This is a genomic window from Pantoea stewartii subsp. stewartii, from assembly GCF_008801695.1.
GTDB lineage: Bacteria > Pseudomonadota > Gammaproteobacteria > Enterobacterales > Enterobacteriaceae > Pantoea > Pantoea stewartii.
Genome location: NZ_VZPF01000024.1, coordinates 1 through 57,671, shown reverse-complemented (window position 1 = coordinate 57,671; position 57,671 = coordinate 1). Strand labels below are relative to the sequence as shown.

General features: G+C 54.5%; 43 protein-coding genes, 1 pseudogene and 1 riboswitch (1 of these 45 running past the window's edge). Of the genes and pseudogenes, 25 read left to right on the top strand and 19 right to left on the bottom strand.

The annotated features are described in order from the left end of the window. The 3 genes in view from thrA to thrC are tightly spaced (at most 3 nt apart) and all read left to right on the top strand, a layout consistent with a single transcriptional unit that may run on beyond the window. Positions 1-2,077, top strand: the 3' portion of a protein-coding gene (thrA, locus tag F7Q90_RS09040) for a bifunctional aspartate kinase/homoserine dehydrogenase I (RefSeq protein ID WP_006117622.1). 386 nt of this gene lie to the left of the window's left edge; the window shows 2,077 of its 2,463 coding nt (coding positions 387-2,463); the start codon falls outside the window, past its left edge; it ends in the stop codon at positions 2,075-2,077. A gap of 2 nt (positions 2,078-2,079) precedes the next feature. Next, on the top strand, positions 2,080-3,009 hold the full coding sequence (gene thrB / locus F7Q90_RS09035; protein WP_006117623.1) for a homoserine kinase: 930 nt from the start codon (positions 2,080-2,082) through the stop codon (positions 3,007-3,009). 3 nt (positions 3,010-3,012) lie between these two features. Next, a complete protein-coding gene (gene thrC / locus F7Q90_RS09030; RefSeq protein ID WP_006117624.1) occupies positions 3,013-4,296 on the top strand; it encodes a threonine synthase in 1,284 nt (427 codons plus the stop codon). A 52-nt stretch (positions 4,297-4,348) separates the two neighbouring features. Here thrC and yaaA read toward each other — a convergent pair whose 3' ends face one another. Next, positions 4,349-5,122 carry a peroxide stress protein YaaA gene (gene yaaA, locus F7Q90_RS09025; protein ID WP_006117625.1) on the bottom strand — a complete coding sequence of 258 codons (774 nt, stop codon included), beginning with the start codon at positions 5,120-5,122 and terminating at the stop codon, positions 4,349-4,351. Between the two features lie 207 nt (positions 5,123-5,329). Here yaaA and tal point away from each other — a divergent pair, with 207 nt between their 5' ends. The 7 genes from tal to F7Q90_RS26635 all read left to right on the top strand — a co-directional run bounded on the left by tal (position 5,330) and on the right by F7Q90_RS26635 (position 13,672). After that, complete coding sequence (gene tal / locus F7Q90_RS09020; RefSeq protein ID WP_006117626.1) at positions 5,330-6,283, top strand: transaldolase; 954 nt, start codon at positions 5,330-5,332, stop codon at positions 6,281-6,283. A 116-nt stretch (positions 6,284-6,399) separates the two neighbouring features. Beyond that, the gene (gene mog / locus F7Q90_RS09015; RefSeq protein ID WP_006117627.1) at positions 6,400-6,987 is read left to right on the top strand and encodes a molybdopterin adenylyltransferase; all 588 of its coding nucleotides are present in this window, start codon (positions 6,400-6,402) and stop codon (positions 6,985-6,987) included. Between the two features lie 104 nt (positions 6,988-7,091). Further along, positions 7,092-8,399, top strand: a complete 1,308-nt coding sequence (locus F7Q90_RS09010) for an MFS transporter (protein ID WP_006117628.1) — start codon at positions 7,092-7,094, stop codon at positions 8,397-8,399. A 408-nt stretch (positions 8,400-8,807) separates the two neighbouring features. Continuing rightward, complete coding sequence (gene dnaK, locus F7Q90_RS09005) at positions 8,808-10,718, top strand: molecular chaperone DnaK (protein ID WP_006117630.1); 1,911 nt, start codon at positions 8,808-8,810, stop codon at positions 10,716-10,718. 102 nt (positions 10,719-10,820) lie between these two features. Next, positions 10,821-11,963 carry a molecular chaperone DnaJ gene (dnaJ, locus tag F7Q90_RS09000; protein WP_006117631.1) on the top strand — a complete coding sequence of 381 codons (1,143 nt, stop codon included), beginning with the start codon at positions 10,821-10,823 and terminating at the stop codon, positions 11,961-11,963. A gap of 236 nt (positions 11,964-12,199) precedes the next feature. Next, positions 12,200-13,378 (top strand): Na+/H+ antiporter NhaA, encoded by a 1,179-nt coding sequence (gene nhaA / locus F7Q90_RS08995; protein WP_006117632.1) that lies wholly within the window; start codon positions 12,200-12,202, stop codon positions 13,376-13,378. A 138-nt stretch (positions 13,379-13,516) separates the two neighbouring features. Next, complete coding sequence (locus tag F7Q90_RS26635; protein WP_156879131.1) at positions 13,517-13,672, top strand: hypothetical protein; 156 nt, start codon at positions 13,517-13,519, stop codon at positions 13,670-13,672. Positions 13,673-13,723: 51 nt separating this feature from the next. On the opposite strand, the gene rpsT is transcribed toward F7Q90_RS26635, so the two are convergent. Next, the gene (gene rpsT / locus F7Q90_RS08990) at positions 13,724-13,987 is read right to left on the bottom strand and encodes a 30S ribosomal protein S20 (protein ID WP_006117633.1); all 264 of its coding nucleotides are present in this window, start codon (positions 13,985-13,987) and stop codon (positions 13,724-13,726) included. A 317-nt stretch (positions 13,988-14,304) separates the two neighbouring features. Between rpsT and ribF the strand changes: the two genes are divergently transcribed. From ribF to folA, 10 genes are all read left to right on the top strand, one after another. Then, on the top strand, positions 14,305-15,231 hold the full coding sequence (ribF, locus tag F7Q90_RS08985) for a bifunctional riboflavin kinase/FAD synthetase (protein WP_006117634.1): 927 nt from the start codon (positions 14,305-14,307) through the stop codon (positions 15,229-15,231). Positions 15,232-15,260: 29 nt separating this feature from the next. Continuing rightward, positions 15,261-18,080: an isoleucine--tRNA ligase gene (gene ileS, locus F7Q90_RS08980; RefSeq protein WP_006117635.1), complete on the top strand. Its 2,820-nt coding sequence runs from the start codon at positions 15,261-15,263 to the stop codon at positions 18,078-18,080. Then, a complete protein-coding gene (lspA, locus tag F7Q90_RS08975) occupies positions 18,080-18,583 on the top strand; it encodes a signal peptidase II (RefSeq protein ID WP_006117636.1) in 504 nt (167 codons plus the stop codon). The genes ileS and lspA overlap by 1 nt, the downstream gene beginning before the upstream one ends. Positions 18,584-18,586: 3 nt before the next feature. Next, complete coding sequence (fkpB, locus tag F7Q90_RS08970) at positions 18,587-19,057, top strand: FKBP-type peptidyl-prolyl cis-trans isomerase (protein WP_006117637.1); 471 nt, start codon at positions 18,587-18,589, stop codon at positions 19,055-19,057. After that, positions 19,038-19,988: a 4-hydroxy-3-methylbut-2-enyl diphosphate reductase gene (gene ispH / locus F7Q90_RS08965; protein WP_006117638.1), complete on the top strand. Its 951-nt coding sequence runs from the start codon at positions 19,038-19,040 to the stop codon at positions 19,986-19,988. The genes fkpB and ispH overlap by 20 nt, the downstream gene beginning before the upstream one ends. Positions 19,989-20,200: 212 nt before the next feature. Next, on the top strand, positions 20,201-21,016 hold the full coding sequence (gene dapB, locus F7Q90_RS08960) for a 4-hydroxy-tetrahydrodipicolinate reductase (RefSeq protein WP_006117639.1): 816 nt from the start codon (positions 20,201-20,203) through the stop codon (positions 21,014-21,016). Positions 21,017-21,483: 467 nt separating this feature from the next. Next, positions 21,484-22,632, top strand: a complete 1,149-nt coding sequence (gene carA / locus F7Q90_RS08955; RefSeq protein ID WP_006117640.1) for a glutamine-hydrolyzing carbamoyl-phosphate synthase small subunit — start codon at positions 21,484-21,486, stop codon at positions 22,630-22,632. A 13-nt stretch (positions 22,633-22,645) separates the two neighbouring features. Continuing rightward, positions 22,646-25,876: a carbamoyl-phosphate synthase large subunit gene (gene carB / locus F7Q90_RS08950; protein WP_006117641.1), complete on the top strand. Its 3,231-nt coding sequence runs from the start codon at positions 22,646-22,648 to the stop codon at positions 25,874-25,876. A gap of 371 nt (positions 25,877-26,247) precedes the next feature. Then, positions 26,248-27,387, top strand: a complete 1,140-nt coding sequence (locus tag F7Q90_RS08945) for a porin (RefSeq protein WP_006117642.1) — start codon at positions 26,248-26,250, stop codon at positions 27,385-27,387. 231 nt (positions 27,388-27,618) lie between these two features. Then, positions 27,619-28,101 (top strand): type 3 dihydrofolate reductase, encoded by a 483-nt coding sequence (gene folA / locus F7Q90_RS08940; protein WP_006117643.1) that lies wholly within the window; start codon positions 27,619-27,621, stop codon positions 28,099-28,101. A gap of 54 nt (positions 28,102-28,155) precedes the next feature. Here the strand turns inward: folA and apaH are convergent, their stop codons facing one another. Genes apaH through lptD form a run of 6 tightly spaced genes read right to left on the bottom strand, consistent with a single transcriptional unit; the run spans position 28,156 to position 34,968 of the window. Continuing rightward, positions 28,156-29,013: a bis(5'-nucleosyl)-tetraphosphatase (symmetrical) ApaH gene (apaH, locus tag F7Q90_RS08935; protein WP_006117644.1), complete on the bottom strand. Its 858-nt coding sequence runs from the start codon at positions 29,011-29,013 to the stop codon at positions 28,156-28,158. A 55-nt stretch (positions 29,014-29,068) separates the two neighbouring features. Further along, the gene (gene apaG, locus F7Q90_RS08930; RefSeq protein ID WP_006117645.1) at positions 29,069-29,446 is read right to left on the bottom strand and encodes a Co2+/Mg2+ efflux protein ApaG; all 378 of its coding nucleotides are present in this window, start codon (positions 29,444-29,446) and stop codon (positions 29,069-29,071) included. A gap of 3 nt (positions 29,447-29,449) precedes the next feature. Continuing rightward, complete coding sequence (gene rsmA, locus F7Q90_RS08925) at positions 29,450-30,271, bottom strand: 16S rRNA (adenine(1518)-N(6)/adenine(1519)-N(6))-dimethyltransferase RsmA (RefSeq protein WP_006117646.1); 822 nt, start codon at positions 30,269-30,271, stop codon at positions 29,450-29,452. Then, complete coding sequence (pdxA, locus tag F7Q90_RS08920) at positions 30,264-31,256, bottom strand: 4-hydroxythreonine-4-phosphate dehydrogenase PdxA (RefSeq protein WP_006117647.1); 993 nt, start codon at positions 31,254-31,256, stop codon at positions 30,264-30,266. Before pdxA ends, rsmA begins: the two co-directional genes overlap by 8 nt. Continuing rightward, on the bottom strand, positions 31,246-32,541 hold the full coding sequence (gene surA / locus F7Q90_RS08915) for a peptidylprolyl isomerase SurA (RefSeq protein WP_006117648.1): 1,296 nt from the start codon (positions 32,539-32,541) through the stop codon (positions 31,246-31,248). Before surA ends, pdxA begins: the two co-directional genes overlap by 11 nt. 54 nt (positions 32,542-32,595) lie before the next feature. Next, entirely contained in the window at positions 32,596-34,968 is a 2,373-nt protein-coding gene (gene lptD, locus F7Q90_RS08910) for an LPS assembly protein LptD (RefSeq protein WP_006117649.1), read from the bottom strand. A gap of 182 nt (positions 34,969-35,150) precedes the next feature. On the opposite strand from lptD, the gene djlA reads away from it, so the two are divergent. After that, the gene (gene djlA / locus F7Q90_RS08905) at positions 35,151-35,963 is read left to right on the top strand and encodes a co-chaperone DjlA (protein ID WP_006117650.1); all 813 of its coding nucleotides are present in this window, start codon (positions 35,151-35,153) and stop codon (positions 35,961-35,963) included. 55 nt (positions 35,964-36,018) lie between these two features. On the opposite strand, the gene rluA is transcribed toward djlA, so the two are convergent. The 3 genes from rluA to polB form a co-directional block, all read right to left on the bottom strand. After that, positions 36,019-36,672 (bottom strand): bifunctional tRNA pseudouridine(32) synthase/23S rRNA pseudouridine(746) synthase RluA, encoded by a 654-nt coding sequence (gene rluA, locus F7Q90_RS08900; RefSeq protein WP_006117651.1) that lies wholly within the window; start codon positions 36,670-36,672, stop codon positions 36,019-36,021. A 37-nt stretch (positions 36,673-36,709) separates the two neighbouring features. Beyond that, entirely contained in the window at positions 36,710-39,616 is a 2,907-nt protein-coding gene (gene rapA, locus F7Q90_RS08895) for an RNA polymerase-associated protein RapA (RefSeq protein WP_006117652.1), read from the bottom strand. A gap of 155 nt (positions 39,617-39,771) precedes the next feature. Next, on the bottom strand, positions 39,772-42,132 hold the full coding sequence (gene polB / locus F7Q90_RS08890; RefSeq protein WP_006117653.1) for a DNA polymerase II: 2,361 nt from the start codon (positions 42,130-42,132) through the stop codon (positions 39,772-39,774). A gap of 167 nt (positions 42,133-42,299) precedes the next feature. Here polB and F7Q90_RS08885 point away from each other — a divergent pair, with 167 nt between their 5' ends. Then, complete coding sequence (locus F7Q90_RS08885) at positions 42,300-43,064, top strand: DedA family protein (protein ID WP_006117654.1); 765 nt, start codon at positions 42,300-42,302, stop codon at positions 43,062-43,064. On the opposite strand, the gene thiQ is transcribed toward F7Q90_RS08885, so the two are convergent. The 4 genes and pseudogenes from thiQ to sgrR form a co-directional block, all read right to left on the bottom strand. Next, entirely contained in the window at positions 43,061-43,762 is a 702-nt protein-coding gene (thiQ, locus tag F7Q90_RS08880) for a thiamine ABC transporter ATP-binding protein ThiQ (RefSeq protein ID WP_006117655.1), read from the bottom strand. The two genes, F7Q90_RS08885 and thiQ, sit on opposite strands and share 4 nt — an antisense overlap. Continuing rightward, positions 43,746-45,356 carry a thiamine/thiamine pyrophosphate ABC transporter permease ThiP gene (gene thiP, locus F7Q90_RS08875; protein ID WP_006117656.1) on the bottom strand — a complete coding sequence of 537 codons (1,611 nt, stop codon included), beginning with the start codon at positions 45,354-45,356 and terminating at the stop codon, positions 43,746-43,748. The genes thiQ and thiP overlap by 17 nt, the downstream gene beginning before the upstream one ends. Beyond that, positions 45,332-46,318, bottom strand: coding sequence for a thiamine ABC transporter substrate binding subunit (gene thiB, locus F7Q90_RS08870; protein WP_006117657.1), 987 nt, complete (start codon positions 46,316-46,318; stop codon positions 45,332-45,334). Before thiB ends, thiP begins: the two co-directional genes overlap by 25 nt. Positions 46,319-46,361: 43 nt before the next feature. Then, positions 46,362-46,466, bottom strand: a riboswitch (TPP riboswitch). A gap of 35 nt (positions 46,467-46,501) precedes the next feature. Continuing rightward, positions 46,502-48,163: pseudogene (sgrR, locus tag F7Q90_RS08865) on the bottom strand (HTH-type transcriptional regulator SgrR). Between the two features lie 253 nt (positions 48,164-48,416). Between sgrR and F7Q90_RS08860 the strand changes: the two are divergent. Continuing rightward, positions 48,417-49,595: an MFS transporter gene (locus F7Q90_RS08860; RefSeq protein ID WP_006117658.1), complete on the top strand. Its 1,179-nt coding sequence runs from the start codon at positions 48,417-48,419 to the stop codon at positions 49,593-49,595. A gap of 72 nt (positions 49,596-49,667) precedes the next feature. Here F7Q90_RS08860 and leuD read toward each other — a convergent pair whose 3' ends face one another. The 4 genes from leuD to leuA are packed head-to-tail and all read right to left on the bottom strand — an operon-like array spanning position 49,668 to position 54,342. After that, positions 49,668-50,273, bottom strand: a complete 606-nt coding sequence (gene leuD / locus F7Q90_RS08855; protein WP_006117659.1) for a 3-isopropylmalate dehydratase small subunit — start codon at positions 50,271-50,273, stop codon at positions 49,668-49,670. Between the two features lie 10 nt (positions 50,274-50,283). Beyond that, positions 50,284-51,681, bottom strand: a complete 1,398-nt coding sequence (leuC, locus tag F7Q90_RS08850; protein ID WP_006117660.1) for a 3-isopropylmalate dehydratase large subunit — start codon at positions 51,679-51,681, stop codon at positions 50,284-50,286. Between the two features lie 4 nt (positions 51,682-51,685). Next, positions 51,686-52,777, bottom strand: a complete 1,092-nt coding sequence (leuB, locus tag F7Q90_RS08845; RefSeq protein ID WP_006117661.1) for a 3-isopropylmalate dehydrogenase — start codon at positions 52,775-52,777, stop codon at positions 51,686-51,688. A 2-nt stretch (positions 52,778-52,779) separates the two neighbouring features. Further along, positions 52,780-54,342 carry a 2-isopropylmalate synthase gene (gene leuA, locus F7Q90_RS08840; protein ID WP_006117662.1) on the bottom strand — a complete coding sequence of 521 codons (1,563 nt, stop codon included), beginning with the start codon at positions 54,340-54,342 and terminating at the stop codon, positions 52,780-52,782. A gap of 903 nt (positions 54,343-55,245) precedes the next feature. On the opposite strand from leuA, the gene ilvI reads away from it, so the two are divergent. Beyond that, positions 55,246-56,970 carry an acetolactate synthase 3 large subunit gene (ilvI, locus tag F7Q90_RS08830; protein ID WP_006117663.1) on the top strand — a complete coding sequence of 575 codons (1,725 nt, stop codon included), beginning with the start codon at positions 55,246-55,248 and terminating at the stop codon, positions 56,968-56,970. 2 nt (positions 56,971-56,972) lie between these two features. After that, complete coding sequence (gene ilvN, locus F7Q90_RS08825; RefSeq protein ID WP_006117664.1) at positions 56,973-57,464, top strand: acetolactate synthase small subunit; 492 nt, start codon at positions 56,973-56,975, stop codon at positions 57,462-57,464. The last annotated feature ends 207 nt before the right edge of the window (positions 57,465-57,671 follow it).

The following is a 57,671-nucleotide window of genomic DNA, read 5'->3' as shown; positions in this document are numbered from 1 at the left end:
CTCCATTGCCATTATGGAAAAGCTGTTAGAAGCCCGTGGCTATGGCGTCAGCGTGATCGATCCGGTCGAAAAACTGCTGGCCATCGGCCATTATCTGGAATCAACCGTGGATATCGCCGAGTCAACCCGCCGCATTGAAGCCAGTCAGATCCCAACAGAAAACATGATCCTGATGGCCGGTTTCACCGCCGGTAACGAACGGGGTGAACTGGTGGTGCTGGGCCGCAACGGTTCTGACTATTCGGCGGCGGTGCTGGCGGCCTGCCTGCGGGCCGATTGCTGTGAGATCTGGACCGATGTGGACGGGGTTTATACCTGCGATCCACGCCAGGTTCCGGACGCGCGCCTGCTCAAATCCATGTCTTACCAGGAAGCAATGGAGCTGTCCTATTTCGGGGCCAAAGTTCTGCATCCTCGCACTATCGCACCTATCGCGCAGTTTCAAATCCCTTGCCTGATCAAAAACACGGCCAATCCCCAGGCGCCAGGTACGCTGATTAGCGGCAACGGCGAGCAGGATGAGTATCCGGTCAAAGGCATCACCAACCTGAACAATATGGCGATGTTTAACGTCTCCGGCCCGGGCATGAAAGGCATGGTGGGCATGGCGGCCCGCGTCTTTGCCACCATGTCGCGCACCGGCATTTCTGTGGTGCTCATTACCCAGTCTTCGTCTGAATACAGCATCAGCTTCTGCGTTCCTCAGAGCGAGCAGGCCCGCGCCCGTCGCGTGCTGGAGGACGAATTCTATCTTGAACTGAAAGATGGTCTGCTGGATGCGCTGGACGTTATCGAAAATCTGGCGGTGATCTCGGTCGTGGGTGACGGAATGCGTACCCTGCGCGGGATTTCAGCCAAGTTCTTCTCTGCGCTGGCGCGGGCCAATATCAATATCATTGCGATTGCTCAGGGCTCGTCTGAACGATCAATTTCCGTCGTGGTAAACAATGACGACGCCACCACCGGTGTTCGCGTGGTGCACCAGATGCTGTTTGCCACCGATCAGGTGATTGAAGTCTTCGTGGTGGGCGTTGGCGGTGTGGGCGGCGCGCTGCTGGATCAGTTGCATCGCCAGCAGGCCTGGCTCAAACAGAAGCATATCGACTTGCGCGTATGCGGTATCGCCAATTCCCGTGCGCTGTTAACCAATGTACACGGTATTGATCTCAGTAACTGGAAAGGCGAGATGGAGCAGGCCAAAGAGCCGTTCAATCTGGGACGCTTAATTCGTCTGGTAAAAGAGTATCATTTGCTCAATCCGGTCATTGTGGACTGCACATCAAGTCAGGCGGTTGCCGACCAGTACGCGGATTTCCTGGCTGAGGGCTTCCACGTAGTGACGCCGAATAAAAAGGCGAATACCGCGTCATGGGAATATTACCAAAAGATACGCGCCACCGCTGCCGGATCGCGCCGTAAGTTCCTGTACGACACTAACGTGGGCGCCGGTTTGCCCGTTATTGAAAATTTGCAAAATTTGCTGAATGCAGGCGATGAATTGATCCGCTTCTCCGGTATTCTGTCGGGATCGCTGTCGTATATTTTTGGCAAACTGGATGAAGGTGTCTCGCTGTCGGAGGCCACGCGCATGGCGCGCGAAATGGGATTCACTGAGCCGGATCCGCGTGACGATTTATCCGGCACGGATGTCGCGCGTAAGCTGCTCATTCTGGCCCGCGAAGCCGGCTATCAACACGAAATGCACGACATTGAGATTGAGCCGTTGCTGCCAGCGCACCTGACCGCCATCGCCGATGTTGAGCAGTTTATGCAGCAACTGCCCGACGTCGATGCGGCGATTGCCGCCCGAGTGGCGCAGGCGCGTGAGGCGGGCAAAGTGTTGCGTCTGGTCGGCGTGATCGAAGAAGGCGGGGCGTGCAAAGTCAAGATCGAGGCAGTAGACAGTAACGATCCGCTTTTTAAAGTGAAAAACGGTGAGAATGCACTGGCGTTCTACAGCCGCTATTATCAGCCCATTCCGTTGGTGTTGCGCGGATACGGTGCAGGAAATGACGTGACAGCAGCGGGCGTGTTCGCCGATCTGCTGCGCACACTGTCGTGGAAGTTGGGAGTGTAATGATGGTAAAAATTCATGCGCCGGCCTCAATAGGCAATGTCAGCGTGGGCTTTGATGTGCTGGGCGCGGCGGTCTCGCCAGTGGATGGTTCATTGCTGGGAGATTGCGTCTCGGTCGAGGCGGCCGACAGCTTTAGCCTGAGCAATACTGGCCGCTTTGTCAGTAAACTGCCCAGCGATCCTAAAGAGAATATCGTTTATCAGTGCTGGGAGCGGTTCTGCGAAGCCATTGGCAAAAGCGTGCCGGTGGCGATCACGCTGGAAAAAAACATGCCTATAGGCTCGGGGCTGGGCTCCAGCGCCTGTTCCGTGGTTGCGGGTCTGATGGCCATGAACGAATTTTGTGGCAAACCGCTGGATGACAACCAGCTCCTGACGTTAATGGGGGAGCTGGAAGGGCGCATTTCCGGTAGCGTACATTACGATAATGTTGCGCCGTGCTTCCTTGGCGGTATTCAACTGATGATCGAGGAAAATGGGATCATTACCCAGGCGGTGCCAGGCTTTGACGACTGGCTGTGGGTGATGGCCTATCCGGGCATCAAAGTGTCAACAGCGGAGGCGCGGGCGATTTTACCGGCGCAGTACGCGAAGCAGGACTGCATCAAGCACGGCCGACTGCTGGCCGGATTCATTCATGCCTGCCATACGCGCCAACCCGCGCTGGCGGCTAAACTGATGCAGGATGTGATTGCTGAGCCGTACCGGACTCAGCTGTTACCGGGCTTTGCCCAGGCACGTCAGGCTGCTCAGGATATCGGGGCGCTGGCCTGCGGTATTTCGGGCTCTGGCCCCACGCTCTTTGCCATTTGCAACCAGATGGAAACGGCACAGCAGATGGCCGACTGGCTGAGCCAGCACTATCTGCAGAACGATGAAGGCTTCGTCCATATCTGCCGTCTTGATACGGCTGGCGCACGTAAACTGGGATAACGCATGAAACTCTACAATCTTAAGGATCATAACGAGCAGGTCAGCTTCGCCCAGGCGGTGAAACAAGGTCTGGGTTCACAGCAAGGGCTGTTTTTCCCGCTTGAGCTACCTGAATTTGAACTGACCGACATCGATGCCATGCTGGAGATGGATTTTGTTACACGCAGCAGCAAAATCCTCTCTGCCTATATTGGCGACGAAGTGCCGGCGGCGCATCTGACCGAACGCCTGAAAACGGCCTTTACCTTTCCGGCACCGATCAAAGCGGTGACCGATGATGTCGCCTGTCTTGAACTGTTCCACGGCCCAACCCTGGCGTTCAAAGACTTTGGCGGCCGTTTTATGGCGCAGATGCTGTCCTATGTAAGTGGTTCAGATGAGCAGATCACGATTCTGACGGCAACCTCTGGCGATACCGGTGCCGCCGTCGCCCATGCGTTTTACGGCATGGAAAATGTGCGCGTCGTGATCCTGTATCCGCAGGGCAAAATCAGCCCGTTGCAGGAGAAATTGTTCTGTACGCTGGGCGGCAACATCGAAACCATTGCGATTGACGGCGATTTTGATGCCTGCCAGGCATTGGTCAAACAGGCCTTTGATGATCAGGAACTGAAGAAAGCTATCGGCCTGAACTCAGCCAACTCCATCAACATCAGCCGTCTGCTGGCGCAGATTTGTTATTACTTTGAAGCCGTCGCGCAACTGCCGCAGGAAAAACGTAATCAACTGGTCGTCTCTGTACCAAGTGGCAACTTTGGTGATTTGACGGCAGGTCTGCTGGCGAAGTCACTTGGGCTGCCGATCAAGCGGTTTATTGCGGCAACGAATGCCAATGACACGGTGCCGCGCTTTCTTGGCAACGGCGAATGGCAGCCTAACGCGACCGTTGCGACATTGTCGAACGCCATGGATGTGAGCCAGCCGAATAACTGGCCGCGCGTTGAGGAGCTGTTCCGTCGCAAAACCTGGCGCCTGAGTGATTTAGCCTACGGCGCGGTATCCGACGCGGTGACGCGCGAAGCGATGCGTGATCTGGCGAAACTGGGTTACGTATCAGAGCCGCACGCGGCGATTGCCTGGCGCTTGCTGCGTGACCAGTTACAGGACGGCGAGTACGGCTTATTCCTTGGCACGGCGCACCCGGCGAAGTTCCTGGAGAGCGTGGAAAGTATTCTGGAGCAGAAGCTGGCGCTGCCGACTGAACTTGCAGAGCGTGCCGATCTGCCGTTGCTGTCGCATACCATGAAGGCAGATTTTGCCTCACTGCGTGCCTTTTTGCTGAAATAAAAGAAAGGTGGCTCGTGCCACCTTCCTGCATTCAGTCGCGCGTCGGGCAGGTTTACTGTTCGGCGCGTTTAAACACCAGTTCGTTGTCTCTGCTTTCCTCTGCTACAAACCGATAACCCTCAAGGTCAAACCGGGTTAACTGCTCAGGTTGGGTCAGGCGCTGCTGAATAATAAAGCGGCTCATCAATCCCCGGGCCTTCTTCGCATAGAAACTGATGACTTTATACTTGCCGTTTTTCTCATCCAGAAACACCGGCTTGATCAGGCGCGCCTGCAGTTTTTTCGGTTTGATCGCTTTGAAGTATTCGTCTGACGCCAGATTAATCAATATGTCATCGCCCTGGCGGGCAAGGGCTTCATTCAGTTTTTCAGTGAGCAGGTCGCCCCAGAAGCTGTAAAGATCCTGGCCTGCCGGATTCGCCAGCTTGATGCCCATCTCCAGGCGATACGGCTGCATCAGATCCAGCGGACGCAGTAAACCGTATAAGCCCGACAGCATCCGCAGATGTTGCTGCGCAAAGTCGAAATCGTGTTCGCTAAAGGTTTCAGCCTGCAAACCGGTGTAGACATCGCCTTTGAACGCCAGAATAGCCTGACGGGCATTGTCCAGGCTGAAGTCGGGATGCCAGCTGTTGAAACGTTCGGCGTTCAGATGGGCCAGTTTATCGCTGATACTCATTAATGACGCGATCTGCGCAGGCGACAGCGTACGCGCAATCTGAATCAGCTGTTGTGACTTTTCTAACAGGGCAGGTTGGGTAAAGTGCTGTGTGGCCAGGGGGCTTTCATAATCCAGCGTTTTGGCGGGCGAGATCACCATCAACATCGTCGCGTCCTCAGTAAGTCCCTTTCAGAAAGGGGAGAGCCAGTCATTGTTGCTGCGAGTGTAGCAAAAAAGCCGCAAGGATCGGCAAATCACTCCCATTCGTTCGCGCTATCGTAAACGGCATTCCCCGACCTTGCACCGCCGTTGCCGCGTGATATTATCCCAACAGCCTTTTATCACCCTGACAGTTAACTAAGAGAAAAGAACATGACGGACAAACTGACCTCCCTGCGTCAACTGACCACCGTAGTGGCCGACACCGGTGATATCGCAGCGATGAAGCTGTATCAACCCCAGGATGCCACCACCAACCCTTCTCTGATTCTTAACGCTGCTCAAATCCCTGAATACCGTAAACTGATTGATGAAGCGATCGCGTGGGCACGTCAGCAGAGCAACGATAAAGAGCAACAACTGCAACTGGTCTCTGACAAACTGGCCGTAAACATTGGTCTGGAAATCCTTAAACTGGTCCCGGGCCGCATTTCGACCGAAGTGGATGCGCGTCTTTCTTACGACACAGAAGCCAGCATTGCCAAGGCACGCAGCCTGATCAAACTCTATAACGATGCCGGTATCAGCAACGATCGTATCCTGATCAAACTGGCGTCAACCTGGCAGGGTATTCGTGCAGCAGAACAGCTGGAAAAAGAAGGCATCAACTGTAACCTGACGCTGCTGTTCTCCTTCGCCCAGGCGCGTGCCTGTGCGGAAGCGGGCGTGTATCTGATTTCGCCTTTTGTAGGCCGTATCCTCGACTGGTACAAAGCGAACACCGACAAAAAAGAGTACGCGCCACACGAAGATCCAGGCGTGGTATCCGTCTCTGAAATCTATAACTACTACAAGCAACACGGTTATGAAACGGTGGTTATGGGGGCAAGCTTCCGTAACGTCGGTGAAATCATTGAGCTGGCTGGCTGTGACCGTCTGACCATTTCACCTGCGCTGCTGAAGGAGCTGGCTGAAAGCGAGGGCTCGCTGGAGCGTAAGCTGAGCTACAGCGGTGAAGTGAAAGCGCGTCCGGAGAAAATGACCGAGTCAGAGTTCCTGTGGCAGCACAACCAGGATCCGATGGCGGTGACCAAGCTGGCGGAAGGTATCCGCAACTTTGCCATCGACCAGGGCAAACTTGAGAAGATGCTGGCAGAAATGCTTTAATCGTTCACCGTGGCGGCACCGTCGCCACGGTTTTCCCTTTCCGTCACGGTTTGTTATTCTTTTCACTACGTCCTTTCCTTATCACCGCACTGCGGTAAACCACAGCGAACAACATCATGAACACATTACGTATCGGATTGATCTCGGTTTCCGATCGCGCAGCGAACGGCATTTATCAGGATCAGGGCATTCCGGCTCTGGAAGCCTGGCTGAGCGGTGCGATCAGCACGCCTTTTGAACTGGAAACGCGACTGGTCCCGGATGAGCAGCCCATGATTGAGCAGGCCATTTGCGAGCTGGTGGACGAACGCTTCTGTCATCTGGTGCTGACCACCGGTGGAACCGGTCCGGCACGTCGTGATGTGACGCCGGATGCGACGTTAGCGGTGGCCGATCGCGAGATGCCAGGATTTGGCGAGCAGATGCGGCAAATCAGCCTGAAGTTTGTGCCGACCGCGATTCTATCGCGCCAGGTGGGCGTGATTCGTAAACAATCCCTGATCCTTAACCTGCCCGGTCAGCCGAAATCCATTAAAGAAACGCTGGAGGGGCTGAAAGACGCGCAGGGCAACGTCCTGGTCCCAGGAATTTTTGCAGCTGTACCTTATTGTTTACAGTTGCTCGACGGACCTTATGTCGAAACCCACGCGGAATGCGTAGCAGCTTTTCGCCCAAAAAGCGCCATACGTGAGATAAATAACTAAATATTCTGCTTTTCAGGAATAAGCTACAGCCTGGCTGGTGTGGTGATAAATTGACGGTATAGTAAGCACAGCTTTACAACCGTTCTCTTTATCTCTGGACGCCTATGACCACACTTGAGACGCCGCGCCTGAAACCTCAGGACTATAAAACGCTGGCACTGGCTGCGCTGGGTGGCGCGCTGGAATTTTACGACTTTATCATCTTCGTTTTTTTCGCCGCCGTTATCGGTGAACTCTTCTTTCCCGCCGATATCCCCGACTGGCTTCGTCAGTTACAGACGTTCGCCATTTTTGCCGCGGGTTATCTGGCGCGTCCGCTTGGTGGCATCATCATGGCGCACTTTGGCGACAAAGTGGGCCGTAAAAAAATGTTCAGCCTGAGCATATTGCTGATGGCCTTACCCACCCTGGCAATGGGCGCGTTGCCCACCTGGTCGTCGATTGGTCTTGCCGCGCCGCTGTTGATGCTGCTTCTGCGCATGCTGCAGGGGGCGGCTATCGGTGGTGAAGTGCCTGGTGCATGGGTGTTTGTGGCGGAGCATGTGCCTTACAAACGCATTGGTATCGCCTGCGGCACGCTGACCGCCGGACTGACGATTGGCATCCTGTTGGGATCGGTGGTGGCAACCTTAATTAATACAACGCTGACGCAACAGGCGATTCACGATGGCGGCTGGCGCATTCCTTTCTTTCTGGGCGGGGCGTTTGGCTTAGGCGCCATGTATTTACGCCGCTGGCTGCATGAAACGCCGGTTTTCGTGGAGATGCAGCAGCGCAAAACGCTGGCGCAGGAACTGCCGCTGAAAACCGTGGTCATGAAACATCGAAAATCGGTAGCGATTTCAATTCTGCTGACCTGGATGCTGTCGGCCTGTATCGTTGTGGTGATTTTGATGGCACCGGTCTGGTTGCAGAAACAGCATGGAATGGCGCCGGCGCTGACCTTAAAAGCCAACAGCATTGCGATTATTATGCTGTGTGTGGGCTGTATCGTATCCGGACTGCTGGTGGACCGCTTCGGTACCAGCCGGACATTAAGCACAGGAAGCGTATTGCTCGCACTGTGCAGCGGGCTGTTCTATTCGCTGGCACCGCAGCATCCCGATTACCTGTTTTTGCTTTACGGGCTGGCAGGTCTTAGCGTGGGTGTTGTCGGGATTGTGCCCTTTGTCATGGTGCGCGCGTTCCCCGCCGAGGTTCGCTTCACCGGCCTGTCTTTTTCCTACAACCTTTCCTATGCGGTGTTTGGCGGGCTGACGCCGATTTGCGTAACATTGCTAATGAATGTGTCTCCCCTGGCGCCTGGCTGGTATGTCATGGCGCTGGCGCTGGTGGGACTGATCGTCAGCGTCTGGCTGAGACAGGATATCAGCCACGAGCCTTGCCTGAGTGAAGGCATCAATCAGGCCTGAACCCTGTACGCGGAGCCCGGCTCCGCGCTTTCTTTTTCTCTGCCAGCCGCGGCGTGCAGTCTGATGCTCGCCGCCGCGCCCTGCGCCAGATAAAAGCGTACCGTACCCGGACTGCCCATTGTATGGATGAACAGAACCGAAACGTGGACTGTTTCGAGGCGGCATTTTGCCGCACTCTCGTCAGGGAGCGCGTCAGTTTATTATCTTGGTTAAGGCAGCCTGAGCGGCCGTTGAAAATTTTTTTTCATTTAACCCTTGATGCGCTTCTAAGCGACCCCATTTACTTGTCATCGAGCGTTGTGGACGTTGGAAAAAAAAGCATGTGAGGTCGGGTTGAATGTCATCAACCTGCCCACATAAAAGGTTCACAACCCAAACTGGCAACGAATTTAAGTGGGAGATGTTTAGATGGGTAAGATTATTGGTATTGACCTGGGTACAACCAACTCTTGTGTTGCGGTCATGGACGGCACCAAAGCGCGTGTGCTTGAGAACGCCGAAGGCGATCGCACCACGCCTTCGATCATCGCTTATACACAGGATGGTGAAACTCTGGTCGGACAACCGGCTAAACGTCAGGCTGTGACCAACCCGCAGAATACCCTGTTTGCGATCAAGCGTCTGATTGGCCGTCGCTTCCAGGACGAAGAAGTACAGCGTGATATCAAAATCATGCCTTACAAAATTGTGGGTGCTGATAACGGCGACGCATGGCTGGAAGTGAAAGGCCAGAAAATGGCACCGCCGCAGATTTCTGCGGAAGTGCTGAAAAAGATGAAGAAAACGGCTGAAGATTTCCTGGGTGAGCCCGTAACTGAAGCGGTTATCACCGTTCCGGCTTACTTCAACGATGCTCAGCGTCAGGCAACCAAAGATGCTGGCCGTATCGCAGGTCTGGAAGTCAAACGTATCATCAACGAACCGACGGCAGCGGCGCTGGCGTATGGCCTGGATAAAGGCCAGGGCAACCGCATCATCGCAGTTTATGACCTGGGTGGCGGTACCTTCGATATCTCTATCATCGAAATCGACGACGTTGATGGCGAAAAGACCTTTGAAGTTCTGGCAACCAACGGTGATACGCACCTGGGTGGTGAAGACTTCGACAGCCGCCTGATCAACTATCTGGTGGCAGAATTTAAGAAAGACCAGGGCATCGATCTGCACAACGATTCACTGGCGATGCAGCGCCTGAAAGAAGCGGCCGAGAAAGCCAAGATCGAGCTGTCTTCTGCGCAGCAGACCGATGTTAACCTGCCGTACATTACGGCGGATGCTACCGGTCCTAAACACCTGAACATCAAAGTGACCCGTTCTAAACTGGAGTCGCTGGTTGAAGATCTGGTTGCGCGCTCTATCGAGCCGCTGAAAGTCGCACTGCAGGATGCAGGCCTGTCCGTTTCGGACATCAACGACGTTATCCTGGTGGGTGGTCAGACACGTATGCCACTGGTTCAGGCTAAAGTGACTGAGTTCTTTGGCAAAGAGCCACGTAAAGACGTGAACCCGGATGAAGCGGTTGCGGTCGGTGCTGCGGTACAGGGCGGTGTGTTAGGTGGCGACGTGAAAGACGTTCTGCTGCTGGACGTGACTCCGCTGTCACTGGGTATCGAAACCATGGGCGGCGTGATGACTTCGCTGATCAGCAAGAACACCACCATCCCAACCAAGCACAGCCAGGTGTTCTCGACGGCAGAAGACAACCAGTCTGCGGTAACGATTCACGTGCTGCAGGGTGAGCGTAAGCGTGCCAGCGACAACAAGTCACTGGGCCAGTTTAACCTGGACGGCATTCAGCCTGCGCCACGCGGTATGCCGCAGATCGAAGTGACCTTCGACATCGATGCGGATGGTATCCTGCACGTATCAGCGAAGGACAAAAACAGCGGTAAAGAGCAGAAGATCACCATTAAAGCGTCTTCCGGCCTGAACGAGGACGAGATTGCGAAAATGGTGCGTGATGCTGAAGCGAACGCGGAATCTGACCGTAAGTTCGAAGAGCTGGTGCAGACCCGCAACCAGGGTGACCAGATCGCTCACAGCACACGTAAGCAGCTGGATGAAGCGGGCGACAAACTGTCAGCGGATGACAAAGCCCCAATCGAAGCGGCGCTGAGCGCGCTGGAAACGGCGCTGAAAGGCGAAGATAAAGCAGAGATCGATGCCAAAATGCAGGCGCTGATGGAAGTTTCCAGCAAACTGATGGAAGCCGCACAGCAGTCTCAGGCGGGTGCAGCGGATGCCCACGATGCGTCAGCGAAGAAAGATGACGATGTGGTCGATGCTGAATTCGAAGAAGTAAAAGACAATAAGAAATAATTGCCCCTGACCGGGCGCGACGGTTGCCCTGACAGCCGTTGAAACCAGCACGGGCGTAGGAGTTTTCTCCACGCCCGTGCGATCATGTTAAGGGCTAAATAAATGGCGAAGAGTGATTACTACGAGATTTTAGGCGTCGCCAAATCTGCAGACGAGCGTGAAATCAAAAAGGCGTACAAACGCCTGGCGATGAAATATCACCCGGACCGTAATCCAGGCGATAAAGACGCCGAAACCAAGTTTAAAGAAGCAAAAGAAGCCTACGAAATCTTAACGGACGCCCAGAAGCGCGCGGCCTACGATCAGTACGGTCATGCCGCCTTTGAACAAGGCGGTATGGGCGGAGGTGGATTCGGCGGCGGCTTTGGCGGCGGCGGTGCAGATTTCAGCGATATCTTTGGCGACGTTTTCGGTGACATCTTTGGTGGTGGCCGCCGTCAGCGCGCAGCCCGTGGTTCAGATTTGCGCTACAACATGGAGCTGACGCTGGAAGAAGCGGTTCGCGGCGTGACCAAAGAGATCCGTATTCCGACGTTAGAAGAGTGCGATGTCTGCCACGGCAGCGGTGCCAAAGCGGGGACCAAACCGCAAACCTGTTCGACCTGTCATGGCGCAGGCCAGGTGCAAATGCGTCAGGGCTTCTTCACCGTGCAGCAGGCCTGTCCAACCTGTCATGGCCGGGGTTCGGTGATCAAAGATCCGTGCAACGCCTGTCATGGCCATGGCCGCGTCGAGAAATCCAAAACGCTGTCGGTGAAAATTCCAGCGGGCGTCGACACGGGCGACCGTATTCGGTTGAGCGGTGAAGGTGAAGCCGGTGAGCAGGGCGCACCCGCGGGCGATCTGTACGTTCAGGTGACGGTGAAAAAACATCCGATCTTTGAACGTGAAGAGAACAACCTCTACTGCGAAGTGCCGATCAACTTTGCCATGGCGGCGCTGGGCGGTGAGATAGAAGTGCCTACCCTGGACGGACGCGTGAAGCTGAAGGTACCGGCAGAGACTCAGACCGGTAAGCTGTTCCGTATGCGCGGTCGCGGTGTGAAATCGGTGCGCGGTGGTGCGGTAGGTGACCTGCTGTGCCGTGTCGTGGTGGAAACCCCAGTCAGCCTGAATGACAAGCAAAAAGCGCTGCTGCGTGAACTGGAAGAGAGCTTTGGTGGACCCAGCGGCGAGCACAACAGCCCGCGTTCCAAAAGCTTCTTTGACGGCGTGAAAAAGTTTTTTGACGATTTAACCCGCTAATCGCACGGACGTATGTCACTAAAGCGGAGAGGACATTCTCCGCTTTTTTTATGCCAGCACCAGGGCGGAGGTACGCCGTTACTTAGGGCCCTGTCTTCTCTTGCCTGCTTTCCTTCTTCTCTTTGCTGTCGCCAAAATGTCGACATTACGTAAAAGCGGATAAATTAGCTTTTTATCAGGTTCAGTGAATCGTTACACTGCTCAGCATTGTGTTTTCCGCTCAGGAGGAGTGCATTTTGTCAAAACCTCGTCGTATCAGGCATTTAATTAAAAGTTTTATTGAGAGTGATGCCAGCAACGGTATGGTGTTAATTCTGGCTGCCGTGGTGGCGATGGTTCTCGCGAACAGTGCGTCTACCGCTCAGGGCTACCAGGCGCTGCTGGAGACACCGGTGCAGATTCGCTTCGGTGAGCTGGATATCAGCAAAAATCTGTTGTTATGGATCAATGACGCCCTGATGGCGCTGTTCTTCCTGCTGATTGGTCTGGAGGTGAAGCGTGAACTCATCTCGGGTGAACTGGCCAGCCGCGATCGGGCCGTATTCCCGGTTATTGCCGCCTTAGGGGGAATGGCGGCGCCTGCCATCCTGTTTTTACTGTTTAATCACGGTGATGAGATCGCCCGCAATGGCTGGGCCATTCCCACCGCGACGGATATCGCTTTTGCGCTGGGCGTGCTGGCCCTGCTGGGCAGCCGTGTCCCGACGGCCCTGAAAGTTTTTTTGATGGCGCTGGCAATTATCGATGACCTAGGGGCGATTATCATTATCGCGCTGTTCTATACCAGCGATCTCTCAGTCACGTCCCTCAGCGTGGCGGTAGGAGCCATTGTCGTGCTGGCCATCCTGAACCGGTGTAATGTGCGTAATATCGCCGTTTATATGCTGGTCGGGCTGGTGCTGTGGACTGCGGTATTGAAGTCCGGCGTCCATGCAACGCTTGCGGGCGTCGTCGTCGGCTTCTTTGTCCCGCTGGAAGAGAAAGACGGTCACTCGCCGGCTGAACATCTGGCGCATGGCTTGATGCCCTGGGTGAACTGGCTGATTCTGCCGCTGTTTGCCTTCGCCAACGCCGGGATTTCCCTGACAGGGATTACCTTTGGCGATGTGCTGTCACCCGAGCCGCTGGGCATCATCCTTGGCCTGCTGATCGGTAAGCCATTAGGGATTACCCTGTTCTGTTGGCTGGCGGTGACGCTGAGGCTGGCGGTGCTGCCTAATGGCACGACGCTGCGCGATATCATGGCGATTGGCGTGCTGTGCGGCATTGGTTTTACGATGTCGATCTTTATCAGCTCGCTGGCTTTTGATGCGGCTCATGAACAGCTGGTGACATTCTCGAAGCTGGGGATTCTGAGCGGTTCACTGCTCTCGGCTGTGCTGGGTTACACGTTATTGCGATATAAACTGCGGTAAACGAAAGGAGGCGCACGCCTCCTTTTTGTCTTCCCCGACGCGGTTATGCAGCCAGGGCGAACATAACAGATTACGTTTTTGCGTACGGGGATAACGCGAAAAGGGCAGATATCGGATCGGGGCGGCACAGGCTGAATCATGGGCACCTACCGCTTATGCCTGATAGCGTTTTCCCGTCGTCCGTGGGCTATCCGTTGTCACAGAAAGGCGAGCTTTGAAGCGGTTCGCCATCTGCGCGGGCTGTCTGGCAAGGAAGCGGGAAAGAGGAAGGTCGGCAGTGAATCGCAGACATAAAAAAACCGGCTCAGAGCCGGTTCTTTCAACAAAGCGATAAACAAAAGGCGATTAAGCCAGTTTGTTGATCTGTGCAGTCAGGTTTGCTTTATAACGTGCAGCTTTGTTTTTGTGGATCAGACCTTTAGCAGCCTGACGGTCCACGATTGGTTGCATTTCATTAAATGCATTCTGCGCAGCAGCTTTGTCGCCTGAAGCGATCGCCGCGTATACTTTCTTAACGAAGGTACGCATCATAGAGCGACGGCTTGCGTTATGCTTGCGACGTTTCTCAGATGTTACGGCACGTTTCTTAGCTGATTTGATATTAGCCAAGGTCCAACTCCCAAATATGTTCGATAGAGACAAATCAAAGGCCGAGGACTATGCCTTTTGGACCTTCTGTTGTCAATGGATTTGTGCAAATAAGCGTCGTTCACAAGTGATAACCTGCACGACACTCGGTTACGTATTTGATGGCGCAAGATTCTACCAGCTTCTGTGTCCTGAATACAGTATTTCGCAACAAAATTCTCTTTGTGGCTCTGCGTGCCGGTAAATACGGCCTGTTACGCATGAAAGGCGTGTTCACGGGTTAACCTCGGCGGCTTTCGAGGGTATAATCCGCCGATTTCCACCGGTTTGAGTCAGCCATGAAGTTTATCCGCGGTATTCATAATCTTAATGCGCAGCATCACGGCTGCGTTCTGACCATTGGTAATTTCGATGGTGTGCACCGCGGCCATCAGGCGCTGATGGGGCGGTTGATGGAAGAAGGCCGGAAGCGTCAATTGCCGGTCATGGTGATGGTATTTGAACCTCAGCCGCTGGAACTGTTTGCCGGTGGCAATGCCCCTGCCAGACTGACCCGCCTGCGCGAAAAACTCAGGTACCTGGCAGAAATCGGCGTGGATTATGTGCTGTGCGTGCGGTTCGATCATCGCTTCGCCGCACTCTCGGCGCAAAGTTTTATCAGCGAATTGCTGGTGAGCAAACTGGGCGTGAACTACCTGGCCGTTGGGGATGATTTCCGCTTTGGCGCTGGTCGGCAGGGGGATTTCCTGCTATTACAGAAAGCCGGAGTAGAATACGGTTTCGACGTCGTCAGCACAGAAACGTTTTGCGACGGCGGTAAACGCATCAGCAGCACGGCGGTGCGTCAGGCGCTGGCTGAGGACAATCTGGCGCTGGCGCAGTCGCTGTTGGGCCATCCTTTCAGTATCTCAGGGCGCGTGGTGCACGGTGATGCACTGGGACGCACGCTGGGATTCCCTACTGCCAATCTCCCTTTACGCCGCTGCGTCTCGCCGGTCAAAGGCGTGTATGCGGTAGAAGTCGAGGGCCTGGGGCCGAAACCCCTGCCCGGCGTCGCCAACATTGGCACGCGCCCGACAGTAAAAGGTTTACGCCAACAGCTTGAAGTTCACCTGTTGGACATCAATATGGATCTCTATGGTCGCCACATTGATGTGGTATTGAAGCAGAAAATACGAAACGAGCAGCGCTTTGCTTCACTGGACGCGTTGAAAGAGCAAATTGCGAAAGACACGGTAACGGCCCGACAATTTTTTGGCCTGTAACCTGAGCAAAAAACGGAATCGAGAATCTGATGAGTGACTATAAATCTACCCTGAATTTGCCGGAAACGGGGTTCCCCATGCGTGGCGATCTGGCCAAACGCGAACCGGGAATGCTGCAGCGTTGGTATGATGACAATCTTTACGGCATCATCCGCGAAGCCAAAAAAGGGAAAAAAACCTTTATCCTGCATGATGGCCCTCCTTATGCGAACGGCAGCATTCATATTGGTCACTCTGTTAACAAGATTCTGAAAGACATTATCGTCAAGTCGAAAGGCATGGCGGGCTACGATTCACCGTATGTGCCGGGCTGGGACTGTCACGGTTTGCCTATCGAGCACAAAGTTGAGCAGATGATCGGTAAGCCGGGCGAGAAAGTCACCGCCGCCGAATTCCGCGAAGCCTGCCGTAAATACGCGGCCGAACAGGTTGAAGGACAGAAAGCCGACTTCATTCGTCTGGGCGTGCTGGGCGACTGGGATCGTCCTTACCTGACGATGGATTTCACGACCGAAGCGAATATCATTCGTGCGCTGGGCAAAATCATCGGTAATGGCCACCTGCACAAAGGCGCCAAGCCGGTGCACTGGTGCATGGATTGCCGCTCTGCGCTGGCGGAAGCGGAAGTTGAGTATTATGACAAAACGTCGCCTTCCATCGATGTCATGTTTAATGCCGTGGATGCGGATGCCGTGCGTGCGGCATTTGGGGTAACGGCCTCAGAAGGCCCCGTTTCGCTGGTCATCTGGACAACCACGCCGTGGACCATGCCTGCTAACCGCGGCATCTCTCTGCACCCCGAATTTGACTATCAGCTGTTGCAGATTGAGGGCCGCAGCCTAATCCTGGCGAAGGATCTGGTTGAGAGCGTCATGAAACGCGCGGGCGTCAGCCACTGGACTGTGCTGGGCACCTGCCAGGGCGCAGCACTGGAGCTTCAACTGTTCCAGCACCCTTTCCTGGCGCAGATCCAGTCGAAGGTGGTTCTGGGCGATCACGTGACGCTGGATGCCGGTACCGGTGCGGTTCACACAGCACCGGGTCACGGTCCGGATGACTATGTGATCGGTCAGAAATACGGTCTGGAAACGGCGAATCCGGTTGGGCCTGATGGCGCCTACCTGCCCGGTACCTATCCCGGGCTTGACGGCATTAACGTCTTTAAAGCTAACGAGTTGATCGTTGAACTGCTGAAAGAGAAGGGCGCGTTGCTGCATGTTGAAAAACTGCTGCACAGCTACCCGCACTGCTGGCGCCATAAAACCCCGATCATCTTCCGTGCTACCCCGCAGTGGTTTATCAGCATGGATCAGAAAGGCCTGCGCGCGCAGTCCCTGAAAGAGATTAAAGGCGTTCAGTGGATCCCGGACTGGGGCCAGGCGCGTATTGAATCCATGGTCGCCAATCGTCCTGACTGGTGTATTTCCCGTCAGCGTACCTGGGGCGTCCCAATGGCGCTTTTCGTCCATAAAGAGACCGAAGAACTGCACCCGGACACCCTGTCGTTGATGGAAAAAGTGGCGCAGCGCGTTGAGCAGGACGGTATTCAGGCATGGTGGGATCTCGATCCCCGCGATCTGATGGGCGATGATGCCGACAACTATGTGAAGGTGCCGGATACGCTGGACGTCTGGTTCGATTCAGGATCGACCAGCTATTCTGTCGTGGATGCGCGCCCGGAATTTGGCGGTAATACGCCGGATATGTATCTGGAAGGATCGGATCAGCACCGTGGCTGGTTTATGTCCTCGCTCATGATCTCGACAGCGATGAAAGGCAAAGCGCCTTATCGTCAGGTGCTGACGCATGGCTTTACCGTTGATGGTCAGGGCCGCAAGATGTCCAAATCCATTGGTAATACCGTTGCGCCGCAGGATGTGATGGATAAGCTCGGGGCAGACATTCTGCGCCTGTGGGTTGCTTCGACCGATTACTCGGGCGAAATGGCCGTTTCTGACGAAATCCTGAAGCGCTCTGCCGATGCCTATCGTCGTATCCGTAACACGGCGCGTTTCCTGTTAGCGAACCTGAGCGGCTTTAATCCGGCCACCGATCTGGTTAAACCGGAAGAGATGGTGGTGGTCGATCGCTGGGCGGTAGGACGTGCGCAGGCGGCGCAGGCGGATATCGTGGCTTACTACGAGCACTACGATTTTCACGAAGTGATTCAGCGCCTGATGCAGTTCTGCTCCATTGAGATGGGCTCCTTCTATCTGGATATCATCAAAGACCGTCAGTACACCGCGAAAGGTGACAGCCTGGCGCGCCGTAGCTGTCAGTCTGCGCTGTGGCACATTGTGGAAGCGCTGGTGCGCTGGATGGCGCCGGTCATGTCTTTCACAGCCGATGAGATCTGGGGCTATTTGCCGGGCGATCGCGCGAAGTATGTGTTCACTGAAGAGTGGTACACCGGCCTGTTTGGTCTGCCTGAAAACGAAGCGCTGAACGATGCGTACTGGGCTGAACTGCTTAAAGTGCGCGGTGAAGTGAACAAGGTGATTGAACAGGCACGTAGCGATAAACGCATTGGTGGCGCGCTGGAAGCCTCTGTCACGCTGTATGCTGATGCCGAGCTGGCGGCGAAGCTGAAGGCGCTGGGTAATGAGCTGCGCTTTGTGCTGCTGACCTCCGGTGCTGAGGTTGCCGACTACGCCCAGGCTGACGCTGATGCGCAGCAGAGTGAACTGGTAAAAGGTCTGAAAATCGGCCTGCACAAAGCCGAAGGCGAGAAATGTCCGCGCTGCTGGCACTACACTACTGACGTCGGTCAGAACCCTGAGCACGCTGCGGTGTGCGGTCGCTGTTACACTAACTTAGCCGGAAACGGTGAAGAGCGTAAGTTTGCCTGATGAGTAGACCTGTTTTCTCCACCGGATTGCGCTGGCTGTGGCTGGTGCTGGTTGTTATCGTTGTTGATTTTGTCAGCAAGCAGTGGGTAATGAACAACATGATGCTGCATGAAACGCAGCCGCTGATGCCGTTCCTTAACCTGTTTTACGCGCACAATTACGGCGCGGCGTTCAGTTTCCTCGCGGATAAAGGCGGCTGGCAGCGCTGGTTCTTCGCCGGTATTGCGCTGGCGATTGTGGTGTCGCTGCTGGTGATGATGTATCGCAACAGCGCCCAACAGAAGATCGCCAACAGTGCTTATGCGCTCATTATCGGCGGCGCTGTCGGTAATCTGTTTGATCGTGCGTATCATGGCTTCGTGGTGGATTTTATCGATTTCTATATCGGTAACTGGCACTTTGCTACATTTAATATCGCTGACTGCGGCATCTGTATCGGTGCGGCGTTGGTGGTGCTGGAGGGGTTTTTTAATCCGTCCAGCAAGCAGGTTAAAAAAGGGTAAACCATGTCTGAGTCTGTACAGCGCGACAGCGCGGTGTTGTTGCATTTCGTTCTGAAGCTGGAAGATGGCTCAGTGGCGGAATCCACCCGCGCCAGCGGTAAACCTGCGCTGTTTCGTCTGGGTGACGGTAGCCTGTCCGGCGCGCTGGAACAGGCACTGCTGGGCTTAAAAGCCGGGGATAAACATCAGTTCTCACTGGCACCGGAAGAGGCGTTTGGCGGTGTCAGTCCTGATCTGATCCAGTACTTTTCGCGTCGCGACTTTAATGAAGCGGGCGAGCCTGAGATTGGGGCTATTATGCTGTTTACCGGCATGGGCGGCAGTGAAATGCCGGGCGTGATTCGCGAAATCAATGGTGATTCGATCACCGTTGATTTTAACCATCCGCTGGCAGGCCATCGCGTTCAGTTTGACATTGAGGTGCTGGAAATCGATCCGGTACTGGAGGCGAACCATGCAAATTCTGCTGGCTAATCCACGTGGTTTTTGTGCTGGCGTCGATCGCGCCATCAGCATTGTTGAAAACGCACTGACGCTGTTTGGTGCGCCGGTCTATGTGCGTCATGAAGTGGTACATAACCGCTACGTGGTGGACAGCCTGCGCCAGCGCGGCTCAATTTTTATTGAGCAAATCAGCGAAGTGCCGGATGGTGCTATCCTGATTTTCTCTGCCCATGGCGTTTCTCAGGCGGTACGTAACGAAGCGAAGAGCCGTGATCTCACGGTCTTTGATGCGACCTGCCCCCTGGTGACCAAGGTGCACATGGAAGTCGCGCGCGCCAGCCGCCGGGGCGAAGAGTCGGTGCTGATTGGTCACGCCGGGCACCCGGAAGTCGAAGGTACCATGGGGCAGTACAATAACCCCAAGGGCGGCATGTATCTGGTGGAGTCCCCGGATGACGTCTGGAAACTGGACGTTAAAGATCATGACCGGCTGTCTTTCATGACGCAAACCACGCTGTCGGTCGATGATACCTCAGAAGTGATTGATGCGTTGCGTGCCCGTTTCCCGAAAATTGTCGGCCCACGTAAAGATGATATTTGCTATGCCACGACAAACCGGCAGGAAGCGGTAAGGGCACTCGCTGAAGAGGCGGATGTCGTGCTGGTAGTCGGATCTAAAAACTCGTCAAACTCTAACCGTCTGGCCGAACTGGCGCAGCGCATGGGTAAAGCGGCTTATCTGATCGACGATGCAGAGGATATCCAGCCCGAATGGATCGCCGCGGCCCGCTGTGTTGGCGTCACCGCGGGTGCATCGGCGCCGGATATTCTGGTGCAGAATGTCATCAGCCGTCTGCAGGCGTTAGGTGGCGGCGAAGCCAGAGTCCTGGAAGGGCGGGAAGAAAATATCGTGTTTGAAGTCCCCAAAGAGTTGCGGGTTGATGTCCGCAACGTGCAGTGACAACAAACCTGTAGTAGCAAAAAGGCCGACTCTGTTCGGCCTTTTTGCTATCCGCCGCCCGGCCAACGACGAGGTGAAATTGCTTTTACTGATAATCGCCTTCGCCTGGCATAAAAATTCTTATTATCCCCGAGAAAAAGTGGCGCAGTTGTTATCTCATGGTTAACCTGATTGCGCTTGCATGCATAGTTTTGTTTTAGGAATGAATAAATATGAAGAATATCCGCATTGCCATCGTGGGTGCGCCGGGACGCATGGGCCGTAACCTGATTCAGGCGGTCGTTCACGCCAATGGCGTTGAGCTGGGCGCGGCACTGGCACGTCCGGGCTCGTCATTAATTGGCACCGATGCTGGTGAACTGGCGGGCGTGGGCAAACTGGACGTTCCCGTTGTCGATGATCTGCGTGCTGTGATGGATGATTTTGACGTCTTAATCGATTTCACCCGTCCCGAAGGGACGCTGGCCTACCTGGCACTGTGCCGTGAACACCGCAAGGCAATGATTATTGGTACGACCGGATTTGACGAAGCCGGTAAGGCGGCGATTCGTGATGCGGCAACAGAGACGGGGATTGTCTTTGCGGCGAACTTCAGCGTTGGCGTCAATCTGGTTCTGAAGCTGCTGGAGAAAGCCGCTACCGTGATGGGCGATTATGCGGATATTGAGATTATCGAAGCGCATCATCGTCACAAAGTGGACGCTCCTTCAGGAACGGCGCTGGCCATGGGGGAAGCCATTGCCGACGCCATGGACTGGAAACTGGCTGATCATGCCGTTTACAGTCGCGAAGGGCACACCGGCGAACGTAAGGCTCAAACCATTGGTTTTGCAACAGTGCGAGCCGGTGACATTGTCGGCGAACACACGGCCATGTTTGCAGACGAGGGAGAGCGTGTAGAGATTACTCATAAGGCGTCAAGCCGTATGACGTTTGCTAATGGCGCGGTTAAGGCGGCATTATGGGTAAGTGCGAAGAAAAAAGGGCTTTACGATATGCGTGATGTCCTTGATTTAGCCAGTTTGTAATGAGTTTTACCTGTGTGATGTGGTGATTTCAATCGCTAATTCATTGATTGAAAAAGGGCAATAATATTATTGCCCTTAATTTTGTAAAAATAAGCCTCTTGTTTATTTTTTCTGTATAAATGCTCATAAACTTGTTTCTTCTCTCTTCATCTTGACGGTGAACCTGTCAAATTTGACCATTTGGTCAAAATTCATAGCCTTCTCAGGCAGAATAATGCTTCTCAACGATGAGCAAACGATTATTTGATTGTGTTTGCCCCTGTTTTTGTCCCTTATCCTCTTTTTTTCCGCTCTGAGCCTGAAAAGATGTTAAAAAAGTGGCTTCAGGGTGGACAAGTACCAGAGCGATCATTAGAATGCGCGCAATTTGCCAAAAATTGACCACTCAGGCCGTTTTTGCATTGATTCAGATCATCATTATGAATTAATATGCAGATATTGTGACTGTTTATTCCCTGGAGGATGTTTTGATTAAGTCAGCGCTCTTGGTTCTGGAAGACGGAACCCAATTCCACGGTCGGGCCATCGGGGCTACAGGGTCGGCAGTGGGGGAAGTCGTTTTCAATACGTCAATGACTGGTTATCAAGAAATCCTCACTGATCCTTCCTATTCTCGTCAAATCGTTACTCTCACTTATCCCCATATCGGCAACGTTGGTGCCAACCCCGCCGATGAAGAATCCAGTCAGATTCACGCTCAGGGGCTTGTCATTCGGGACCTGCCACTTATTGCCAGCAACTACCGCAGCGAAGAGAGCCTGTCAGCCTATCTGCAGCGCAATAACATTGTTGCTATTGCCGATATTGATACACGTAAGCTGACGCGTCTGCTGCGCGAGAAAGGCGCACAGAATGGCTGCATTATCGCGGGCGACAATCCGGATGCCGCTCTGGCCTTACAGAAAGCGCAGGCCTTCCCGGGGTTGAAAGGGATGGATCTGGCGAAGGAAGTGACGACGGCAGAAACCTATACCTGGTTGCAGGGGAGCTGGACGCTGGAAGGGGATTTACCTGCGCAGACGTCAGCAGAAGCGCTGCCCTACCATGTTGTGGCTTACGATTATGGCGCTAAGCGCAATATTCTGCGCATGCTGGTCGACCGCGGCTGCCGTCTGACGGTTGTCCCGGCTAAAACGCCCGCCGAAACCGTTCTGGCGATGAATCCGGATGGTATCTTCCTGTCAAACGGTCCGGGTGATCCGGAGCCCTGCGATTACGCCATTGAGGCGATTGAAGCCTTTCTGAAAACCGACATTCCGGTGTTTGGCATTTGCCTTGGCCACCAGTTGCTGGCACTGGCTAGCGGCGCAAAAACCGTAAAAATGAAGCTGGGTCACCACGGTGGTAACCACCCGGTGAAAGATCTCGATAACAATCGCGTCATGATTACGGCACAGAACCACGGCTTTGCGGTGGATGAAACCCATCTGCCCGCCAATCTGCGGGTAACGCATATTTCGCTGTTTGATAAAACCGTGCAGGGTATCCATCGCACCGACAAGCCTGCGTTCAGCTTCCAGGGCCATCCTGAAGCCAGCCCGGGACCGGGTGATGCCGCACCGTTATTTGACCACTTTATCGAGTTGATTGACGCATTCCGTTCGAAAGCAAAGTAATCAGGAGCTAATCATGCCAAAACGTACAGATATAAAATCCATCCTGATTCTTGGTGCCGGTCCGATTGTGATCGGTCAGGCCTGCGAATTCGACTATTCCGGTGCCCAGGCCTGTAAAGCCCTGCGCGAAGAGGGTTACCGCGTCATTCTGGTGAACTCGAACCCGGCGACCATTATGACCGACCCGGAAATGGCCGATGCAACCTACATCGAGCCGATTCACTGGGAAGTGGTACGTAAGATTATTGAGAAAGAGCGCCCGGATGCGGTGTTGCCAACCATGGGCGGCCAGACGGCGCTGAACTGTGCGCTGGAGCTGGAACGTCAGGGCGTTCTTGACGAGTTTGGCGTAACCATGATCGGTGCCACGGCCGATGCGATCGATAAAGCGGAAGACCGCCGCCGCTTCGACGTGGCGATGAAAAGCATTGGTCTGGATACGGCGCGCTCCGGTATCGCACATACGATGGAAGAAGCGCTGGCAGTGGCTGCCGATGTCGGCTTCCCCTGCATTATTCGTCCGTCGTTCACTATGGGCGGCACCGGTGGCGGTATCGCGTATAACCGCGAAGAGTTTGAAGAGATCTGCGAACGCGGACTCGATCTTTCGCCTACCAACGAGCTGTTAATCGACGAATCGCTGATTGGCTGGAAAGAGTATGAGATGGAAGTTGTGCGTGACAAAAACGACAACTGCATCATTGTCTGCTCTATCGAAAACTTTGACGCCATGGGCATTCACACCGGTGACTCCATTACGGTGGCGCCCGCACAGACGCTGACCGACAAAGAGTACCAGATCATGCGTAACGCCTCGCTGGCGGTACTGCGTGAGATCGGCGTGGAAACCGGTGGCTCCAACGTCCAGTTCGCGGTGAACCCGAAAAATGGCCGTCTGATCGTCATCGAGATGAACCCGCGTGTGTCACGCTCTTCAGCGCTGGCATCGAAGGCCACCGGATTCCCGATTGCAAAAGTGGCCGCGAAACTGGCGGTAGGCTTTACGCTGGATGAACTGATGAACGATATCACTGGGGGACGCACACCAGCCTCGTTCGAGCCGTCTATCGATTATGTCGTGACAAAAATTCCTCGCTTCAACTTTGAAAAATTTGCCGGTGCGAATGACCGTCTGACCACCCAGATGAAATCGGTGGGTGAAGTCATGGCGATTGGCCGTACTTTCCAGGAGTCGGTGCAGAAAGCACTGCGTGGTCTGGAAGTGGGAGCTAATGGTTTTGACCCGAAAGTGCATCTGGATGATGCGGAAGCGTTGACCCGCATTCGTCGTGAGCTGAAAGATGCCGGTTCGGATCGTATCTGGTACATCGCGGACGCGTTCCGTGCAGGCATGTCGGTCGATGGCGTATTTAATCTTACCAATATTGATCGCTGGTTCCTGGTGCAGATTGAAGAGCTGGTTCGCCTGGAAGAGCAGGTAGCGCGTGAAGGCATCAATGGCCTTAACGCGGATTTCCTGCGCGCGCTGAAGCGCAAAGGTTTTGCCGACGCACGTCTGGCAGCCCTGGCGGGCGTCGCGGAAGGCGAGATTCGTAAACTGCGTCAGCAGCATCATCTTCACCCAGTCTATAAGCGCGTGGATACCTGTGCGGCGGAATTTGCAACAGACACCGCTTATATGTACTCCACCTATGAAGAAGAGTGCGAAGCTCATCCTAATCAGGATCGCGACAAGATTATGGTGCTGGGTGGCGGACCAAACCGTATTGGTCAGGGCATTGAGTTTGACTACTGCTGTGTCCACGCAGCACTGGCGCTGCGTGAAGATGGCTATGAAACCATCATGGTCAACTGTAACCCGGAAACCGTGTCCACCGATTACGACACTTCTGACCGCCTCTACTTTGAACCTGTCACGCTGGAAGACGTGCTGGAAATCGTGCGCATCGAAAAACCGAAAGGCGTTATCGTGCAGTACGGTGGACAAACGCCACTGAAACTGGCTCGCGCGCTGGAAGCGGCAGGTGTGCCGGTCATTGGCACCAGCCCGGATGCCATCGATCGCGCAGAAGACCGTGAACGTTTTCAGCAGGCGGTTGACCGTCTGAGTCTGAAGCAGCCAGCTAACGCCACCGTTACCACGCTGGAGCAGGCGGTTGAAAAAGCGGCGGGCATTGGTTATCCGCTGGTGGTCCGCCCGTCTTATGTCCTGGGCGGACGCGCCATGGAAATTGTCTACGACGAAATCGACCTGAAACGCTATTTCCAGACGGCGGTGTCAGTGTCCAACGATGCGCCGGTCTTGCTGGATCGCTTCCTGGATGATGCCGTCGAAGTCGATGTGGATGCTATCTGCGACGGTGAGCGCGTGCTGATCGGCGGTATCATGGAACATATCGAGCAGGCTGGCGTTCACTCGGGTGACTCGGCCTGTTCTCTGCCGGCCTACACTTTGAGTCAGGATATTCAGAATGTCATGCGTCAGCAGGTTGAAAAACTGGCGTTTGAGCTGAATGTGCGTGGCCTGATGAACGTACAGTTTGCGGTCAAAGACAACGAAGTTTACCTGATTGAAGTTAACCCGCGTGCGGCGCGTACCGTCCCGTTCGTGTCAAAAGCAACCGGCGTTCCGCTGGCAAAAGTGGCAGCCCGCGTAATGGCAGGCAAAACGCTGGCGGAGCAGGGCGTCACCAAAGAGGTGATTCCACCTTACTACTCTGTCAAAGAAGTGGTGCTGCCGTTTAACAAATTCCAGGGCGTTGACCCGATTCTGGGACCTGAAATGCGTTCAACCGGGGAAGTCATGGGCGTGGGCCGTACCTTTGCCGAGGCGTTTGCCAAGGCGATGCTGGGTGCGCAAAGCAACATGAAGAAAACCGGACGTGCGCTGCTGTCCGTTCGTGAAGGCGACAAGAAACGTATCGTTGACCTCGCGGCGAAGTTGCAGAAGTTTGGTTTTGAACTGGATGCGACGCACGGTACGGCTGTGGTACTGGGCGAGGCCGGTATTAACCCGCGCCTGGTGAATAAGGTTCACGAAGGCCGCCCGCACATTCAGGACCGCCTGAAAAACGGTGAGTACGCCTATATCGTAAATACTACAGCAGGTCGCCAGGCGATTGAAGACTCCAAGCTGATTCGTCGCAGCGCACTGCAATATAAGGTGCATTACGACACGACGCTGAACGGTGGCTTCGCAACGGCAATGGCGCTAAATGCCGATCCAACCGAAAAAGTCATTTCGGTGCAGGAGATGCATGCGCAAATCCTTGCGCATAAATAGCGCAGACTGAGCGCTCAGGCCCCTGTCTGGAGCATCTGCCATAAGCAGAGCGCTTCTGGCAGGGGCTTTTTAAAATCGGTTAGTTTCAATGCGGTGTTGTAAGAAGAAACAGGGTCAGACTTCGGATAAATAATATTATCGTTACCTTTAACCCAAATTTTAAAACGTCTGATTTAAAAGCGGACTGAATAAAAGTCATATAGCCCAACTGTAACGGATTCAGGCCAAAAGAATTTGATTTAATTATTATCAAATCATGCCTGATTCGCTTTTTCGCACGAATTTATAATACAAAGTACTACCAAGTCATGCATGGCCAATGTAATATCCTGCCCGCTCATGAAGAGAGCGTAAACAGGATATTCATAACAATGAAAGCGCGTAATTTTGCACTGAGTGCAGTGGCTGCACTGTTGGCTCTGGTCACGTTTTCCAGCCAGGCTGAAATCACTCTTCTTAAACAAGACCCACAAGCAGGCGATCCCCTTAGCCGTCTCGATTTCAAATTTGGTGGCAGCATTCGCCCCCAGTTTAATCATCAAACCGGCGTCAACGATAAATCTTACAAGCGTAATGGCTTTGACGGCGGATCCCGTTTCCGTTTCAGCGCCGACTACTACCTGTTCGATGATATTAGCTGGACCAGCTACTATGAACTGGGCGTTAACATTCCGGCCGTGTTCAACTGGGATAATCACTACGCTAAAGGTGCGCACGAGACTACTCGCCGCCAGCTTTATACCGGCCTGAAAAGTAAAACCTGGGGCCAGTTAACCTTTGGTCAGCAGAACAGCGTTTATTACGATGTTGTGGGTGCCAAGACGGATATCTGGGATTACGACATGCTGGCCCAGGCACCGGGCAACGGCATTAACGGTGATTACGATGGTTCCTACCGTTCTCGTAAGCAGCTGAAATACAAAAACAGTTATGGGGCGGTCGATCTTTACGCCTCTTACCTGTTTAGCGATAACGAGTATCTGCCGGGCAACGGGCTGCGCTATAAGCGCCAGGGCGGTGGCTCGCTGGGTGTGAATTACAATATTACGCCTACCCTGGCATGGGGCACGGCCTGGAACTACACCCGCGCCAGCATGCGTAATCCTGCTACTGGCAACAGTAAAGATTACGACCAAAACATTTTTGGAACAGCATTGAGCTGGACGCCAGGTAACTGGACCCTGTCAGCAGGGGGTGGCTGGTACCAAAACTTCCTGACCACCAAACAGCGCAACGTGAATAACTATTTTGCGGATGATGCCTGGGGCATCGAATATTACGCCGGATATAAAATCCCGGTGGCGCAATATGGTGTCAAAGCCGTTCAGCCTTATGTCATGGGTGACCGTTTAGAATATGCGAATGGCCGTAACTACCAGCGCATCGACAATGGTCTGGGCGTAACGCTGTTCCTTGACTATGGTTTCCGTGTAGATTACGAACACGTCTTCACGTCCAGCACGGATAATCAGGGCGACATGAATCTGGTTCGCTTCCGCTACGATTTCTGATAATCCCAACTGCTCCGTCTGGAGCCGTTTTATTCTCTGTGTTTATCACGCACTCACGTCATTATCTGGCGATTTAAGGGTTATAACCGCGATTTTTGCGGAGTAAAACCCTGTACAAACTCTGAAAGGCGGTGTCTATGCCGCTTTATTTAAGAAGCCCGTTCCTGCTATCGACGAAGGTTTAACCTTTACGTATCATGGCGCCTGTTTTTTTTCAGCGAGCTTTTTAACATGATTAGTCTTATCGCGGCATTAGCAGCAGATCGCATTATTGGAATGGAAAACGCCATGCCGTGGGACCTGCCTGCAGATCTGGCGTGGTTTAAGCGCAACACACTGAAAAAGCCCGTCATTATGGGCAGGCTGACTTTTGAATCGATTGGCCGGCCTTTACCGGGCCGGTTGAATATTGTGGTCAGCAGTAAACCCGGTCACGCAGAAGGCGTTACCTGGGTAACGTCGCTGGATGACGCAGTAAATGCTGCGGGCGAAGCTGAAGAGATCATGGTCATTGGCGGCGGCCGCATTTATGAACAGATGTTAGCCCGCGCTGACCGCCTTTATCTGACGCATATTGATGCTGAAGTAGAAGGGGATACCCAGTTCCCGGACTACGAACCGGATGAATGGCATTCTACCTTTAGCGAATTCCATGACGCTGACGAGCAGAATTCGCACAGCTACTGCTTCGAGATCCTCGAACGACGTCGTTAATGGGGGATCGAAAAACGCCTTGTTGTTGGGACAAGGCGTTTTTATGGCGGTGGATCAGCTGGCTGACTGTTGGGGTGACAGATCGTCTGGTACAGAAAGCTGGCGGTTGGAAGGCTGAACATAATAACGCTGCGTTTCCCAGTGCAGCAGGGTCAGATTCCCACCCCAGCAGCAACCGGTATCCAGACCGATAATGCCCTCTGGTGTCCCTTTGCCTTCCAGTGATGCCCAGTGCCCAAACACAATGGTGTGATCGCGGGCAACGGGCCCTTCAATCGTAAACCAGGGTTTAAGCGGTAGCGGCGCTGATTCAGGCGCATCCTTACAAATCATATCAAGCTGTCCGTTTGGGAAGCAAAAACGCATACGGGTCAGCGCGTTAGTAGAGAAACGTAGCCGCGCCAGGCCGGACAGGGATTCGCTCCAGTTATTCGGCATGTCGCCATACATGGCATCAAGGAACAGCGGATAGCTGTCACTGGCCAGGACGGCTTCGACTTCACGCGCGCAGCGTTGCGCCGTCTCCAGATCCCACTGCGGCGTAATGCCCGCATGGCCCATCACCAGCTTCTTTTCTTCATCAACCTGCAGCAGAGGCTGCCGACGTAGCCAGTTGATCAATTCATCTGCGTCTTCCGCTTCCAGCAGTGGCGTCAGGCGATCTTTAGGTTTATTGCGGCTGATGCCGGCATAAACGGCCAGCAAATGCAGATCGTGATTGCCCAGAACCAGGCGAACGCTGTCTCCCAGCGATTTGACGTAGCGTAGTACCTCCAGCGAGCCGGGCCCACGTGCGACCAGATCACCTGTCAGCCACAAGGTATCCTGACCAGGATCATAGTTCACCTGGTTTAGCAGAGCACGTAATTCATCATAACAACCGTGAACGTCGCCAATCAGGTAAGTATTCATTGTGAATTATCCAACAAAAAACAGTCGCCCGTTAGTCGGGCGAAAGGCATCAGGTTCAGTGAATATGGCTTTCAACAGCCAGGCGGAAAACGGGGATGTCGACGTGAAACGTATCGCCTTGCTCATCCACCATCACATAGTGGCCCTGCATCGTGCCCATAGGCGTTTCAAGCACCGCGCCACTGGTATATTGGTATTCACTACCGGACGCAATGTGTGGTTGTTCACCGATTACGCCTTCACCCTGAACTTCTGTTTCACGTCCATTGCCGTTGGTGATCAACCAGTAGCGCCCGAGCAGTTGCACAGAGGAGCGGCCTAAATTGCGGATCGTAACGGTATAAGCAAAAACATAACGCTCTTCTTCCGGTGAGGATTGCGAGGCGACATAAAGGCTTTGGACGTGGATCGATACGCGGGCCGGTTCACTCATAGGTTACTCCTGCGGTTTATCCAGATGGTCTGCCAACCAGTTTGCTAACTGACAATATTGCGCAACCGACACGTTTTCTGCACGCAGGCCCGTATCGATCGACAAGTCTTCCAGCGCACCCGCAGTCACCATATGGCTCAGGCTGTTACGCAGCGTTTTACGACGTTGGCCGAACGCTTCCGTGGTAATACGGCTTAAAATACGCACGTCTTTTACCGGATGCGGTGGCGTCATAAAAGGCACCAAACGTACTACCGCTGAATCCACCTTAGGAGGCGGCGTAAAAGCGTGCGGTGGCACTTCCAGCACTGGGATGACCTGGCAGTAATACTGCGCCATGACGCTCAGGCGACCATATGCTTTGCTGCCCGGACCGGCCACCAGGCGATTAACCATTTCTTTCTGTAGCATGAAGTGCATATCTTTAATCGAACCAGTATAGCTGAACAGATGAAACATCAGCGGGGTCGAAATGTTGTAGGGCAGATTACCAAAGACGCGTAGCGGCTGGCCTTTCTCTTTAGCCAGCGCGGCAAAATCAAAGGTCATGGCATCCTGCTGATAAATCGTCAGCTTAGGACCTAAAAACGGATGTGTCTGCAGGCGGGCTGCCAGATCGCGGTCAAGCTCCACAACCGTTAAGCTGTCGAGACGTTCGCCGACCGGTTCTGTCAGGGCACCAAGGCCCGGTCCAATCTCGACTAACGCTTCGTCGCGTTGCGGATGAATGGCGGAGACAATGCTGTCGATAATGTATTGATCGTTCAGGAAGTTCTGCCCGAAACGTTTACGGGCGTAGTGCCCCTGATGGACGCGATTATTCATTACTGCTCTTGATCATAGTGATGGCGAGATTAAGCGCCGTGATAAAGCTGCCCGCGTCAGCCTGACCCAGCCCGGCTAGTTCAAGCGCGGTGCCGTGATCGACTGAGGTACGGATAAACGGCAGGCCGAGGGTAATATTTACCGCGCGACCAAATCCCTGAAATTTGAGAACCGGTAAGCCCTGATCGTGATACATCGCCAGCACCGCATCGGCATGTTGCAGATATTTGGGCTGGAAAAGTGTGTCCGCGGGCAATGGGCCAGTCAGCTGAATACCCTGCTGGCGGAGTTCATTCAGTGCCGGGATAATCGTGTCTATCTCTTCCCGACCCATGTGGCCGCCTTCACCCGCATGAGGATTCAGCCCACAGACAAAAATATGCGGCTGGGCGATCGCGAATTTCTCTTTGAGATCCTGATGCAGGATCGTGATCACTTCATGCAGGCAATCCCGGGTGACGGCGTCAGCGACCGCTTTTAACGGCAGGTGCGTGGTCGCAAGCGCGACGCGTAACTGCTCTGTTGCCAGCATCATGACCACGCGGTGCGCGCCTGCACGCTCGGCAAAGAATTCGGTATGGCCTGTAAACGGTATCCCCGCGTCATTGATCACGCCCTTGTGCACAGGGCCGGTAATCAATGCAGCAAACTCACCGGACAAGCAGCCGTCGCAGGCGCGAGCCAGCGTTTCCAGTACATAGTGACCGTTGTCGACACAAAGCGTACCGGGTGTGACGGGCTGCGGGAGTTCAACGGGAAGGACGGTGAGTGTACCGGCCTGCTGGGGCGCTGGAGGCTCTGCAGAATCGTAGAGACGCAGGGTCAGAGGCAAACCCAGCAATGCGGCGCGCTGCAGCAAGAGCTGGGGAGACGCACAAACGACCAGCTCAACAGGCCAGGCCTGTTGAGCCAGTTGCACAGCCAGATCGGGACCAATCCCGGCGGGTTCGCCGGGCGTAATCACCACACGACAATCACTGCGCATTGTTATCCAGAATTTTCACGTAAGCCCCTGCACGTTGCTCCTGCATCCAGGTCTGCGCTTCTTCCGCGAACTTGCGGTTGAACAGCATGCGGTAAGCAAGCTCTTTCTGGGCTGCATCCGTTTTATCAACCTGACGCGTGTCCAGCAACTGAATCAAATGCCAGCCGAAAGAGGAATGAACGGGCTGGCTCATTTCCCCTTTTTTCAGGCGTAGCAGCGCATCGCGGAACGCCGGGTCAAAGACTTCAGGCGAGGTCCATCCCAGATCGCCGCCCTGGTTAGCCGAGCCCGGATCGTCAGAGAATTGTTTTGCGGCGGCCGCAAAGGTGGTTTTACCGCTGCGGATATCGGCGGCAATTTGTTCCAGCTTCGCGCGGGCCTGATCGTCAGTCATGATCGGTGACGGCTTCAGCAGAATATGGCGTGCGTGCACCTCGGTGACAGAGATGTTTTTGCTTTCGCCACGCAAATCGTTCACTTTCAGAATATGGAAGCCCACACCGGAACGAATCGGACCAACGATATCGCCTTTTTTCGCCGTGGCCAGAGCCTGAGCAAACAGCGTCGGCAGCTCTTCAATTTTTGACCAGCCCATATTGCCGCCTTTCAGGGCCTGGGAGTCAGCGGAGTAGGTAACGGCCAGTTTGCCGAAATCAGCACCGCCCTTCAGTTCGCTCACCAGCTGTTTTGCCAGTTTTTCCTGATCGTCAACCTGCTGTTGTGTCGGGTTTTCAGGCAGCGGCAGAAGAATGGTGCTGATATTCATCTCAGTCCCTTGAGTATTCTGCGCACCCACCTGTTTTGCCAGCGTATCCACTTCCTGTGGCAGGATGGTGACGCGACGGCGGACTTCGTTATTACGGACTTCAGAGATCAGCATCTCTTTACGAATCTGCGACCGATACGTGTTGTAGTCCATACCGTCATAGGCCAGACGACTGCGCAGCTGATCGAGGGTCATGTGGTTTTGAGCGGCAATATTCTGAATGGCCTGATCCAGCTGCTGATCGCTGATTTGCAAACCGGCTTTATCGCCTAACTGCAGAATGATCGCGTCCATAATCTCACGCTCAAGGATCTGATGGCGTAAGGTTTTATCGTCCGGTAGCTGCTGGCCGGCCTGTTTCGCCTGAGATTTAACGGTGTTCATCATGCTGTCCACGTCACTCTCAAGGACCACGCCGTTATTAACCACAGCTGCAACTTTATCAACCACTTGTGGTGCTGCGAACACGGTGTTGGCACTGATCGCCACACCAAGAATCAGCATTCTCCAGTTCTTCATACTTTATCCATTATTGGTTCCGCACTGCGGGATTGCCTGTCAAACATCACAACATCAGAATGCACGCTGGTAAGGGATGATTCCCTGACTCAGCATCTGGCCAGTGCCCAGGCCATAATTCGAGCTCAGGCCACGTAACTCAATGTTGAATGAGATTTGGTTGTCGTACTTACTGTCGTTGTTTTCCCAACCGTTGATTTTACGTTCATATCCCAGACGAATCGCGTAGCAACACGAGCTGTACTGCAGGCCAACCAGCTGTGATGCCGGGCGATTATTGCGCGTATCGTAGTAATACGCGCCAACCACCGACCAGGCATCATGAATTGGCCAACTTGCCGTGGTGCCAACCTGTGAAATCCCGTTTTTATAAATCGGGTTATTCACCAGTGAGCTGTCGTTAAGCGCAGAAGCAACATACTCCGGGCTGCTGTAACGGTAGCTCAACTGCACCATACGGTCAGCATCACGACGGTATTCCAGCACGGTATTGCCCTGCGCCACGTTATTCAGGCGGGTATCGTATTGCAGCCCGCCACGCACGCCCCAGCGTTCGCTGATCTTCCAGTACGTATCCCCGGCCCAAAGAAGACTGCCGGTATCGTCATCTTTATTGGTCTGGTTAACGCCTGTACGCGAAGGCGTGAACGAATAGATTTGACCCACAGAAACGTTAAAACGTTCAACCAGATCATTATCATAAATTCGTGTAGTCACACCGGTCGCGACCTGGTTCGCTGAGGCGATGCGATCCAGACCGCTGTAAGAGCGATCGCGGAACAGGCCGGTGTAGTCCGTTTGCAGCAGCGTGGAGTCGTAAGGATAGATGTCGCTCTGGTCCCGATACGGGATATACAGGTACTGAACCCTTGGCTCCAGCGTTTGGGTGTAACCCTGTGCCCAGTCCATATCACGATCAAATACCATGCGCCCATCAACTTTAAACTGCGGTAATGTGCGGTTGACGGAGTCTTTCAGGACACCGCTGGTAGTGCTGGTGGGGGCAAAGTTAGCGTTGTAGTAATCAACATCTTTTTGCTGATAGTGCGTGGCCAGAAATTTGGCTTCAGTATCCAGGCTGGCCCAGCTGTTTGATAACGGCAGATCGAGCGTAGGTTCAACATGTAAACGCGTGGTTTCGGGGAAACTGCTGTTCACGTTAGTAAACTTTACGGCCTGGGCATAGATGCGGGTGTCAAACGGGCCGACATCGTTCTGGTACCAGTTCAGGTCCAGTTGCGGAAAGGCACGATAGACATTGCTGTTACTGGTATTACCAAAAATCTGGAAATCTTTGGTCGACAGGGTTGCGTCCCAGTTAGTATCCGCATAACCGACGCTGAATTTCTGTGAGGCATAGCCGTCAGTCGAGCTGTAATAAGGCGACGTCAGATCGTTGAAGTAATACTGATCGCTGACTTTGGTATAGTCGGCGTTAAAGCGCCAGTGCTGGTCATATACACCGGCATGGCGCCAGTAAAATAACCAGCGATCCGAATTGTCACTTTGGGCTATGCCGCGCGCTGCTTTTTCATTGTCGTACTGCTTATCCGACGCCAGGTAATCAAATTCGACCAGACCTGCGCCCGCTTCTGTGAGGTAACGGAATTCGTTCTGCAATTGCAGACCACGTTTACTCATATAGTGCGGCGTAATGGTGGCATCGGCCTGAGGCGCGATGTTCCAGTAGTAAGGCAGAATAAACTCGAAACCATTATTGCTGCCGTATTTGGCATTAGGGATCAGGAAGCCTGAGCGGCGACGGTCGCCCAGCGGCAACTGCAGATACGGGCTGTAGAATACCGGGACGGAACCGAGCTTAAAGCGCGCGTTCCAGATCTCTGCCACTTCTTCCTGGCGATCCTGAATGATTTCGGACCCCGCCACGCTCCAGCTGTTACTGCCGGGCAGACAGGACGTGAAGGTGCCGTTTTCCATGATGGTGTAACGGTTTTGTCCACGCAGCTTCATTTGATCGCCCGTACCCCGCCCCTGGCGGCCGACCATCTGATAATCACCGTCCCAGACGTTAGTATCTTTGGTGTTAAGATTCGACCAGGCTTTCGGACCTTTCAGGATGACCTGATTATCGTCGTAGTGCACATTACCTAGCGCATCGACGGTCCGGACGGGCGTCGTCTGACCTTCTGGCTGGCGTTGATGAAGTTGCACCTCATCAGCCAGCATGCGGCTGTTGCCCTGGCTGACGTCTACATCACCTTTGAAAATGGCATCATCAGGATAGTTGCCTTTCACGGAATCCGAGTGAATAGTAACGGGCAACTGATTGGGATCGCCATTGACCAGAGGGCGATTATAACTCGGCACGCCTAACATACACTGCGACATTAAATCGTCGGCGAAGGCTTGCTGGCTAATGGCTGCGCCGATCAGGGTGGCCAGCAGAGTAGGTATACGTTTTTTCATACGCGGTATCGAGAATTCCATGAAAACTGGCATCATGCCGACAATCGGGTCAGAGACTAACGCACTGCCTGGCGTTGCGCCAGTGTTAATCCTTTTCTGTCCGCGCTGCCGTTAGGCGCTGAGATAAATGACAGGTATGATAATGCAATTTTCAGCCGTAAGCATGGCGAATTGAGGAGTTTATGCGCTACTGGGGAAAAGTTATAGGTCTGGTGCTGGGATTATTGTCTGGCGCGGGCTTTTGGGGAATTGTAATCGGCCTGATCATTGGGCATGGATTTGACAAGGTTCGCGGCGCACAAAGCAAGGCGTACTTTTCAAACACCCAGACCCGACAGTCACTGTTTTTCAGCACCACGTTTCAGGTGATGGGGCATTTAACCAAATCGAAAGGGCGCGTAACGGAAGCGGACATCCAGATTGCGTCTCTGTTTATGGACCGCATGCAGCTTCACGGTGAGGCGCGTACTGCCGCACAACGTGCTTTTCGTGAGGGCAAACAGGGCGAATATCCGTTGCGGACCAAACTGCGCGAATTACGCAGTGCCTGCTTTGGTCGTTTTGACCTGATTCGGATGTTTCTGGAAATTCAGATTCAGGCCGCGTTTGCCGACGGCACACTGCATCCCAACGAACGTCAGGTCCTGTACGTTATTGGTGAAGAGTTGGGCATTTCACACAGCCAGTTCGATCAGTTTCTGCGCATGATGGAAGGCGGCCAGCAGTTTGGCGGCGGCCGCAGTTATTCTCAAGGCGGTTTCCAGCAGGCACAACGCGGTCCTACGCTGGACGATGCCTGTAATGTACTGGGCGTGAAAAGCAGTGATGATGCCACTACCATCAAGCGAGCCTATCGCAAACTGATGAGTGAGCACCATCCCGATAAGCTGGTGGCAAAAGGGTTACCGCCAGAAATGATGGAAATGGCCAAACAGAAAGCGCAGGACATCCAGTCGGCTTACGATCTGATTCGCAAAGAAAAAGGCTTTAAGTAAGCGGCGTGCGCCCCGGTGATTCATCCGCGGGGCGCGCGAGTCATAAACGGGCCGGTCAGAAATCGGCGGGCTGCTTGAAGGTCATCGCACTGCCAAACGCAGGATGCGTGATGGTCAGCGATTCGGCATGCAGCAGAAGCCGGCTTGCCATTGCCCTGGCTTCCGGGTGAGCATAAAAACCGTCCCCAAGTATCGGATGGCCCAGCGCCAGCATATGCACGCGCAACTGGTGCGAACGGCCGGTAATGGGCTTCAACGTGACGCGTGCGCTGTTATCGTCCCGATATTCCACCACCTGATACTCGGTTTGTGCCGACTTACCCGTCTCAAAACACACTTTCTGTTTTGGCCGGTTGGGCCAGTCACAAATCAAGGGCAAATCCACCAGGCCTTTTTCCTCTGCCGGATGTCCCCAGACCTGAGCGACATAGGTTTTGGCGGGCTCGCGCTCGCGAAACTGACGTTTTAGTTCACGCTCGGCGGCTTTCGTCAGTGCGACGACAATCACGCCGCTGGTGGCCATATCCAGCCGATGCACCGATTCGGCTTCAGGATAATCCCGCTGGATCCGCGTCATCACGCTGTCTTTGTGCGCCTCAAGTCGACCCGGCACGGAAAGCAGGCCGCTGGGCTTATTCACCACCATGATGTGCGCATCCTGATAGAGAATGTGCAGCCAGGGCTCAAGCGGCGGATTATAGGGTTCCATACATTATTCCAAAAAAGAGGGCCTTGCGGCCCTGAACTTACTGATGCGTAACCACAATCAGACGCAGCGCATCCAGGCGCCAGGTGGCTTCATCCAAACTTTCCAGCACCTGCTCGCGATTGCTTTCCAGCGCGTCAACTTCATCGTCACGAATATTGGGGTTGACGGCTTTCAGGGCTTCCAGACGCGATAACTCGGCCCCCAGCTTTTCACTCGCTTCGCGCCGTGCCGTATCGATTATGGCACTTGCTTCACTGACGACTTCTTTTTCCGCCAGGGTAAGAATAGCGTGAACATCCTGCTGAACGGCGTTCACCAGCTTACTGCCTGTATGGCGGTTGACCGCATTCAACTGACGGTTGAAGCTCTCGAACTCCACTTTACCTGCCAGGTTAGTGCCCTTGCGATCTAACAGCAAACGCAGAGGCGTTGGCGGCAGGAAACGGGTTAACTGCAGATGCTTAGGTGCCTGAGATTCCACCACGTAAATCAGTTCTACCAGCAGCGTGCCGACAGGCAATGCCTTATTCTTCAGCAGCGACAGCGCACAACTGCCCGTGTCGCCCGACAGGATCAGATCCAGGCCGTTACGGATCAGCGGATGTTCCCAGGTAATAAACTGGGTATCTTCACGCGACAGGGCCTGATCGCGGTTGAACGTGATGGTGCAACCGTCTTCAGGTAAGCCCGGGAAATCCGGGACTAACATATGATCTGACGGCGTCAGCACAATCAGGTTATCGCTACGATCTTCCTGATTGATGCCCACGATATCAAACAGATTCAGGGCAAAGTTGACCAGCTCGGTGTCGTTATCCTGCTCGGCAATGGTATTCGCCAGCATCTGCGCGGCGTCGCCGCCGTTCGAGTTCAACTCCAGTAACCGATCCCGACCTTGTTCAAGCTGAGATTTCAGCGCGTCATGCTGTTTACGGCAGGCGTCGATAAAGTCATCAAAGCCTTCACTGTTTTCCGGCGCAGCCAGATAATTAATCAGTTCAGCGTGCACGCTGTCATAGAGGGTTCTGCCGGTCGGACAGGTGTGCTCAAAGGCATCCAGCCCTTCGTGATACCAGCGCAGCAGGACCGCCTGAGCGGTTTTTTCCAGCCATGGCACCAGAATCTGAATGTCATGCGCCTGACCGATACGATCCAGACGTCCGATGCGCTGCTCCAGCAGATCCGGGTTAAACGGCAGATCGAACATAACCAGGCGGCTGGCGAACTGGAAGTTACGGCCTTCAGAGCCGATTTCTGAACACAGCAGAACCTGTGCGCCGTTTTCTTCTGAGGCAAACCAGGCCGCAGCCCGATCGCGTTCAATAATCGACAGCCCTTCGTGGAATACGGCGGCACGGATACCTTCACGCTCGCGTAATACCTGCTCCAGTTGCAGAGCGGTTGCGGCCTGCGCGCAAATCACCAGCACCTTCTCTTTACGGTTGCTGGTCAGATAGCCCATAAGCCATTTTACACGTGGATCGAAGTTCCACCAGGTGCCGGTGTCGCCTTCAAACTCTTGATAAATCTGCTCCGGATAGAGCAGGTCGCGCGCGCGTTCTTCGGCGCTTTTACGCGCGCCCATGATGCTGGAAACTTTGATGGCCGTCTGGTACTGAGCCGGCAACGGCAGGCGAATGGTATGCAATTCCCGTTTCGGGAAGCCCTTCACGCCGTTACGAGTGTTACGGAACAACACGCGGCTGGTGCCGTGGCGATCCATCAGCATGGAAATGAGTTCCTGGCGCGCCTCTTGTTTGCCCTCGCGGTCACTGTTGGCGACCTGTAGCAGCGGTTCGATATCCTGCTCGCCAACCAGCTCATTGATCATATTCATCTCGTCTTGCGAGATGGGATTATCCGCCAGCAGGGAGGTGACCGCATCGGCAATCGGACGGAAATGCTGTTGCTCTTCGACGAAGGCGGCGAAGTCGTGAAAACGATCGGGATCGAGCAGGCGCAGGCGTGCGAAGTGGCTTTCCATGCCCAGCTGTTCTGGCGTGGCGGTCAGTAGCAGTACGCCTGGTATGTTTTCGGCCAGCTTTTCAATGGCCTGGTATTCACGACTTGGCTCACCTTCAGACCAGGCCAGGTGATGCGCTTCATCGACCACCAGGAGATCCCAGTCCGCGTCGGCCAGCTTATCAAGACGCAGCTTATTGCGACGAACAAAGTCCAGCGAACAGATAATCAGTTGTTCCGTGTCGAAGGCATTGTCGCTGTCGTGCTGGGCTTCGGCGTAACGATCGTCATCGAACAGCGCAAAGCGCAGGTTGAAGCGGCGCAGCATTTCAACCAGCCACTGATGTTGCAGCGTTTCTGGTACCACAATCAGTACGCGCTCAGCGCGGCCAGCCAACAGTTGCTGCTGAATGATCATACCGGCTTCGATGGTTTTACCCAGACCCACTTCATCCGCCAGCAGAACGCGCGGTGCATGGCGACGGCCCACATCATGGGCGATATGCAACTGGTGGGGAATCAGGTTGGTACGCATCCCACGCAGGCCACTGACGGGCAGGCGGTACTGTTCACTTTGATATTTACGCGCACGAAAACGCAGGGCGAAGCGATCCATGCGATCGAGCTGGCCAGCGAACAGACGATCCTGGGGCTTGCTGAACACCAGTTTGCTGTCGAGCATGACTTCACGCAGCATCACGTTGGTTTCTTCAGTATCCAGGCGCGTACCGATATAGGTTATCAGGTCATTGTCATTACGGACTTCATCCACCCGCATTTGCCAGCCCTCATGGCTGGTCACGGTATCGCCCGGGTTAAAAATCACGCGGGTGACGGGCGAGTCGCTGCGAGCGTAGAGGCGATTTTCCCCTGTGGCCGGGAAGAGCAGCGTGATCATGCGAGTATCGATCGCCACCACGGTACCTAATCCCAGTTCACTTTCTGTATCACTAATCCAACGCTGACCTAATGTAAAAACCATATAATTTTTGCTCGAATTTTTAACGTTTTTGAAGGTGTTCCCCATTCTCAGGCAATAGCATGTCAACCAGGCAAAAGGGGCCTGGTGCGTATGTCAGAGCAGTGAGTTTTGAGGAAGGGCGTTATGGTACTGGATGGCAGGGCATTCGTCACCTGTCAAAAAAGCCCCAGTTGCCCGGTAATCAGTGTAGCAAAGTCACCCTCGACGAAAGGCAAAATGCCTTCGGCAACAGGTTGCAGCTGTTTCGTGACGTAGTGATCGTAGTCGAGCGGCGTGGTCCGGGCTTCAACGGGTTCGGGGCCGCCCGTCGCTATCACATAGCGAATGCGGCCACCGGTCTGATATTGCAGCGGCCGACCCAGTTTACGGTTGTGTTCATCCGCCAGACGGGCGGCGCGCACGTGAGGCGGCACATTGCGTTCATACTCCTTCAGCGGACGACGCAGGCGTTTCTTATAAATGAGCTGATCGTCCAGTTCGCCCGCCAGCAGCTGTGTTACGGTTGTGCGGACGTACTCTTCCCAGGGCTGACGATGAAATATCCGGCTGTAGAGTTCCTGCTGAAACTGCTGCGCCAGTGGCGTCCAGTCGGTCCGGACGGACTCCAGCCCTTTAAATACCATACGTTCACTGTCGCCTTCACGAATTAATCCCGCGTAGCGTTTCTTACTACCCTGTTCGGCACCGCGAATGGTCGGCATCAGGAAACGGCAAAAGTGATTTTCATATTCCAGTTCGAGTGCGCTCGTCAGGCCATATTGCTGCTGAAGATGTTCACGCCACCAGTCATTGACCTTCGCGGCCAGTGCGCGGCCTGTTGCTTCCGCCTCGGCTTCATCCCGGGCGGACTTCAGCCAGACAAAGGTAGAATCCGTATCGCCATAGATCACATCATAGCCTTCGGCTTCAATAAGCTCGCGGGTTTGCTGCATAATGGCATGACCGCGCAGCGTAATCGACGAGGCCAGGCGAGGATCAAAAAAGCGGCAGGCGCTGGTGCCCAGCACGCCATAAAACGCATTCATAATGATTTTCAGGGCCTGCGACAGGGGCTTATTGCCCTGTTTTTTCGCGGTTTCGCGCCCCTGCCAAATCTGTTCCACAATCGCGGGCAGGCAATGCGTTTCGCGTGAGAAGCGCGCCTCACGAAAGCCGGGCACCGAATCCGCATCCGTTGGGTGCGCCAGCCCTTCGATGAGGCCGACGGGATCGATCAGAAAGGTGCGGATAATCGAGGGATAAAGACTTTTGTAATCCAGCACCAATACGGAATCATACAGGCCTGGCCGGGAATCCATCACATAGCCGCCGGGGCTGGCTTCCGGCGCAACATCGCCGAGATTGGGGGCGACAAAACCAACCCGATGCATGCGGGGAATATACAGATGGCTGAAGGCCGCCACAGAGCCGCCGTGGCGATCGACCGCCAGCCCGTTAACGGCGGCGCGCTCCAGCAAAAACGGCATGATCTCGGTTTTATGGAAGATGCGTGTGACCAGCTCGCAGTCCTTCAGGTTATAGCGTGCCAGCGCCGGTTTATCGTTGGCAAAACGCCAGTTTATCTCTTCCATGCGCTGCCACGGGTTATCAATAGCTTTGCCTTCGCCGAGCAGTTGTTGTGAAACCGACTCCAGACTAAAAGAGGGGAAATCCCAGAAGGCGGATTTCAGCGCATCAATACCGTCAATGATCAGCCGACCTGTCGCCTGGGCAAAAAACACGCCGGGTTTAAAACCGTGCTCACGCCATTCCAGTACAGCCTGCTGGCGGCCCAGGCGTAACGGAATGCCATAGCGGTCGGCATGTTTCTGCAGAACGCGCAGGTCAAACTGCACCACGTTCCAGCCGATCACCACATCGGGGTCGTGGTCGGCAAACCAGCGATTGAGCGCCTCCAGCAGTTGAGGGCGGGTTTCCAGGTAAATGAGTTCGAAATCCAGTGCGCTGGCATCGCCGTTAGGCGGTCCCAGCATGTAAACCTGACGCTGGCCGCAGCCTTCAAGGCCAATGCAGTAAAGCTCGCCATGCTGGGTGGTTTCGATATCCAGAGAGACCCATTTCAGCGGTGGGCGGTAGTCAGGATGCGGTTTGAGCCGGGCGTTAACCAGCGCATCGCCCTGCGCGTCACCATCGAACCACACGGGCGCGGTGATAAACCGTTCCATCAGATAGCGTTCAGGCGGACGAATATCGGATTCGTAAAGGGGAATGCCGTTTTCGCGCAGTTTCTTTTCAATCCACTGAAGCTGGCGATGCTGGCGGCAGTAAAGGCCAAATACCGGCCGGCGGCGAAAATCGGTTAACTGGAGAGGCTGCATGCGCACCTGGCGCTCGTCCTGCAGCAGCGTTTCGACCTGCGCCTGGTACTCGCAGGGAATAAACGTCACCGATTCCTGCACAGGCAGCACGACGCGCTGAGCACCGTCATCGGTGGCCAGCCAGAGCGTAATTTCGGTGCCTTGCGCCGTATCGCGCCAGTGACGGCTCAGCAGAAACCCTGCGCGGGGCTTATTCACGTATTCTCCAGGCTGATAGCGAATCGGACATGCGGTTAAAAAGTATAACATGGATATTTATCCAGTGTCTCCCGGTGCGTTTTGTCAATATTGGCCTACAATTCTTGCCTTGACGCTGTGATGTCTGCTCTGGACAATCCAGCCTTCTGCTTTTTCTGAGGATTGATATGGAAGCCTGGGTTCAACACCTGATTACACAGTCGCTGGAGTGGGCGCTGTTTGCCGTGGCGCTGGTGACGTTTCTGGAGTCACTGGCGTTTGTGGGGCTGCTGCTCCCCGGCACCGTGATGATGGCGAGCCTTGGCGCGCTGGTGGGCAGTGGGCAGATCGGTTTGTATCCCGCCTGGGCCGCTGGCTTCGTCGGTTGTCTGCTTGGCGACTGGGTTTCTTACGGGATTGGCTGGAAATTTCAGGGGCCGCTTCATCGCTGGAAATACCTGCAAAAATACAAAGGGCTGCTGGATAAAACCGAACATGCGCTGTATCAGCACAGCATGTTTACCATTCTGGTCGGCCGTTTTGTGGGACCCACTCGCCCGCTGATCCCGCTGGCGGCAGGTATGCTGGAATTGCCGGTACGCAAGTTTCTGCCCCCCAATCTGATCGGCTGTATTTTATGGCCCCCGCTTTATCTGTTGCCGGGGATTCTGGCAGGCGTGGCGATTGATGTCCCGAAAGAAGCCCAGGGCGGTCACTTTATCTGGCTGCTGGTTGCCGTTGCCCTTGTGGTGTGGCTGGGATGCTGGCTGTGCTGGCGCTGGTGGCGCGGTGAAAAGACCCGCGACTGGGCCACCGCGTATTTGCCGCCTGAACGACTGCGCTGGCTCGCGCCACTGGGCCTGGTCGTGGCCGTTGCGGCCTTCGTCGGTATTCAGTTTCACCCGATGATGCCAGTTTTCCGCCACCTGCTGTGGCAGGTCTTTATCGGTTAACGACGTGGGATGCCGAGCACATCGGCTTCCCGCACGTCCCCTGACAGCAGCCGGTCCGTTGCGCCATCCCAGTAAACCCGTCCATCTACCACCACCACGCTGCGTGGCGCAATCTGCTGCGCATCTTCAAGACTGTGCGACACCATAAGTAATGTGATTTCACGGGCTTCGCAGACGGTACGCACCAGGTTGAGCATCTCGCCACGCAGTGCCGGATCAAGCGCCGAGAAAGGTTCATCCAGCAGTAATACCGGCCGCTCGCGCAGCAGGCAGCGTGCCAGCGCTACGCGCTGACGTTGTCCACCTGAGAGCTGGCCTGGCAGGCGCGACAGCATCTCACTGAGCCCGACCTGCTGTGCAATGGTGGCTACCTGCTGACGCTGGTCCGCAGTCAGCCTGAGCCCGGGATGTAAGCCCAGCCCCAGATTCTGTTCCACGCTGAGATGCGGAAACAGGTTGTTTTCCTGAAACAGCATCGATACCGGGCGCTGAGCGGGCACGCTGTGGGTATGATCGACGCCATCCATTATCAGACTGCCCTGGCTGACGGGCAGAAAGCCGGCAATCAGATTTAACAACGTACTCTTACCCGCGCCGCTTGGACCAAGAATCGCCAGCCGTTCGCCGCGCCCGGCGTGAAGGGAAAAACGCATCGGCAAATGCTGATACAGGTAAGTCAGATTATTCAGTGTCAGCATGGCGACCCGGTAATTTTTCCATCAGAGTAAACAGAGACAGGCAGAGCACCAGCAACAGTAATGCGGTAACGGCTCCGTCGGCCCCGCGATAGGCACCAATCTGCTGATAGAGGTAGAAAGGCAGCGTACGGAAATCGGCGTTACCGAACAGCGCCACGACGCCAAAGTCTCCAATTGACAGTACGCAGGCAAACGCCAGCGCCTGTGCCAATGGCCGCTTCAGTGCACGGAGTTCTATCAGCGTCAGGCGGTTCCATCCGCTGATCCCTAATGCGCCGCACAGGTGGTAGTAGCGTTCTGCGATATCCCGCATCGGGTTTTCCAGCACTTTCAGGGCATAGGGAATGGCGATCAGTGCATTGGCGAACATCACTACGCCATCTGCCGCATCGGGCAGCCCTGTAGTGGCATTCAGCAGCAGGAAAAAGCCGGTTGCCAGCACGATACCCGGCATGGCCAGAATCAGCATACCGCTGGTGTCCATAAATTGTGCGGCAAGTTTACGCTGGCGCAGGCGCAGTTCGCGGCTGCTCCAGAGCAGCATGGTCGTCAGTAACACGCACAGCACGCCAGCGCCCAGGGCGATGCGCAGTGAGGTGAATGTTGCCTGCCACAACGCCGGTTGTTGCAAGGCGCCGCGCAGTCCGCCGTCCAGGCCATTAATAATCACTGCGATCAGAGGCGGTAGCAGTAACAGCAAGGCTAAACCGATGAGAGCAATGTCGCTGATGCGCGCCAGCACGGAATCCTGCGGATCGCGCCAGCCCTGGCGCTGCGTGTTGCCAGCGGGAATGGCGTGACTGAAGCGCTGACTGAGAAGCACCAGCACCAGGCAGCAGCCAAGCTGAATCAACGCCAGGAGTGCGGCGCGTCCCGGATCGTAGTCGTAACTTAAAGCCTGAAAAATGGCCAGTTCGATAGTGGTGGCCCGCGGCCCGCCACCCAGTGAAAGAACCGTGGCAAAACTGGCGAAGCAGAGCATGAAAATCAACGCACCGGTAGGCAGTAACTGGCGACGTAGCCACGGCCATTCAAGGAGCCGAAAGTGATGCCAGCCACGGATATTCAGCTGTGCAGCAAGCTGACGCTGTTCGGCCGGAATGCTTTCCAGCGCCTGCAGCATCAGGCGCGTGGCCAGCGGCAGGTTGAAAAAAACATGGGCCAGCAAAATGCCCTGAAGCCCGTAAGGCGAGAAGTGATAGTCCACGCCAAGCCAGACGCAAAGCCGGGCCAGCCAGCCCACCCGACCATAGACAGTGAGCAGACCAAATACCGCGACCAGCACCGGCAAGACCAGCGTCATGGCGCACAGGCGTAATAATCCCTGACGGCCAGGAAAACGGCGTCGATAAAGAGCCCGGGACAGCGGAATGGCCGGCAGCAAAGAGAGCAGGGCGGAGAGCAGCGCCTGCGTAAATGAAAAGCCAATCACATGATGCAGATAGGTATCCTGCAGAACCGCGCGCCAGTCGGTCGCCGGGGCCGCCATCCACAGTGCAGCAAAAGCTGACAACGCCACGCTGCAGAGCAGCAACGTGGCGAGTGAACCCGGAATCAGCCAGAAGGGGATCAGCGGCTCACGGCGCGTTGCCATTGGCTGACCCATTGTGAACGGTGGCTGGCGACGGCTTCAGGCGAAAACTGTAATGCCGTCTTCGGCACGCTGAGAGAAGCAAAGCCTGCAGGCAGGTCGGTTTTGATCACCGGGTACATCCAGTTGCCGGTTGGAATCGTATTCTGGAAAGCGGGCGTGACCATGAACTGCATAAACTGCTCTGCCAGTTTTGGTTGTTTGCTGTTAGCCAGGCGGGCTGCCACTTCCACCTGCAGATAGTTGCCTTCGGCAAACGGTGCCGCGGCATAGTTATCCTTCTTCTCTTCAATAATGTGATAAGCCGGCGACGTGGTATAGCTCAACACCAGATCGCTCTCGCCTTTCAGAAACAGACCGTAGGCTTCACTCCACCCTTTGGTCACCGTGACGGTTTTCTTTGCCAGCTTTTGCCAGGCTTCAGGCGCCTTGTCCCCGTAGACTTTTTGCATCCACAGCAGCAGGCCAAGGCCCGGCGTGCTGGTGCGGGGATCTTCATAAATCACGCGCCATTTTTCGGGGCTTTCGACCAGTTCTTTCAGGCTCTTTGGTGGGTTTTTCAGCGTGTTTTTGTTATAGACGAACGCGAAGTAGCCGTAATCGAAGGGCACAAAGGTGGTGTCCTTCCAGCCGCCGGGAACCTGCAATTTACCGGTATCAACGTCGCTTTTGGCAAACAGCCCGGTTTGTTGCGCGGCCTGCAGGAGGTTGTTATCCAGCCCTAAGACCACATCGGCCTTGCTGTTCTTGCCTTCCAGACGGACGCGATTCAGCAGCGAAACCCCGTCTTCCAGGGCCACATATTTCAGTTCGCAACCGCACTGGGCTTCAAAGGCTTTTTTAACGGCCGGACCGGGTCCCCAGTCAGCGGAAAACGAATCATAGGTGTAAACCGTCAGGACAGGTTTGGCCGCGAAGACCGGGGAAGAGAGTAACAGCAGCACGGGCAGGACGTTTTTTAACACTTTGCGCTCCTATAGCGGCAGGGTTGAGTCGCAAAGGATCTGAGCAAAGTTGCCTCTCAAATCCCTACGTCGGCCTTAACCGATTCAGGTTCGACGGGTATATCTCAGCGCTCTGACATGATGGAAAGAGGCACCCCGTTGAGAACATCACATTCTAGTCATTTAATGCCCGCCGGGAAAGGATCACAGCGTAGGCGGTGCAAACCAGGCGGATTTAAAGTCAAACCACCCCAGCGTATTCATCCGTACTCCGCGCATACTGCGCTGGCCTTCCAGCAGCAGCCAGTGATGAAACAACGGATGAAGCCAGTTGCTTTCAACCAGCTGTTTCGCCCATTCAGCAAGGGGGAGCGTTTTCTCACGCCAGCGCGCAGCATCCTGCTGCCAGTTCACCGGCAGGCAGTGCTGCAACAACGGGACTTCGTATAACAGCGCAAACAGAGAATAGTCCAGGGGCAGGGTAAAGTTGACGCTGCCGAGCCAGATATCGCTTTCACCTGTGCCCTGATGCCAGGATTCATAACTGACCTCACGCACGTCCAGCGTCACGTCGTGTTGCGCCAGTAGTGGACGCAAGGCATCGGTGATACTGACGTGCTCAATGTGCTGGTTATAAACGGTCAGCGTCAGGTGCGTCAGACCGGCGGGTTTTTCTACCGGTGTCAAATCGCGCCGGTGGTGCCAGCGGGGCAGCAGGCCGTAAGCAGGAAACCAGTAACGCTGTTAACCCAGATCCGCATTGTTCAGTAAGGCAATGGGGTTAAGCAGGAAGCTAAGCCAGCGTCGAATGCCCGGTTCGCCTGCCTTCGCGGAGCGCTGGTCAAAAAGTAAAAAGTAGCAGCCCTCTTCAAGCCGACTCTCTTCCTGTTTCTCATCGGCCTGTTCGCCCTGCAGGCGAACACCGGCATAAACCACTTCGTCACTGATTTCGGGCAGCACCCATACCGACACGTCATCGATCAAGGCGCGATAGCCAAAGTAGTCGTCGAAGGCTTCGATCTTCAGCTGACTTTGCTGATTGCGGATGACCCGATAGGGCCCTGTCCCTATGGGCTGACGGGCAAAATCGCGCATATCGGGCCACTCGCGCGGCAGAATCATGGCGCTGACGCTGCCCAACAGCCAGGGTAGCCAGCTGTCGGGCTGATCTAAATAGATATCCAGCGTCCAGGGGGCAGGGGAGTCAAGTCGCTGAAGATGGGAAAACAGCGGATGCTGGCGCAGGCGCTCAAGGCTGGCAATCACATCGTCCATGTCGAGTTCCCGGCCATGATGGAAACGGATAGCCGGACGTAAATAAAAGCGCCAGTGTCGATCCGAATGTTGCTGCCAGTGATGAGCGATATCGGCTTCGATTTCCCCTTTTTCCTCATTTATGCGTGTCAGACCGCTAAAAATCTGACGAGCGATATGGGTTTCTGACCGACGCAGGGGCGATCCAGGCAGCAGATTGAGCAGAGGGCGATAGTAGAGGACGCGCAGAATATGTTTTCCCTGCCGGAAACTGCGGCCCAGATGCGCGCTGATCATCTGTCTGACCTGATCTTTATCGCCGACAAGCTGCACCAGTTGATCAATACGATCTTGTTCCAGCAGGTCTTCAGCGCGCTGCTGCTGCAAGGTTAGTCCGGTGTAGCAGAAGGTGAGCACGGATCGCTTGCTCCGTCCGGCCTCCGCCTGCCAGGTGAGCCAGCCGGCTTCCTGCATCCTGTTAAGCAGGTTCCGCATATGGCGACGTGAACAGTGCAGGGCGTCGGCCAGTTCACCCAGGGTGGTTTCCTGCGATTGCCCCTGACAGCTCTGCCACAGACGAATGAACTGCTGCTTCAGACGTGATGACGACATAAAAGAGGAACTCCCTCTGAAACCTGCTCTGTTTTTCCTGCCCTATTTTAGAGGCAAACTTTCTCGCATTGGAAGAGCGGGAGGCATTCAGCGATGGATGGCGCTCTGACATGGACGGCAGCGATGCCCGTCCCTTCTGAGTAGTGTGCTACGATTTTGCCAGCAGAGTTATTCTGCTGGTTTTTTTTACGTTGCAGGTTATGGTCGGGGGACACGCTTCCCGTTTCTATTGTTGTTCTGTCAGGGATAAGGCATGAAATCTTTGTTAGCATTCTCGCGCCGTTTCAATCCAGTGTTTTTCGCTTTTATGGTGACCGCCTTTATCCTCGGCGTAGCGGGCGCGCTTCAGGCACCGACGCTGAGCCTGTTTTTATCGCGAGAAGTGCAGGTGCCGCCGCTGTGGGTTGGGCTGTTTTTTACCCTCAATGCCGTTGCCGGGATTGTGGTGAGCATGATGATCGCAAAACGTTCCGACCGGGTCGGCGATCGCCGCAATAGCATCTTGCTGTGCTGCATGCTGGCATTGGCAAACGCGCTCCTGTTCGCCTTTACCCGCCATTATCTGACGCTGATAACGCTGGGCGTACTGCTGTCGTCGCTGGCGAATGTCGCCATGCCGCAGCTTTTTGCCCTGGCGCGTGAATATGCCGACAGTGCTTCGCGCGAAGTGGTGATGTTCAGCTCTATCATGCGTGCTCAGGTCTCGCTGGCCTGGGTGATTGGCCCGCCATTGTCATTTGCGCTGGCGCTGAATTTTGGCTTTGTCACGTTGTTCAGCGTGGCCGCCGGGCTGTTTTTTCTCTGTTTTCTGCTGATCTGGTTCACGGTGCCCTCGGTGCCGCGCACCGCGTCCCTGATGCAGTCAGGCGGAATTCCGCTGAGTGGCTGGCGTATTCGTGATGTGCGTATTTTGTTTGCCGCATCGACGCTGATGTGGACCTGCAACACCATGTATATCATCGACATGCCGTTATGGATCAGTACGGATCTGGGCTTACCTGAAAATCTGGCCGGAATCTTAATGGGTACGGCTGCCGGGCTGGAGATCCCGGTCATGATCGTGGCGGGCTTTTACGCCAAACGATGGGGCAAGCGGAATATGATGGCCGCCGCCGTGGCTGCTGCCGTCGTGTTCTACAGCGGCCTTATCCTGTTTCACAGCCATCTGGCGCTGCTGATCCTGCAGGTGTTTAACGCCCTGTTTATCGGCGTGGTCGCAGGCATTGGCATGTTGTGGTTTCAGGATCTGATGCCTGGACGGGCGGGCGCGGCCACCACCCTGTTTACTAACAGCATTTCGACCGGGATTATCCTGGCGGGGCTATGTCAGGGTGCGCTGGTTGAACATTTTGGGCACGGCAGTGTGTACTGGGTGATTGCAGCGATTTCGCTGGTTACGTTGGTGATGATCAGAAGAGTCAAAGAGGCGTGATCCGCGCCTGTGAGATGCGCAGGACAAAAAAAAGCCCGGTCAGCAGACCGGGCCGTACGGTGATAACGAAGCTTAGCGCATAAAGGCGGGCTGGTTATTTTCGTAAGCTGAAATCGCGCTTTCGTGCTGCAGCGTCAGGCCGATGCTGTCCAGTCCGTTCAGCATGCAGTGGCGACGGAAATCATCAATCTTAAAGCTGTAGGTCTTGTCGCCGGCTTTAACCACCTGCGCTTCCAGATCCACTTCGAAGCGGATGCCCGGACGGGCTTTTACCAGGGTAAACAATTCGTCTACCTGCTCCTCAGTCAACGTGACCGGCAGCAGTTGGTTATTAAAGCTGTTGCCATAAAAAATATCGGCAAAGCTCGGCGCGATGACGACTTTAAAACCGTAATCGGTCAGTGCCCATGGCGCATGCTCACGTGACGAACCACAGCCAAAGTTTTCACGTGCCAGCAGGATGGATGCCCCTTTGTACTCCGGGAAGTTGAGCACGAAATCCGGATTAGGCTCCAGGCCGTGATCGTCCAGGAAACGCCAGTCGTTAAACAGATGCGCACCGAAAGCAACACGCGTCACTTTCTGCAAAAACTGCTTTGGAATGATGGCGTCGGTGTCGACGTTAGCGGCATCCAGTGGCACCACCAAACCCGTATGTTGCGTAAATTTTTCTGCCATGATGGAGTCCTTATGTCAGGCTGCGAATATCAGCGAAATGGCCATTAACGGCAGCAGCAGCGGCCATCGCCGGGCTGACCAAATGTGTCCGTCCCCCACGGCCCTGGCGGCCTTCGAAGTTACGGTTACTGGTTGAAGCACAACGCTCGCCGGGATTCAGGCGGTCGTTATTCATCGCCAGACACATGGAGCAGCCAGGCAGGCGCCATTCAAATCCGGCCTCAATAAAGATCTTATCCAGCCCTTCGGCTTCGGCCTGGGCTTTAACCGGGCCTGAACCTGGCACCACCAGAGCCTGAACGCCCGGCGCAACTTTACGCCCTTTGGCAATCGCGGCGGCGGCGCGCAGATCTTCGATGCGCGAGTTAGTGCAGGAACCAATAAAGACTTTATCGATGCTGACGTCGGTCAGTTTGATACCGGGTTGCAGGTTCATATAAGCCAGCGCCTTCTCTGCGGATGCCCGCTCCACGGGATCCGCAAACGAGGCCGGGTCGGGAATCTGCGCATCCACCGCGATAACCTGCCCAGGGTTCGTTCCCCAGGTAACCTGCGGGGCGATCTCTTCTGCACGCAGCGTCACGACGCGGTCAAATTTCGCGTCCGGATCGGACTTCAGCGTGCGCCAGTATTCAACGGCCTGCGCCCATTTCTCACCTTCCGGTGAAAACTGACGTCCTTTCAGGTAGGCGAAGGTGGTTTCATCGGGAGCCACCAGACCGGCTTTTGCGCCCATCTCGATAGCCATGTTACACAGCGTCATGCGGCCTTCCATGCTCAGCGCTTCGATCGCGGAACCACAGAATTCGACAACATGGCCGGTACCGCCCGCGCTGCCGGTTTTGCCGATAATGGCCAGCACGATGTCTTTCGCCGTAATGCCCGGGGCAACCGTACCTGTCACTTCAATCTTCATGGTTTTAGCACGGCCCTGTTTCAGGGTTTGGGTGGCAAAAACATGCTCGACTTCAGAGGTACCGATACCGAAGGCCAGCGAGCCAAAAGCGCCGTGTGTAGCCGTGTGCGAGTCACCGCAGACAATGGTCATGCCCGGTAAGGTCATGCCTTGTTCCGGACCGATGACGTGCACGATGCCCTGGAACGGGTGATTCAGGTCATATAACTGCACGCCAAATTCCGCACAGTTCTTGATCAGCTCCTGCATCTGAATACGGGCCATTTCACCCGAGGCATGAATATCTTTGGTCTGGGTAGAAACGTTGTGATCCATGGTGGCGAAGGTTTTCGACGGCTGGCGCACTTTACGACCGTGCGCCCGCAAGCCATCAAACGCCTGCGGTGAGGTCACCTCATGAATCAGGTGACGGTCAATATAGAGCAGCGGCGTTTCATTCGGCGCTTCGTGAACGACATGTGCATCAAATAACTTCTGGTATAAAGTTTTCATTTTATTATTTTTCCTCGGCGACAAAGCGAGCAATGATGCTGCCCATCTCATCGGTGCTAATCGCAGGGCCATCACCGGCTAAATCTTTGGTGCGGTAACCTTCGGCTAACGCACGGCTGATGGCGCGTTCAATACTGGCAGCGGCCTCATCGGCGTTCAGGCTGTAGCGCAGCAGCAGTGACAGCGACAAAATCTGAGCAATCGGGTTGGCAATGTTCTGCCCGGCGATATCCGGTGCGGAGCCGCCAGCCGGTTCGTAGAGGCCAAAGCCGTCTTCGCTCAGGCTGGCTGAGGGCAGCATGCCCATAGAACCGGTGATCATCGCGCACTCGTCTGACAGAATGTCGCCAAACAGGTTTGAGCACAGCAGCACGTCGAACTGAGAAGGATCTTTAATCAGCTGCATGGTGGCATTGTCGATGTACATATGGCTCAACTGCACATCGGGATAATCTTTCGCAATCTCGTTGACGATCTCGCGCCACATGACCGAGGTTTGCAGTACGTTGGCTTTATCCACGGAGGTCACTTTGTTGCGGCGCTTGCGGGCGGACTCGAAAGCCTGACGTGCAATACGTTCGATTTCAAAGCGATGGTAGACTTCGGTATCAAACGCGCGTTCATGCGGACCGCTGCCTTCTCGTCCTTTCGGCTGACCAAAATAGATGCCGCCGGTCAGTTCACGGACACACAGAATGTCGAAACCGCGTGCCGCGATATCGCTGCGCAGTGGACAAAACGCTTCGAGACCGCTGTACAGCGCCGCCGGGCGCAGGTTACTGAACAGTTTAAAATGCTTACGCAGGGGAAGCAGCGCGCCACGTTCGGGCTGGGAAGCCGGGGGCAGGTGCTCCCATTTTGGCCCGCCCACGGAACCGAACAGAATCGCATTAGCCTGCTCACAACCGGCTACAGTGGCCGGGGGGAGCGGTTCACCATGGCGGTCAATGGCGATGCCACCCACATCGTATTCGCTGGTGGTAATACGCAGATTAAAGCGCTGACGAACGGCATCTAATACCTTGATAGCCTGCGCCATCACTTCCGGGCCGATACCGTCGCCCGCCAGTACTGCGATATGTGAAGAGTTTGACATGATTACACCGTTTCCTTCTGATCTTTAGACTTGCGCTGTAACTCTTTCTCGACCTGTTTGGCTCGCCAGATGTTGTTTAAGGCGTTCACCATCGCTTTGGCAGACGATTCGACGATATCTGTCGCCAGACCAACGCCGTGGAATTTGCGGTTGTTGTAGCTCACCACAATATCGACCTGGCCCAGGGCATTTTCGCCGTGGCCTTTTGCCGTCAGCTTGTAATTAACCAGCTCGGCATTGAACTGGGTAATTCGGTTAATGGCCTGATAAACCGCATCAACCGGACCGTTCCCGGTCGCCGCTTCTGATTTCGTCTGTTCGCCACAACCCAGATTGACCGACGCGGTCGCCGTAATACTGGAGCCTGACTGCACAGTGAAATCATTCAGTTGGAAAAATTCAGGCTCTTCGTTTTGTTTGTCGATGAAAGCCAGCGCTTCCAGGTCGTAGTCAAAAACCTGACCTTTCTTGTCCGCCAGTTTCAGGAAAGCGTCATACAGGGAATCCAGATTGTATTCGCTCTCTGTGTAGCCCATCTCTTCCATGCGATGTTTTACCGCTGCACGACCGGAACGGGATGTCAGATTAAGCTGAATTTTATGCAGGCCAATGGATTCTGGCGTCAGGATTTCATAGTTTTCACGATTCTTAATCACGCCGTCCTGATGAATGCCCGACGAGTGGGCAAACGCGTTCGATCCGACAACCGCTTTGTTGGCCGGAATCGGCATATTGCAGATCTGGCTAATCATCTGGCTGGTACGATAAATTTCATGATGGTGAATGTTGGTATGGACATTCATGATCTGCTGGCGGGTTTTAATCGCCATGATCACTTCTTCCAGCGCACAGTTACCGGCACGTTCGCCCAGGCCGTTCAAGGTCCCTTCCACCTGACGCGCCCCGGCCTGCACCGCTGCAATCGCATTGCCGGTGGCCATGCCTAAATCGTCGTGTGTGTGCACAGACAGAATCGCTTTGTCGATATTCGGTACGCGGTTGATTAACTGGCTGATAATGTTGGCGTATTCATTCGGCAGGGTATAGCCAACGGTATCAGGGATATTGATGGTGGTTGCGCCCGCATTTATGGCGGCTTCGACCATGCGGCACAGGTCGTCAATGGGCGTACGACCACCGTCTTCACAGGAGAATTCAACATCGTCCGTATAGTTACGGGCACGTTTTACCATGCGCACCGCCCGCTCAATTACCTCGGGTAATGTGCTGCGCAGTTTCGTGGCGATATGCATCGGCGAGGTGGCAATAAAGGTATGGATTCGGAAGGCCTCGGCAACCCGCAATGATTCGTAGGCGGCATCAATGTCCTGCTCAACGCAGCGCGCCAGGCCGCAAACCCGACTGTTTTTAATAGTACGCGCAATGGTTTGTACGGATTCAAAATCACCTGGTGACGAGACGGGGAAGCCGACTTCCATCACATCAACGCCCATACGTTCCAGCGCTAACGCAATCTGCAGTTTTTCTTTCACACTCAGGCTGGCCTGTAAGGCCTGTTCACCATCACGCAGAGTGGTATCGAAAATAATAACTTGCTGGCTCATCGTGTTCATCCTTTTGCGTTTCTTGCCTTGCAACGAGCATAAAAAAACCCGCGACAGGCGCGGGTTTTTAACTTTTAGCAGGTTCGAATCAGTGTTTGATTTCGCCCACAAGTCTACCGCGCAGAGAATTTGCGATAAGTAGTAGACCTGATAGACGAAAAGAACGTGACATGTTTCAAACCCCGTGAATTTTTTGCTGCATCTATTGGTACTGGAATCAACAATCGATGTCAACCATAAGCGAAGGGTTATTTTCAGCCGCCACAAAGAAAAATGTTCTGACATTTTTGACGCTCACAGAGTATTAAACGAGGCGGACAGAACCCATGACGTTCATTACTGCTGATACGGGGTTGCAGAAGAAAGGCTGCTTTTTAAGGTGATGAAATATAATGATAAATTAATATTCCAGTATCGCTTTATCCATAATCAGGCCATCTCAGGCAGCATAATCTCATGCGCTTTAAATTTTTATAAGATAATTACGCCATAAAAACGCATGAGGAAAAGATGGCTGGCTGAGTCCGTCCGTCATAGGTTTTTTTTATTTCTTAGATATGGCTACAAAAAATATCATTCACAGCATTTTCCTCTGCCATTATTGAACGTATTTAGTTTAATAATCGCAGGCAAAAGTTGGCGAGCAGAGGCTTTGAATCCCGCCGCCTTTCATCAAATGCGTTTGGCGTTTGCCAGCCCGTTTTTCTACGGTTATGGTAATCGACCTACTCTTAGAAAAATTAACCCAGCAGAATTCTCTGTATCTGGATCGCAGAAATGAGTTCTGCGGTCTTAGCAAAAACATAAGGTTTTGATTTTAATTGGCGAAACAGGGCAGGATGCATATGGCTAGCGGAAAAGCCGTCGCCAGTGGATTCAGTTCCTCAAGCCGGGAGGCAGAAAATGGAGATGTTGTCAGGAGCCGAAATGGTCGTCCGGTCGTTGATCGACCAGGGCGTGAAGCAAGTGTTCGGTTATCCGGGTGGCGCAGTACTCGATATCTATGATGCACTGCAAACTGTGGGGGGCATCGACCATGTTCTGGTCCGCCACGAGCAGGGTGCGGTCCACATGGCCGATGGTCTGGCACGCGCAACCGGTGAAGTCGGTGTGGTGCTGGTGACGTCCGGGCCGGGTGCAACCAATGCGATCACCGGTATCGCGACCGCCTATATGGATTCTATTCCGTTAGTCATTCTGTCGGGTCAGGTGCCGTCTTCGCTGATTGGTTATGATGCCTTCCAGGAATGTGACATGGTGGGGATTTCCCGCCCGGTGGTGAAACACAGTTTTCTGGTGAAAAACACCGAAGAGATCCCGACGGTACTGAAAAAAGCTTTCTGGCTGGCATCCAGCGGTCGCCCGGGACCGGTGGTTATCGATCTGCCAAAAGATATCCTTAATCCTGCGAATAAGCTGCCTTATCACTATCCGCAGGAAGTGAGCATGCGCTCGTATAATCCGACAATTCAGGGCCATAAAGGCCAGATTAAGCGTGCGTTACAAACCTTACTGGCGGCGCATAAGCCGGTTATCTATGCCGGCGGCGGTGCCATTACGTCGTCGTGTGAAGCCGAGCTGTTGCAGCTGGCTGAGCGCCTGAATATTCCGGTCACGACTTCACTGATGGGGCTGGGTGCGTTCCCTGGCAGCCATCGCCAGTGCGTAGGTATGCTCGGTATGCACGGCACCTACGAAGCGAATATGACGATGCACAATGCCGATTTGATCTTCGGCGTTGGTGTACGTTTTGACGATCGCACCACCAACAATCTGGCAAAATACTGCCCGAACGCCACCGTGATGCATATTGATATCGATCCGACGTCGATTTCCAAAACGGTCTCCGCGGATATTCCGATTGTGGGCGATGCAAAACAGACGTTACAGCAGATGCTGGAACTGCTTGATCACACGGAGGCGAAGCAGCAGTTAGACAGTCTGCGTGACTGGTGGCAGTCGATTGAGACCTGGCGCGGACGTCAGTGCCTTGCCTACGATCGTACCAGTGACAAAATCAAACCCCAGGCCGTGATCGAAACCATCTGCCGTCTTACTAATGGTGATGCTTACGTGACATCGGACGTAGGGCAGCATCAGATGTTTGCCGCGCTCTACTACACCTTTGATAAACCCCGTCGCTGGATTAACTCTGGTGGCCTCGGCACCATGGGCTTCGGCCTGCCTGCCGCGCTGGGTGTCAAAATGGCGCTGCCTGACGAAACGGTGATTTGCGTGACGGGCGATGGCAGTATTCAGATGAACATTCAGGAGCTTTCGACCGCGCTCCAGTATGATCTGCCGGTATTAGTGCTGAACCTGAACAACCGCTTCCTGGGCATGGTGAAACAGTGGCAGGACATGATTTACTCTGGCCGCCATTCTCAGTCTTATATGGAATCATTGCCTGATTTCGTTCGCCTGGCGGAGGCCTATGGTCACGTAGGCATTGCCATCAGTCATCCAGCGGAGCTGGAAGAGAAGCTGACGCTGGCACTGGAAACTCTGGCAAAAGGACGACTGGTGTTTGTTGATGTTAACGTTGACGGCAGTGAGCATGTTTACCCGATGCAGATTCGCGGTGGCAGTATGGATGAGATGTGGTTGAGCAAAACGGAGAGGACTTAATTATGCGTCGCATTTTATCGGTTTTGCTGGAAAACGAATCCGGCGCATTGTCTCGTGTTGTTGGCCTCTTTTCACAGCGTGGCTACAACATTGAGAGCCTGACGGTTGCGCCCACGGACGATCCTACGCTGTCACGCATGACGATTCAGACTGTTGGCGACCAGAAAGTCCTGGAGCAGATTGAGAAACAGCTGCACAAGCTGGTCGATGTTTTGCGTGTGACCGAGTTAGGGCAGGGCGCTTACGTCGAACGTGAAATTATGCTGGTGAAAATTCAGGCGACAGGTTATGGCCGCGAAGAGGTAAAGCGCAGCGCAGAAATTTTCCGGGGCCAGATTATTGATGTGACGCCTTCGCTTTACACGGTTCAGCTGGCAGGCACCAGCGATAAGCTGGATGCATTCTTAAGCACGGTACGCGAAGTGGCTGAAATTGTAGAAGTCGCGCGCTCCGGCATCGTTGGTGTTTCACGTGGCGAACGGATAATGCGTTAATCACGCGCCGTAACGATCTAAAACGAATGTAACCCGGCGAAATGCCGGGTTTTTTCTTTTTTGTGCAGAACAAGGTTTACGTAAGCGTCACATTTAAACCGTCTGTGCAGCGGGCTCCGGTTCCGGGAAAATAGTGTCCATCATTTTTTAATGGACACTATCGCGTGAAACACCGGACATGGCTCCTTGAGGCGCTTCGCCTCCATT

Bases quoted from the DNA above. Each gene is read 5' to 3' on its own strand.
- mog (WP_006117627.1), top strand. From the start codon at position 6,400: ATGAACACATTACGTATCGGATTGATCTCGGTTTCCGATCGCGCAGCG.
- tal (WP_006117626.1), top strand. From the start codon at position 5,330: ATGACGGACAAACTGACCTCCCTGCGTCAACTGACCACCGTAGTGGCC.
- thrC (WP_006117624.1), top strand. From the start codon at position 3,013: ATGAAACTCTACAATCTTAAGGATCATAACGAGCAGGTCAGCTTCGCC.
- leuB (WP_006117661.1), bottom strand. From the start codon at position 52,777: ATGTCAAACTCTTCACATATCGCAGTACTGGCGGGCGACGGTATCGGC.
- ileS (WP_006117635.1), top strand. From the start codon at position 15,261: ATGAGTGACTATAAATCTACCCTGAATTTGCCGGAAACGGGGTTCCCC.
- F7Q90_RS09010 (WP_006117628.1), top strand. From the start codon at position 7,092: ATGACCACACTTGAGACGCCGCGCCTGAAACCTCAGGACTATAAAACG.
- djlA (WP_006117650.1), top strand. From the start codon at position 35,151: ATGCGCTACTGGGGAAAAGTTATAGGTCTGGTGCTGGGATTATTGTCT.
- ilvI (WP_006117663.1), top strand. From the start codon at position 55,246: ATGGAGATGTTGTCAGGAGCCGAAATGGTCGTCCGGTCGTTGATCGAC.
- folA (WP_006117643.1), top strand. From the start codon at position 27,619: ATGATTAGTCTTATCGCGGCATTAGCAGCAGATCGCATTATTGGAATG.
- apaG (WP_006117645.1), bottom strand. From the start codon at position 29,446: ATGAGTGAACCGGCCCGCGTATCGATCCACGTCCAAAGCCTTTATGTC.
- surA (WP_006117648.1), bottom strand. From the start codon at position 32,541: ATGAAGAACTGGAGAATGCTGATTCTTGGTGTGGCGATCAGTGCCAAC.
- yaaA (WP_006117625.1), bottom strand. From the start codon at position 5,122: ATGTTGATGGTGATCTCGCCCGCCAAAACGCTGGATTATGAAAGCCCC.
- lspA (WP_006117636.1), top strand. From the start codon at position 18,080: ATGAGTAGACCTGTTTTCTCCACCGGATTGCGCTGGCTGTGGCTGGTG.
- leuC (WP_006117660.1), bottom strand. From the start codon at position 51,681: ATGAAAACTTTATACCAGAAGTTATTTGATGCACATGTCGTTCACGAA.
- lptD (WP_006117649.1), bottom strand. From the start codon at position 34,968: ATGAAAAAACGTATACCTACTCTGCTGGCCACCCTGATCGGCGCAGCC.
- dapB (WP_006117639.1), top strand. From the start codon at position 20,201: ATGAAGAATATCCGCATTGCCATCGTGGGTGCGCCGGGACGCATGGGC.
- ilvN (WP_006117664.1), top strand. From the start codon at position 56,973: ATGCGTCGCATTTTATCGGTTTTGCTGGAAAACGAATCCGGCGCATTG.
- rapA (WP_006117652.1), bottom strand. From the start codon at position 39,616: ATGGTTTTTACATTAGGTCAGCGTTGGATTAGTGATACAGAAAGTGAA.
- leuA (WP_006117662.1), bottom strand. From the start codon at position 54,342: ATGAGCCAGCAAGTTATTATTTTCGATACCACTCTGCGTGATGGTGAA.
- ispH (WP_006117638.1), top strand. From the start codon at position 19,038: ATGCAAATTCTGCTGGCTAATCCACGTGGTTTTTGTGCTGGCGTCGAT.
- dnaJ (WP_006117631.1), top strand. From the start codon at position 10,821: ATGGCGAAGAGTGATTACTACGAGATTTTAGGCGTCGCCAAATCTGCA.
- dnaK (WP_006117630.1), top strand. From the start codon at position 8,808: ATGGGTAAGATTATTGGTATTGACCTGGGTACAACCAACTCTTGTGTT.
- F7Q90_RS08860 (WP_006117658.1), top strand. From the start codon at position 48,417: ATGAAATCTTTGTTAGCATTCTCGCGCCGTTTCAATCCAGTGTTTTTC.
- F7Q90_RS26635 (WP_156879131.1), top strand. From the start codon at position 13,517: ATGGGCACCTACCGCTTATGCCTGATAGCGTTTTCCCGTCGTCCGTGG.
- rluA (WP_006117651.1), bottom strand. From the start codon at position 36,672: ATGGAACCCTATAATCCGCCGCTTGAGCCCTGGCTGCACATTCTCTAT.
- fkpB (WP_006117637.1), top strand. From the start codon at position 18,587: ATGTCTGAGTCTGTACAGCGCGACAGCGCGGTGTTGTTGCATTTCGTT.
- ribF (WP_006117634.1), top strand. From the start codon at position 14,305: ATGAAGTTTATCCGCGGTATTCATAATCTTAATGCGCAGCATCACGGC.
- thiQ (WP_006117655.1), bottom strand. From the start codon at position 43,762: ATGCTGACACTGAATAATCTGACTTACCTGTATCAGCATTTGCCGATG.
- apaH (WP_006117644.1), bottom strand. From the start codon at position 29,013: ATGAATACTTACCTGATTGGCGACGTTCACGGTTGTTATGATGAATTA.
- rsmA (WP_006117646.1), bottom strand. From the start codon at position 30,271: ATGAATAATCGCGTCCATCAGGGGCACTACGCCCGTAAACGTTTCGGG.
- F7Q90_RS08945 (WP_006117642.1), top strand. From the start codon at position 26,248: ATGAAAGCGCGTAATTTTGCACTGAGTGCAGTGGCTGCACTGTTGGCT.
- leuD (WP_006117659.1), bottom strand. From the start codon at position 50,273: ATGGCAGAAAAATTTACGCAACATACGGGTTTGGTGGTGCCACTGGAT.
- F7Q90_RS08885 (WP_006117654.1), top strand. From the start codon at position 42,300: ATGGAAGCCTGGGTTCAACACCTGATTACACAGTCGCTGGAGTGGGCG.
- thrB (WP_006117623.1), top strand. From the start codon at position 2,080: ATGGTAAAAATTCATGCGCCGGCCTCAATAGGCAATGTCAGCGTGGGC.
- carB (WP_006117641.1), top strand. From the start codon at position 22,646: ATGCCAAAACGTACAGATATAAAATCCATCCTGATTCTTGGTGCCGGT.
- pdxA (WP_006117647.1), bottom strand. From the start codon at position 31,256: ATGCGCAGTGATTGTCGTGTGGTGATTACGCCCGGCGAACCCGCCGGG.
- thiP (WP_006117656.1), bottom strand. From the start codon at position 45,356: ATGGCAACGCGCCGTGAGCCGCTGATCCCCTTCTGGCTGATTCCGGGT.